The organism is Pseudoalteromonas sp. H105 (assembly GCF_001469215.1).
Taxonomy (GTDB): domain Bacteria; phylum Pseudomonadota; class Gammaproteobacteria; order Enterobacterales; family Alteromonadaceae; genus Pseudoalteromonas.
The window spans coordinates 1-57,671 of the sequence record NZ_LOFH01000007.1 but is presented as its reverse complement, the minus strand read 5'-3'; the positions used below and the strand labels follow the sequence as shown (position 1 = coordinate 57,671).

Below are 57,671 nucleotides of genomic sequence, written 5' to 3'. Positions count from 1 at the left end.
AACACTTATTATCAAAGTCATAACGCACCATTACGGTTTTACCTACCGCACAACATTTCCCTTGTTGGTATGCCTCTTGGCGAATAACAAAAGAGCTTGAGCCAATATGTTCAATTGTAGATTTAACTTCAACTTCGTGACCATAAAAAAGCTCCCCCACAAAGCTCACTTCGACTTTAGCGATAATCAACTTCCAGTCATGCGGATTTAAGTCAGGAGTAAAAAACTTGAAAATAGGCGCACGAGCAGCTTCAAACCATACCGGTAGTACGGTATTGTTGATATGTCCTAAGACATCGGTTTCACTAAAACGCGGTGTAATTTTTTCTACAAACATAATAATTCCAATAAAGGCAGCTCATGACGGACTTCATTCGCGTTTACGATAACGCCCTAAGCAATGAATTTTGCGATAACTTTATCACGCTCTTTGAACAAAGCCCGCATCTAAAACAAGGTATGACGTCAGGCGGGGTCGATTTAGCAAAAAAAGACAGCCAAGATTTACACTTATACAATTACCCTGAATATTCAGCGCAACTAAAACACATTCAGCAGACCACCGCAGGCTATGTATTTAAATACCTTGAAGAACATATTTTCATGATGATAGGTGCATTCGGTTTAAAGGTGTATCACCCTAAAACAGGCGTGCCTACCGACTTAACGCAGGCTAACTTTGATGAAGTGGGAAAACCCCAGCTGCCTTTATTAGTGCAACAGATTTTTCGCTTGGGCAATATTCAAGCGCAAAAATACGAGACAAACAAAGGCGGCTACCCTTATTGGCACAGCGAAGTTTACCCGCAAGTCGGCCACAATGAAGCGCTGCATCGTGTGTTACTCTTTATGTTTTACCTGAACGATGTTGAAGAAGGTGGCGAAACTGAATTTTATTACCAACAGCGAAAAATTTCGCCGAAAAAAGGGACAATGGTGATTGCACCGGGCTACTTTACCCATACTCATCGCGGTAATAAACCCGTCTCTAATGATAAGTATATTTTAACCTCTTGGGTGATGTTTAACCGCGCAGAACAAATATACGGACAGCCACAAGCTTAAGTTGCCGGTGCTTAGTTGCAAGGTTTAAGCACCTAAAGTGCTAACCTTGCTTCTTAAACTTTACCCTAAAAGTTCATCAAACAAATCAAACAGCTGATCAAGCTCTTCAATGGTGTTGTAATGCATGCAGCCGATGCGAACTACGCCCCCTTTATCCAACACACCTAACTGCTCACACAAACCCTGAGCGTAGAAGTTACCATCCCACACACAGATATGTTGCTTACCTAAAAACTCAGATACTTGGCGCGGTTCAAGCCCTGCAAAGGTTAAAGCAAAGGTTGGGGTGCGCTCTGATAAACGCTCTAAATCATCAATACCAAATAGCTTGATTTTAGGATAATTGACCAAACGCGTTAGGAAGTGCTCACTTAACGCCATTTCATGCTGTTTAGTTTTAGCAAACGCCACGGTTAGTTTTTCACGGCGTGAATGACTATTATCAAGTTCACTAATGTCAGCAATATAATCAACCGCTGCAATTAAGCCTGCGAGTGCTTCAAAGCTTTGCGTACCAGTTTCCCAACGCCCTGGGATCACATCTTTCGCTGGCTCAACTTTATAAGGTGTAAACCCTTCAAGGTGTTCACGTTTACCATAAACCATCCCTAAGTGCGGACCAAAAAACTTATAAGCAGAACACGCTAAAAAGTCACAATCTAGCGCTTGTACATCCACCAGTTCATGGGGTGCGTAATGCACAGCATCAACATACACCATTGCACCCACTTCATGAGCCATCGCAACAATGCGTTGAATATCGTTAATAGACCCAGTGGTGTTTGATGCATACGTTACTGCAACAAGCTTGGTGTTAGTATTCAGCAAGCTAGCAAAGTGCGCTAAATCTAAACTACAATCCGCTTCATTGATACGTGCAGCATTAACCTTCACGCCTTTATCTTCTGCAGCTTGCTGCCAAGACGATACATTTGAGAAGTGATCAGCATTGGTCACGATGATCTCATCACCCGTTTGCCAGTCACGTGAAATTGCGCGGCTAAAGCTAAATGTTAAGCTGGTCATATTCGCGCCAAAGACAATTTGATCGCGCGATGGGGCATTTAATAAATCAGCTGCAGCTTGGCGCGCATTGGCCATTAGCTCAACCGTTTTCTCACTTGAGAAAAACGCCCCTCCCAAGTTAGAGTTGTAATACCCTAAGTAAGCCGACATTGCACTAAGCACTGATTGCGGCACTTGCGAGCCACCCGGGCCATCTAAAAATATTGGCGACTTACCAGCAACCTGTTGCATTAATGCCGGAAATTGACGACGAAGTTTAGTTAAGTTCATTGTCAATCCTTAAGCTGTTAATACGAAGCAGTCTAGATAACCGTCTTTACTTGCGTCAATTTTATTCATTGGTGTGGCGTTGTGCCATACTTCACGGTCATTAATTAGTGCAAACATGCCGTCTTTAATTTCCATTTTAAAACACGGCTCAGCTTGTTTGTTTTCATAAACCAAAAGCTCACCACCTTCTAAGTTTTCATGTGACACACCACAAATGCAAACGTGATCGAAGCCATCTTGGTGGATACCTTCCGGCGCAGGAGGCGTATCACTCTCGATTGCTAACATTCTAAACTGGTGAATTTCAATATCACGCTCGTCGTCTATCCCGGTAATCGCACGGAACTCATTAACGATACTTTTCATACCGTCTGTTTGTAGCAAACTTGGCTCTAAGTTTTCGTAGGTACGCTCAACATTTCCTTGAAAGGTATTGATTGAATCATCTTGTACAAACGCTTTAGTGGCTTGTAGTTTTAGCTCACCATCTTGTACTTTAATCACTGAATAACGACGTTTACGAAACGCGCCATCGGCATAAGGGTTAGCTGGAAGATTTGCAAATGATGGCTTTACCGCCTCGATATGAGCTTGGTTTACAAAACGAAGTTGTAATAGGTTCTGGTTGTTTAATGCTGTCATAAAATATCACCTAAAAAATAAGAGACTAACTCATAAATAATGAAGGGGATTTTAATGCAATCAGAAAGGAATTTTTGCGTCTTTATTAAGTTAAAGGAGTAACAAAGTCTAAAATTAAGATCTAAAAATGGATTTTAGTGAATTTTTAATTTAAAAATGCATATAGCCGCATAATGCGGCTATATTTATAAGCTTAACTTAGCAGTTATGGCATAACACTACTGAGCTCAACTTTGTTCTGCTCTTGGCAAGCGTTACCCTGTAAATATTTACAAACGGTAATCCGTTCACGGTCGTTATCAACTAATTCAACCAAAGTATCTTGTCCATTTTCAACAAACGACAGCTTACCATCAACTAACATCATTTCTATTGCAGGTTGCTGATCGAATTGAATGGTATGGCCTGCAATATCTTCAGAGCCGTTAGCAAGTACCCAAGTACTTCCATCGGACTTGTAGAGTGTCACCGTCGCGTTTTGTAAATTATACTCTTCAAATTGCTCAACCTTCGTAGAAGGTGAGAAATCATGAACATAAAGATGTGCATTACTTTTCTCTAATGAGTCAGTATCAAAATTATGTTGACTTAGAATTCTCTCTATATAATAACGATTACCATCTGTAGCTATTAATTTATAATCTATCTCATAATAGAGTATGCAATCTGGTTGAGCTGTATCGCATGCTTCTACTCTATTATAGTCGTCATCAAAATATAAAGTACGAACAAAACGATTATTTACAAAGTCCCCAGTAATAGAGCTTTTACTAAACAAGAAAAAAAGTGTCCCATCTTCATAAAGCTGGAAGTCAGCCCAATGGCTATCAATATTATGTCCGTCTCGAAACTCATGTCGGCCAAGGAAGTTACCCGCATTAACAGCCACTTCATTACGGCGAACCATCATAATTGAATCAGTATAGGCGCCGTCTTTATCAGAACCTTTTACCGTAGCCTGATAGCCCACATTAATATCTTTTGTTATATAAAGATTATCAACATTGCCGTCTTGTGTGTTATTCAACACCAAGTTACCCGCTGAAAACTGCCACGTAAATGCCTCTAATTCATCAGTGGCTAAGTTAACGGTTGTACCCGTCATATCACCATTAAAGGTAACATTAAGCGTACTATCATCATATTGAGTTTTAACTGACCAATCACCAATGATGTCAGATTCAGTAATAGTTAAAAAGTCAGCGCTCAAATAAGCATAGACATTCGCGCTTTCTGTTGAACTTCTGACCCAGATATCATCTTCGAAATGCTCGTAAGTCACCGCCATCCATTGCCAGCCTTCGCCCTTTTCCGGCATTCCGACTAGCATAATCTGACTTATTTCGTCACGGTTTTGTGTTTCAACTTGCTGACCATCAACATCTTTAAAACCAACAAACTCCCTAACAATAATTGGATCTATCGGGGCTACCTCAACTCCTTCTGCAGTCTTATACCAGTTAATAGCACTCGCGCCATTGTAGGTAAATTGACCATTCCCATCCTCATTTAGCGTCAAACCATATGCTTGAGCAAAATACAAATCACTGTTATTCAGCATATAGTCATTTGCACTAAGAGACTGTGGTTTAAAGGTTGCGTTGATCTCACAGTCCATGTTGCTGGCAAATGTAATATAGTGATTACCCTCAACATAGCCATCACATCCTTGGATACTGTCTACCTCATACCCTTGCGCTGGGATTATTTCAAAGCCTACACGTTGATAGAAAAACGACATTTGTGATGCGGGTGACATTTCGCCATTGCCGTTTGAGTTAGCAGTAAGGGTAACTTTAGGACGCTTTGGTAAGTAAGTAATTTGTGATGCAGCGTTACACGTGCCGCCGTCTTTATAATGGCAAACAACAATGTTATCAGTATTTGATGAAACAAGTTCGAAATGCCACTTTTCACCATTTCGGTCATAACTTAATACACCGTCATTAAAGGTTGCGCCAGTGTAAGTCTGGCCCTCTAATTCGACAGCGTATGTCATATTACCGTTTTCATCATACTCAGTGTAAATCCTATCGACCTGTCCATCTGCTGAATAAAACTCTGTATAGTTTTCTAATAGCTCTTCGGTAAATGCGTTGTAGGTTAAGTCCTTGCTATATTCATAAACGAGTATTGCGCCGTCTTTAGAGCTAATCTCACCGTTTGGTGAGTAGTAATTGAGAGTTCGATTTATATAAAAAAGGTTATCAACGATACTAATAAACTCATGTACCATTTCACTTTCAAGGTAGCAGCTGTTATCAAAGCCTTCACATGATGTCACAACTTCATTGTTATAAATGAAACGCTTGCGTATTAACTGACCATCCTCTAAGTGACCTTGCCAGTTTGTAATACCTAAGCCAATCATGATAGTGCCATCGCTATGAATATTTAAATCATACGATTGAGTCGTGCCGATAAAACCATGCCAACGACCGACTAAATCTTCATTGGTCGTGGTTACGACTTCTTTTTTAATTAATAATCCTGTTAAGGTATCACTTGGTTCATCAAAGCTTGTATCAAGACCAACTAACTGGTAACCACCGCTTAATGCTTTTGTAAACCAAAGCTCAAGCTGCCCTGTTTCACCGTCTTCATCATAGCTAAGGGTTAAACTATTACTATTTAACTGCCAGCTAAACGTTTCACTGCTGTTACCTTCAACATCGCCTGTACCATCAGCATAGAATTGCAGGGTTTCAGGTAGGTCAGGATCGTCACTAGTATCGTAATCATTCTCATACGCATGAAATGCCCATTCACCTATAAGCTGTTCAGCTGATAATGAAATGGTTTTATTCTTATAAATTAAATTCGTTGTATATGTTTCATTATCTTCAGTCGTTACTGTTGCAATATCTGTCGTTTTATCAATCACCGTTCGCTCTGTTGAGCGTGTAACTTCGATGGTTCTAAATACATCATTTTCAGCCAGTACCGTAAAACTAAACCCAGTTAACACTACAGACTCTGAACTTTCTTCCGTTGAGTTTTGATAAATTGTTACTTGTTTATCAAAAGCCAGTGCATACACACCCGCCGTTTCTGACCAAGTAATAGCGCTACTGGTATTGGAGTTAAACTCACCGCTACCATCAGTCATTAAGCTAAGGTGAAACGCCGTATTTGTATGATAACGAGGTGAATTAATAATATAATTACCCTCGAGTGTACCTGCTGCACCGGTTACTAGGTCATCATCTTCTTTAATTTCTTTTTTTGTTTTTTCGATGATTTCAGGATCTTTTTCATTTACGTCTTCTTCAAATTGCTTCGCAACCTGCTCGTTCGCAACAAGTTCTAGCGTGCTATTAACGCCTTCAGGCAACGAATATTCTGGATTATCGACAACAATTTTGATCAGTGTCGCTAACTGAATTTTCTCATCAGCATCAACATTTAATAGCGCGCTATCAAGCTCGACTTCACTTGCAGGCTCTGTACCGCTACGTGTTAAAAGTGCAAATTCAGCAGTGGTAACATTGGTAATATTTACCCCAAAGTTATCTGTGCTATCGAGTGTTTTATCGTCACCCGCTTGCGCTACTAATTTTTCAACAGAGCTCAACTGCGATACAAACTCGACACCTGGGTTAAGCGTATCCAAGCCTTTTGCTTTGACTCTTACTAACTTTTTAGCTAATGATTCATCAAGCGTTAGCGCGGCAGTATATTGCCCACTTTCATTTGCTTGAACGTTGAATGATTCGCCACCCACCACAATTTCCAGCTCTGCATTGGCAATGGGTTCATCTGTCACGATACCAGTAATCGTAACGTTAGATACTTTACGTTTAATTAGAACTTCTTGTGTTGAGGAAGCGGTTGCTCCATCATCATCTGTCACTGTAACGGTGAAGTTAACCGTTGTATCTTCGGTGATGTCGGGAGAAGTAAAGGTCGCCTCTGCACTGCTAAGGCCACTGCTAGTAAACTCAAAGCTGGCATCGTGGCTCCAGCTGTAAGATGCGATGCTACCATCACTATCAGATGCCGTCGCATTTAACGTTAACGCTTCTTGCTCGAGAGCATCTTCTACAGTAGCTAAGCTAACTGCTGGGCTTTTATTGGTAACCGTCGGTGTCGTTGAAGAACCACCGTCATCCCCACCACCGCCGCCACAGCCAGCTAAAAGTAATGCCCCGGTGAATATACCCACACGAAGCTTTGTATTAAATAAATCCATTTTTATCCCTCATGAATAAAGGGAAGCCGGTAAGTGACTTCCCTTAACTTATAAAAGTCGTCTCTAATAACGACTTTAATTAAAATGTATATTACAAGGCAGCTTTAATTTGCTGTAATTGTTCAGTAAATGAGAGGTGCCTTAAATCCCCCAAACCGACAGCTTCCGTTAGCTCAGCCAACTCATACTCAAACTTAAGTAGCTTGCTTTCAATATCTTTATTATCTAATGCTGTCTTCGTGTTCCCATATTCGCTAAAAAGGCTGTTTATTCGCTTAATCTGATGGGCCACTAAATCCGCTTCAAGCTTAATATTGTCATAATCTCGATAATTACTTAGGGCGTAGTTCTGCCCTTGTACTAACTGTGATTTAACATCGTTATACACAACGGGGAGCACTCTGGGCTTATCTGAATCAGCTAACTGGTAGATTTTGCGAATATGTACTGAAAAATAAAACTGCACAACTGCGTCTTTTTCAAGTGCTGTAAGTTGCTCTAATAGTTGAGGGACGTACTGGGTGACCTGAGCCTCTTTACCTTCAATCAGTAACTCTTTTAATTCCTCATGCCTTTGATCTAATACGGTATAACGTTTTTCAAAGTGAATTTTTGCGTCAAGCTGGGTGAGCACGGCAAACTCATCTCTCACCGGTTTTAATACAGCTGTAATACGTTCTTTTGAAAGGCTAGCCGCAGCCACTAGACTAATGATCTGCTGACATTGCTCCATGACTTCATCCGCAACCGTGTCAGATGAAAATAGCGACGCACTATCAAGCGCACGTTCAGGCGAAAGCCTTAACTCTTCGAAGTCGGCCTCAAGAACGTGCCAGATTTTTTGAGCTTCCTTCACTTTTTCAACATCATACTCTGCGAGCGATTCAGACTTTATAAGGTTATAAGCAGTTAATGCTTCTCCAAACGCTTGCTCAGCTTTTTGATAAGCAGCTTGTTGTTGTTCAGGTGTTGCTTTTTCTCCCGTTAACCCTGCAAGATCTTTTTGAACTGACTCAATCGTTTTGCATCCACTCAAAGTCATTCCCATCAAAATAGATACGAGTAATAGTTTTTTCATTAGTAGCTCCACTGTGCGCCAAGTGTGAATGAAACATTGCTGTATTCAACTTCAGGAACTCTGAGGCGTTGGCCATTTTCTAGATTCTCGGTAACAATATCGCGCGATTTATATTGCGCATCTATGCCTGCAATAATCGCAATGTGGTTCATAACCTGGTAACGCATTCCTACACGCCCTAATACACCCCATCCATTAAAGCTGTCCGTCAAAGTGGTCGTTTCAAATTGAGTGTTCTGAATCTCAGAGTACATAGGGCTGCTTATTTCGCCCTCTAAATACCAGCTGTATTTATTAAAACTGTCTTTTAGCCGACTGTCATAGCGAGCGCCCATCGTAAGTAGAATACCCATTTGGTCTTCAGATACCGATATAACAGGGCGCAACTGAGAAGTATAACCTTGCTGTGAACCTGTTTGCCCGCCTTCCATGCCAGGTAAAGTAAAACGCGCGGGGTTATTTGGATCATCTGAAATAGCAATCAAGGCCTTATCAAATGAATCTGCACCAGGCTGGACAAAAGCAAAGTTTGAACGCGTAAAACTGGAAGTGAAAAACTTAGTGCCCACGGTAAATTGTAAGGCCTGCGAAAAATTATAAGCTCCCTTAAAACCAATTTCATTGGCTTTAAGCTTAAATGCATTTTGCTGGATAGCACCAAACTCCCCCATATACCAGGTTTCAGTGGCTATATCGGTTGAGATTGTGGCTGCACTTTCAACATAAAACCCCCAATCGTCATCAATCCCAGTATAAGAAAGCTGCCTTATTGCTGGGTTGGTAACATCTATCGATTGACTAAGTTGACCAAAGCCCGCAACGTCATTTAAGGTTTCACTGTAGCCTATTGTTTCAAAACCTATGCGAACTTCGCTGAAAGAGGGGTTGGGTGTTGCATAAACTGATGTGCTAAATAGAACAGGTATTAATAGAGGAAACTTCATGAGAGTGCCTTACTCACTGCTATTAAGTCACCTAAGCAGAAGAGAGTAAAACTCACTGTACCGTCCTTGGTAACAATAAATAACAATTGTTAAATATATTGAATGTGTGTAATTTTAGTCCCTTACAAGCATGCGTCAAGCAAAAATGAACACTAACTTAACAAATGAACACAGACTTCAAATCGCTAGTTTATGCTGACACAATTAATTAAACTGCCTTTTTGTAAAAAAGCACGATTATCCTTTTTTGTATAACAGTACAAGTTCAGAAATTTAAGCAGTTTGGTCAAGAACTTAAGGTTATGACAGTGGCCAATTGGTCTAATATTGCAAAGTGCAAAAACGGGGACTATCGGAAACCGGTTTAATGAATACCGTTTAAATTACAAGCATAAAAAAACCCAGCAATCGCTGGGTTTTTCAAAACAGAATTAATTAACGCTTAACTTTTACGCGTTCAATTACTGTTACGTGTGCTTCAACACGACGGTTTTCAGCGTGCGCTGCTGCCGTGTTAGCTTCATTTTTAAGACGCTCTTCACCTAAACCAACAGTAACGATACGTTCTTTTTTGATGCCATCTTGAATTAGACGAGCGGCAACTGAATCAGCACGCTTCTTAGATAACCACTTGTTGTAATCAGCTTTACCTACAGCAGAAGTGTGACCTTCAAGAAGTACTTCAGTGCCTGGGTGCTCATTTAAGAAAGCAACCGCTGCATCGATATCATCTAAGTACTTTTGAGAAACTTTTGACGTGTTGTTAGGGAACGTAATTAGTAAGCTCTTCGTTACTTCACGATCTTCATATAAAGTACAACCCGTGCCATCTACCGCATCAGTCATCGGTGTGTTAGCACACTGATCATCTGCATCAGGGATATTGTCGTTATCGCTATCTGTCGGCGCAACAGCAACTGGAACAACCGCTGCTACTGGCGCAGCTTTTACTGGTGCAGAAGACGAGCTTTGGTTGCCAAACAAGTAGCTTAGACCTAGCTTAGCGCCAACATCAGTGTAACCACGGTCAAGACCTTGGAAAACAGAAGTTTCTGCATTGAATGCAAAATTATCTGTGAAGTAATGTTGGTAACCAGCACCTACATTAGCAAATGTTAGGCTTTCCATTGCATCAACGTTCTTAAGACCGAAGATACCGTAAAAAGGGCCGCCATTGATGTGATAAAGCGCATCAATACCTAAACGATCACCGTCTAGGCTAGTTGCAGTCATTGCTGGGTTTGAACTTGAGATATCAAAATCCATTTCAGCATACTCTAAACGCGCGCTCCAATAATCGCTAAAACGATAACCTAATTCAGCACCCCAACCCGTTGAATCATCAACATTAGTACCTGCACTACCACGTACATTTTCCCAAGAAGCGTCATAATAGTCGCCAAATGCGCCGATAAAGAAACCTTCTTTTTCAGCCGCGAAGCTTGAAGCGCTAGTTGCAGCTAGTGCCAAAGCAATAGTAAGAGATTTTAATTTCATTGTTTCCTTCCCATTTTCACAATTAAAATTGTAGCTAAGTGACCCTAGCCTAATTAAGTATTACCAGAGTACAGAATCGTTTGTTAATCATTACTTAACGAAAACACATTTGTGGTGTTTTTAAAAATAATTTTAGAATAAAAGCGCTAATCATTATAGATCAGATAAAAAACTTTACCTAACCAACGCAATAGCAGCACTTTAAACTGATAATAAACATCTATATTCAATTACCTTTATGTATCGCTGTATGCCTAAGTCTAAGCAATACACTTTTCGAACCTTACTTGCATTATATTGCTTAATTTTGAATCAACAAGTAGTAACCGTGTTTATTTCCAATAAATCTCTATAAATAACAGCTAATAATTGCTTATTAATACATATAGCCCGTAATAATTCATTACTTCAATTTATATTGATGCTACACAAGCATGTTGTTAATCAAATAGGCGCTTATTTCCCATTACGTTCCACAAAATGTGTGGTAACCGCTTTCGTCCAACGGGGGGTGGCTCCATGACTCATTAACACTCTGAGTGTAGGGGTTTTGCAATGCTGTTAAATATTCACTTAGTATCGGGCTTTGATGTGATTCAGCAAAGTCTTTTAGGATTTTTTCTATAATATGGTTGCGCGGGATCAATTTTGGATTCGTTTCACGCATCGTTTCATAACTGCCAGTTGTGGTGCGCTGCAACCATAGCGTCGACCACTGAATTAATGGTGTTGGTATTTCAGCATTTCCTATGAGTGATTCGGTTAACGCATCAAAAGTGTTGGTATAATCAAGCGAGTGTTCCTTCAATAGCGCTAATAATTGTGCAACTAACTCGCTATCTTGTGGTTCATGCCCATCCAACCCTAACTTTTGCGCCCACATAGCTGTAAATGCGTGATTAAACTTTTCCGCAAAACCATTAATTAAAGGGCTGAGTAAAGCAATCGCTTGATCATCATCGTCATTTATCAATGGCATTAAGCTTTCGGCTAATCGGGCACAATTCCAATTAGCGATATTTGGCTGATTGCCAAACCCATAACGCCCTTGGCGGTCGATAGAGCTGAAGACGGTGTCAAAATCAAAATGATTCATCATCGCACACGGACCATAATCAATCGTTTCGCCACTGATTAGCGTGTTATCTGTGTTCATAACACCATGAATAAAGCCCACTCTCATCCAGCTTACTACCAGCTCAATTTGCTTGTCGATCACAGCGGCTAAAAACGCTAAATAGCGCTCAGGCCCAGCGCTTGTTATGGATGGGTAATGACGCGCAATCGCCGCATCTGCTAGCTTTTTTAAACCCGCAACATCACCTTGCGTTGCTAAATATTGAAATGAACCAACACGGATGTGACTCGTCGCGACTCGCGTTACAATAGCGCCCGGTTGCGGCGGCTGTCTGTAAACGGTTTCGCCCGTTGCGACGACCGCTAAACATCGAGTTGTCGGCACACCTAATGCGTGCATTGCCTCACTCATTATGTATTCACGAACAGCAGGGCCGATCGCACAACGACCATCACCACCACGAGAGAACGGCGTCGCACCGGACCCTTTTAATTGAATATCCCAAAGTAGCCCTTGATCATCTGCCACAGCCCCCAAAAAATGTGCTCTACCATCACCTAAGCGCGCAGAAAAGTGACCAAACTGATGACCAGAGTAACCTAATGCGATAGGCTCTACTGCTTCATTAATATGATTACCACTGAGCAAGGTCGCTCGCTCAGTGAGTGGTATATCGATAGATAATTGCTTTGCAACCGCTTCATTGAATAATAGGAGCGAAGGTTGAGTCACTGGACTTGGCCTATCAGCGATGGCAAACGATTCTGCGATATCAGTATAACGCGAGGCTAATTTCATTTAATTTCCTTTCACCTTATTGCGGCTCAGCGGCTTGAATTCCAACACGGTTATCGCCTACGCTATAAGCAACAATTAAACTAAGTTCCTGCAAACTTAAGCCACTTTGACGCTGCAATTCATTAAAAAATGCCTGTGCAGCAACGAGTGATTTTTTAGTTTGTAATCCACCATCAATAATCTTGTGTGCACGCAAATAGCTTTCTACATCTCGGGATAACAGAAATGTATCTTTGCCGAGTGTTCGCAGTGCATAGGGGCCCGTATTACCACCCAATCGCGCCCCCTTCTTTTTCAAGTAAGCCCACAAACCTATTATGTCCTCTGTTGGCCAATTTGCAATAAACGCACTAAAAGTGCCATGTTCAGACGCGACGTCATGAATCATATAGGCATTTTCAGCAATAGTTTGCACTTTTTTAAAGTTACGCACAATACGCTCATCACTGGCTTTTTGCTCCAACATATCTGGCGGCATCATGAGCAATTTTTCAACACTAAAATCCCAAAAAACCTCCCTAAAACCAGGCCATTTATTATTGATCACTGACCAATAAAACCCACTTTGAAACACTTTACGGGTAAATTCCTCAAGCCACGCATCATCAGGTAAGCTTTTTAGCTGAGACGCTGCTAAAGGCGGGTGCAATAGCTGTTGTAGCATAGCCTTACCGCCTTTTCTTTGTGCTGCTCGTTGATATATATCCTGAAACTTTTCCATCGTTTTACTGCCTTTGCTGCTTATGCCTACTAGTGTACGGAAAAATAACCTTATACGTAACACTCTCTGGTAAACGATCGTTTCAGCCTTGACACCTAGACGGCTAAAATGCTTTAATCACCGCCATTACCCCTATTAAAGATGAGAGTTGTACATCTAAACTCTCATTAAGGGCTAGAAGAGGTGCGTTATTCAGGTAACGTATGTGAGGAGCACACACTCCAATGATCATACGTGAGGGGAATTAACGCCGAGAAGTAACTTTTTTTGTGAAGGGTTATTTCGGGCGACTGGGTTGAATCCCAGCGACTGTCACCAATAACAGCTTAGCTGTTGATATGTTTGGTGGAGAGCTTCTGGTCTTAGTATAATAAGGCCTGCGCGGTCTATTATTTAAGCCCATTCGCTCTTCGGATTTTAATGTTCGAATGATGTAAATGCGGCGCATACTAAATCCCTCATTTAACTCATCGAACACCTATTAAGTTCGTTGCAGATGAAAAACAACTTTAATTTAAATGATTTTCCATTATGGACAGCACTTGTAACGCCTTTTACTGAATCGGGAAAAGTAGATTACGCCGTGCTTGAGCAGTTAGTTGCACAACAACAAGCAGCTAATAATGGCATTTTACTTCTTGGCAGTACCGGTGAAGGCCTCGCGCTGAGTCTAAAAGAGCAGCAGTCTATCGTTGAACATGTATGTCAACTAGCACCAACAGTCCCACTCATGGTCGCAGTGGGAGGAATGAACCTCACACAACAAATTGCATGGGTAGAATATTGCAATCAGTTGCCTATTCACAGCTTTTTGCTTGGCTCTCCACTTTATGCAAAACCTGGTGTGGTCGGACAAACACATTGGTTTGAGAGCTTACTCAACGCCAGCTTTCATCCATGTATGCTTTATAACGTACCTGGTCGTAGTGCTGTAGATATTCCACCTGCTGTTATTGAAAATCTAAGTGAACACCCAAATTTATGGGCACTGAAAGAAGCCAGTGGCGATATAGCTAAATTTGAAGGGTTTCGAAAAGCCGCACCAGAGCTTGCTATCTACAGTGGTGATGATGCACTTATGCCCTATTTTGCACAAGCAGGGGCAACAGGCCTCGTTTCTGTTGCAGCCAATGCATGGCCAGAACAAACACATGAGTTTGTGAAACGCAGTTTAAGTGGTCAACATCCCAATTTATTTACTGACTGGTCGCAAGCAATCCACAGCTTGTTTTCAGTTGCAAACCCTATCCCCGTCAAAGTTTTAATGCATTTACAAGGCCGACTTAGCAGCCCGTATTTGCGTCCTCCGTTAACTCACCTTGAGTTAACACAAACAGATTGCATTACCAATGCAAATAACACCATTTTATCTTGGCATTAAATACAGGTTTTTATAATGAGCTGGTTAGAACTATTGAATAATTTAGAATCGGGCGCTGTTCGCGCAGCAACACAAGACGAAAGTGGCCAATGGCACGCTAATGTCGAAGTAAAACAAGGTATTTTAGAGGCGTTTAAAAACGGCACCAATACTGAATTTCCAGGCGGATTTGTAGACAAGCACAACTTAGCACCGCAAGGTTTTGCAGCTGAGGCAGGTGTGCGTATGGTACCCGGTGGAACCAGTGTACGCCGCGGCGCACATGTCGCAAAGGGCACAATTATTATGCCACCAGCGTATGTAAACATAGGCGCGTTTATTGATGAAGGCACAATGGTTGATAGCCACGCGTTAGTCGGGTCATGTGCGCAAGTTGGTAAAAACGTCCATTTAAGCGCTGCAGTACAACTAGGCGGGGTACTTGAGCCAATAGGCGCAAGCCCTGTTGTCGTCGAAGACGATGCCTTTATTGGCGCAGGTTGTGTGATTGTTGAAGGTGTTGTGGTTAAAAAAGGCGCGGTACTCGCACCTGGCGTACGTTTATCAGCCACAATCTCTGTTTATGATTGTGTTAATGAACGTCAACTTGAAAAAGGTGAAGCAATTCCTGAGTACGCGATTGTTATTCCTGGCTCTCGTCCTGCCTCAAATGATTGGGCACGTGAGCAAGGTTTAAGTATGTCATGTGCCTTAATTGTGAAATACCGTGACGAACAAAGTGATGCGTCATTATTGCTAGAAGAGGTTTTACGTTAATGACCTTTTTGAGCACGCCAGTTAAATCAGCAATCAATAAGTTATCAACACAGCTTGAAACGCCATTTTTTGTATACGACCTTGATGCGCTAAACACACATTTAGCCCGCTTAGTAGCACAAACCGACGTTAAACTGTGGTACGCCGTTAAAGCAAACCCGCTGTCTACAGTCATTCAATGTTTAGATAAAGCAGGCTTTAATTTTGATGTGGCAAGCAAAGGCGAACTTGAGCAAGTACTTGCTCAAGGAATTAACAGTGAGCGCGTGCTCAATACGGGGCCGGCTAAAAGCCCCGCACAAATTAAGCACTTTATTGAGCGCGGAGTACGCACGTTTGTCGCCGAAAGCCTCAATCAAGTTCGCTGGCTTAACGAGCAAGCAGTGGATCAACAATGCCAATTACAAGTTTTGCTGCGTGTACAATTGCGCTGGCCTGAAGGCGAAAAAAACCCACTTGGCGGGGATAGTTTAACGCCTTTTGGTCTAGGTTGCGATGAGTGGCTCGCACTGAATACTCACCAATACCCCGCACTGAACTTTGATGGGCTACATATTTTCCAATGGGGTAACATGCTCAGCAGCGACAAACTCGCTGAGCTGTGGTCACAAATGATTACACCACTGCAACAACTTGCAAGCAAACTAGGGGTCAACCTCAACGTACTTGATTTAGGTGGCGGTTTAGGGATCCCCTACACACAAAATGACGACACGCTTAGCTGGGATGCATTAATAACAGCACTTGCAAATATAAAACGTCATGCAGGGGTCAATGAGTTATGGATGGAGCTTGGCCGTTATGCTGTAGGTGAATGTGGCCATTATGCTAACCCTGTTGTGGAGCGTAAATTAAATTATGGTCAGCAGCAGGTTATTCTTAGTGGTGGCATAAATCACTTACTGCGTCCTGCGGTCACAAATCAAGACTTTCCAGCACAGTTATTACGTAACTCAACGGCCGAAAACCAAGCGATGAGTTTATATGGCCCATTGTGCACAGCCCTTGATTGCTTGGGTGAACATCAACTCCCTAACGATTTGAATGAGCATGATTGGCTGGTGTTTAGCCAATGCGGCGCATACGGCTTCACCGAGAGCATGCCCTACTTTTTATGTCACGAACTTGCAGCCGAGTACGTTATACACAATGGCGAACTTAACTGTGTTCGCCAAGCAGCAGATGCCAGCGACTATTTAAGGTAAATGAGATGAGTATTACACCCCCTATCAGTCAAGAAAACATTGTTGTTGGCGAAGTGGCAAACGGCTTACCATTGACCATTCCTGTGTATCGCTTGAAAGGTGATGGTACGGGGCCCAGTGTCTATGTGCAGGCAAACATGCATGGTGCAGAAGTGCAAGGGAATGCGGTTATTTACCAATTACTTGAACAGTTAAAACACCTTGAGCTCAAAGGTGATATCACCTTAGTCCCTTACGCTAACCCTATTGGCTGCAATCAAAAATCGGGAGAGTTCACATTAGGTCGTTTTGATCCAATCACGGGCACAAACTGGAATCGCATGTACCACTGCAATAGCCAGCTTGCATCACAATTTGCCGAGCAATACCGTGATGCCGATGAGCGAGTACTAAAAAACGCGTTCAAAGCAGCACTTATAGAAGAAGTCGAACAACAACTAGCTGGGCCGGATTACCGCTTAACAACCGGTAAACGTATTGCCCTTAATTTACAAAAATTGGCACACCAAGCTGATATTGTACTCGACCTACATACAGGCCCTATCTCGAGCCAACATTTATATTGTCCTGATTATGCGGTAAACAGTGCCAGTTACTTTAATATCCCCCATGTGCTACTCATCCCAAATGAATTTGATGGTGCGATGGACGAAGCCAGCTTTTGCCCATGGTGGCAATTAACAGATGCATTGGCTCAGCAAGGCCGTGAATTTGCTGTGCAAGTTGAAGCGTTTACCGTCGAGCTAGGCAGCCAAGAAAAAATAGACTTAAAGGCTGCACTAGATGACGCCACAAGTATTTTAAGTTACTTAAACCACAAACACGTTTTTATTGATGCGCCCTATCAACCAAAACAGATGACGCGTTTCGGCTGTAAGTTAGATGACTACTTAGCTTACTACTCACCTATGGGTGGTATGGTTGAATACATTGCGCCACTGGGTGGGCATATCCGAGCAGGCGAGCCTATTGCTAACATACTTCGAATGGAACGTTACTTAAACGAGCAGCCCCTGCAAACACTGACCCTAGAGTGCGACGCAATCGCAATTTTGCACTTTGCATCAGCAAGCGTTAATCAAGGTACTGAACTGTATAAGTTCTTTACCAACGTATTTAAGCTTTAAATATTGTTAAAGCTTACATCTTCTCATTGCGTGAGAGCAAAATACGCTATTAAAGGTGTTTTGTGTTGAAAAAGCGGCTTATGCCGCTTTTTTTTCATGCTCATTTACCACAATACTTAATTAAAAGAAGCAATTGATAGTTAATTAAGTGCAAATTCCCCTTTGCTAAGCCATAAAGCAGGGTATACTTTTTCATATATACATTTCTCAAGGGAATAAAAATGGCTTGGCGTTTTGGGATTATATTATTCACCACACTGCTTTCAACAAGTGTCTTATCTCAACAAAGTGAAGGGCAACGTGCTAACGAACAAGATAGCGACATTGAATTAGTAAAGCAATGCATCTTAAATGAAGCCATCGCAGGTGATGGAAATCAAACCCTCGAACAGCTTCGTAAAAAATGCTCAGCACTGGATGAAAGCAAACAAATAACGGCGCTTGATAAACGTAAAGCTCGCGAACAAGTCGGTCAAAAAAATCGGAATGTGATCACCCCACACAAACGCAATTATATTTTGCCTTTGTCGTACGTATCAAATCCAAATACACGCCCCTTTGGCCGACTCAACGAGTTGACTGATGAACCCGATGGCGAACAACTCGATAACCTAGAAGTTAAATATCAACTTTCAATTAAAGTGCCCATCTATAATGACTTTGCAGACGACGATCAAGCGGTGTTTTTTGGGTTTACTTTGCAATCATTTTGGCAGTTTTATAATAACGACATCTCATCCCCCTTTCGCGAAACAAACTACGAGCCTGAAGTTTTCTGGATTAATTACCTCGACCCCGAAAACGTGCTTTGGGGTGATGAAATGGCTGTAGCAGTCGGTATGGTTCACCAATCTAATGGTCGAAGTCAGCCACACTCTCGATCATGGAACCGCATTTATGCCAACTTTATTTGGGAAAATAATGGTTTCGTTTTCAGTTTCAAACCCTGGTACCGCCTCCCAGAAGACAAAAAAGAAGATTCAACGGAAGCAAAAGGAGATGATAACCCAGATATATATAAATACATGGGATACTTTGAGTTAGCCGGTGCTTATCGCTATGAAGATCATGAATTTAGTTTCATGACCCGTAATAACTTGAATTCAGATAATCGAGGAGCCATTCAGCTCGATTGGTCATTCCCACTGTGGGGCCGACTACGCGGCTACGCCCAGTATTTTAACGGTTATGGTGAAAGTTTAATCGATTATAATGCGGATATTGAGCGTATCGGTGTGGGTATTTTATTAACCGATTTACTCTAAATTTTCCCTTAACGTAAAAAGCCAAGCAATGCTTGGCTTTTTAGAGCTAACAGAGTAATTTGCCATTATCGTTTAACAACAAACTCCCCCTCAAATTCAGCCACTAAGACTTCCCCATCATAAATTGCCACAGGGACTCGGTAACTTGCTTTTCCTTCGGTTTCAAGATCCGCTAATTTACCTTTGCAGCCACTGAGTTCAACACTACCACGCGGGTCATTATTCAATGGTTTTAAGTATTTAATCGATGCATCCGCCAGTACAATATTGCCTTCAAGTCCAGCCTCTTTAAGTGCTAAATATGTTGCTCCCCACCCTGTTAAAGTCGCTAAGCTATAAATAGAACCCGCGAACATCGTATTGTGTAAATTTAAGTTCGCATTTAAATCTGCGCGGGTGGTAAATTGCCAGTCAGTATAACTTTCTACCTTAATACCCATCGCATCACTAATTGGAATGGATTCGCGCCATGTATTTTGCAAAACTTGCGTCCAATCAGGGTGACGAAACCAGCCTGGCTCTGAAGGCTTTTGCTTCACCATTTTAAAATGTTGAACCTCATCATAAGCCAGATGCGCTTTTTCTTTTAACTCATAGCCATGGCGTTGATAAAACTCTAAAGCACGTTCACGTGCAAATAACACTAATTCGTCAGCATCTTGTGTCCATGCTATTTTCTCAAGTTCATGAAGCAGCCGGCTACCAATGTGCTGATTTCGGTTGCCTTCAGCAACGGCCATATAGCGTACTTGTGCTTGTTGCTGATTATTAAAATGCAAACGGGCAACACCGAGCACTTCACCCACTTTGTTTTTAATAAATCGATGCTCTGCATCTTGTTCCAAGTCATCTTGTTCAGAGCCTCGAGGCTGCTGCCAAGGTGCGCGCAATACCTGCCAGCGTAATTGATAATAAGCCTGCCAATCTTCACTGCTTTGTGGCGTAGTTACTTGAAACATATATTCTCCTGTTGTTCTAATGCCACATTTAAAATACCTAACGTTGTTAGATAAAGTAATACAGCGTTTTTTATTGCGACCTACCATACGCTATCTTTGAAAAACTTGGAATACGACTTTGGTGAGCCACTATTTTAACTGTAAAACTTGCTTAACAGGTTGGCGCTTTATGTTGACTCGTCTAAGCTACGTGTATGGAAAATTTAATTGTAAGTTCTGGTATTGTAAAGCATTGCTTTATTGAAGATTGCCATCGCATAGGACAACTAATCTATTGGCATAAACATGGTGCTGATTGCATTCAAGTTCGTCAGCACAAACAATATCGCTGGTTGCTTATTAACGACATATTACAGTCCGTTGTTGAGAAAAGTCATCCAAGCCATCTGCTGTTCCCGCATTTACACTATTTATCGCAATTGTGGCAGCCTTTAAAGCCACCTAGAACAGTACTTGAACTTGGGCTAGGCGCTGGCGCGATTCGTAATTACATCCAATATACTTACCCTGATAGCCAACTCATATCCGTTGAAAAGAACCCGAATATTATTCACTGTTATAAACGATTATTTGCCGGGGCTCATGCGAATAATTTACAGTGTTGTGACGCTCAAACGGTACTTGAACAAGACAACAAATATGATTGGATTATTCTTGATTTATTTAGTCAGCTAGATGCACCTGTCTTTTTATATAAACACCTGTTTTATGAAAAAATACGTGATGCATTGAATACTGATGGGTATTTGTTTATTAATTTTTTGTCTGCTCATCAATCGCAACTCAAGCAACTAGAGCACCTTTTAATCACCACATTTGGCAAGCGTCCAAACATTGAAAAAATACCTAACTACACAAACCATATCGTGATGATAAATCGATAATAGAATCACACGGTCAGGTTAAACGTAACTGGGCCATCGTTACACAAGCTCACTTGCATATCTGCAGCAAACTCACCCGTTGCCACCTTGATACCTTGAGATTGCGCCTGACTGACAAAGTATTCATACAACGCCCGTGCGTGTTCAGGTGCTGCCGCAGATGAAAAACTAGGCCGCATGCCTTTTTTAGTATCCGCCGCTAAGGTGAACTGAGATACGACCATTAATTCACCTTGAATATCAAGTAAACTTAGGTTCATTTTATCGTTTTCATCTGTAAAAATACGGTAATTACTCACCTTATGTAAAAGCTTATCTGCAGTTAATTTATCATCTAGTTTTTCAACCCCTAATAGCAATAATATTCCTTGCTGAATTTGCCCAATAACATGGTTATCGACTTGTACATTTGCGTGTTTTACTCGCTGAATTAATCCTTGCATTGATTCCTCGACAATTTGATAGACATGAGGTCGGCAGCACGCCGCACAGCAGCCAAATATACATGATTATCAACACCGTGCCCAACTTCATCTAACACAAGTAACTGTGCATTAAGCTGCGTTGTAAGTTGCTGCACGGCACTAAAACGACAAACCAAATCATGTCGTCCATGAATGAACCACATTGGGAGGCCTTGCAAATACAGACTGTTTTTCGCAATATACCCTTCCTCGATAAAGCACTGTGAACTGAAATAATGCACCATTAAACGCGCCATTGTGAGTCTTTGCTGTGGGCAGTTCAACGCCCATTGAGATGACTGCCTTCCTTGTGATAAAACCGCTTCCCATTGGCACCATTGCTTTGCATAATGAATGGCACTAATTTGGTCATCGCTATGTAAGTGCTGCGCGTATAGCGCCAAAATGCGCTTCACGTCGGGTTGGTTTTGTGAAAATGCTTGGTAAAGCTCAGGGTAAAATTGCGCCCCTGCGCCTTTGGGGCCATAGAGCCACGCTAAATCAGCATGTGTGGCTAAAAATGTACCGCGTAATATGAGGCCTGCAACGTGATTACGATATTTAATGGCATACAGCAAACACAGTGTTGCCCCCCATGATGCCCCGCAAAGTGATAGCTTCTCAATACCCAATGATTGTCGAAGGTAATTAAGATCTTCGATGAGGTTATCAGTAGTGTTATCAATTACTTGATGAGGGGTAGACAGGCCGCAACCACGCTGACTGTATAAAATAATACGATAGCGGTTGGGATCAAAAAAACGGCAATTATCAGGATGCAAACCAAGTCCAGGGCCGCCATGACAAATAACCAGCGCAAAGCCCTTTGGGTTACCATATTCTTGAACGTGAAGTTGGTGGCCCTCCCCCACACTAAGGTGAAAGTCATTGTACGGGGTAATGCTCGGGTATAACTGCATAACGCTGACTCCTAGCAGCGGCGCAATGAGTTATGTGAGTGATGAGTCAGCTTCAAATTTGACTTCAGATACCTCTTCAGCATCTTTTGGGCTAATACACACAGTAAACTCCGCACCGAGTAATACAACAACCCAAGACAAATAGACCCACACAAATAAAATAGGAATTGTTGCTACTGCGCCATAAATCACTTCATAAGATGGAAAGTGACTAATGTATAATGCGAAGCCTTTCTTAGTCAGCTCAAATAACAATGCGGCAAACAATGCACCGGGAACAGCGGCTCTAAACGATACTCGGGTATTCGGTACTAAAGTATAGAGCATAATAAAGCCTGCCATCGAAATTAAATAAGGTAACAGCTTAATTAAAAAACCACTAAACCCAGGAATTCCTTGATCAGCAAACGATACCAAAGAGACGATATACGATGTAACACCAATACTCGCGCCTAATAATAGAGGTCCTAAACTCAAAACCATCCAGTACACTGCAAACGATATCATCATTGGACGCTTGGTTTTAATACGCCAAATTCTATTAAGTGTTGCATCCACATTTCGAATAAGTAACAACGCAACGCCAGCTAAAAAGCCAATACCCACGGCGGTCATTTGGTTAGCATTACCTGCAAACGACGTTATGTGCTCTTTGATGACATCTGATGATGTTGGAACAAAATTAGTAAATAAAAAATTTTCTATGGCAATGCGCGTATCCTCAAAACCTGGGAAAGCCGAGAATATCGCCACGCCTACAGCAATTAAGGGGACTAAAGAAAGTAATGTCACATAGGCTAGATAGCCCGCATTAACCGTGATTTGATCATCAATACAACGATTAAAATATTGCATCCACCAACCTGGTTGCTGGCGAAAAAATGCGCCTGCTTGATGCCAATAATGTGCTACCCTGTCATTCATAAGTTAACTTTTTGCAAAATAGTTTTGATTATCATAGCAATCCACCACATAATTTAAAACTAAACAGGAATTTAAAGGGATCTCAATGAAAAAACGTTCAATATTCAGCGCACCCTTACTTGCGTTAACTATGGTGTTGTCTGGTTGTCAGTCTGCCTATTACTCGGCAATGGAATCTGTTGGTGTTCACAAACGTGACATTTTGGTTGACCGTGTAGAGGAAACCAAAGACTCTCAGGAAGAGTCGCAAGAAGAGTTCCAATCGGCTTTAGACCGTTTAACCACCCTAATTAATTTTGATGGCGGCGACTTAAAAGAAGCCTACGATCAACTTAACAGTGATTACGAATCGAGCCTTACAGCGGCAAGCGATGTGACTAATAACATCAACAAAGTCGAAGACGTTGCGGATGCATTATTCGATGAATGGGCAGGTGAATTAGAGCAGTACTCTAACGCTTCGCTAAAACGCCAAAGCAGTAAACAGTTAAATTCAACCAAGCGTGATTTTGAAAAATTATTACGCTCAATGCGCAATGCTGAAAGCAAAATGGAACCTGTATTATCATCATTAAGAGATAATGTTTTGTACTTAAAACATAACCTAAATGCACAAGCTGTCACGGCAATTCAAGGCGAATTTACTAGCCTTAAACGCGATATCAAAGTGTTAATGGATGATATGAACAAATCGATTGCTGATTCAAATAAGTTCATTGCACAAATGGGTAAAGCGAGTTAATCCCAAGTAAATTAATCCATAAAAAAACCTGCAACCTTGCAGGTTTTTTTTATTGTTATTTTTTGTTACCTTTTTATTATTTTTTCGCCCGTCATTCTTGTTACACTTTTATAAAATCAAACTAAAAAACGTCTAATTATGAAATTAAGCCCGTTGAGTTTAGTCTTTATATCAGGTCTGTTAACTGCGTGCGGCAGTACAAATAACATTGAGCGAATAGCCGGAGCAGATACCATAACCCCTTTGCATAAAGAGGGCCAACGCGAAGGTCGTTACCACAACCTTTACCCCGGTAAGAAGACATACCCAAACAATTGTGAAAGTGAATGCTATCCAAGCGATCCCCACTTACAATGCAAAGAAGAAAATGAACACTGTTTATACATTGGCGAACAAACCATTCCTACACTCAACACTGGTTTCACCGTTCGCTGGCTCGGCCATGCCGGATTTATGATTAATACACCTAACGGCCAACACGTCATAATTGACCCAGTAAAAGAACAGTTCGACTCACCTGTTGATTTAGCCTTTAGACTGGTCTCTGGTTTTTATCGTCAACCCGGTGACTGGCTAACAAAGAGTGAACTTGAAAACTTAGATGCAGTAATCTATTCACACCTGCACTATGATCATTTTAATAAAGCCGATATCGAAGAAATCGGCAATAAGCCGCGCTATTTAACTCCTCTGGGGATGGGTGATAACTTCCCAGATGGCGGTTTTAATATCAGTGAGATGGCTTGGTTTGCAAAAACGAACATTGATGATCTCACGATTCACTCACTCCCCGCCCATCATTTTAGCAGTCGCGTTTTAGTCCCCTTTATTTATGAAGATAATGATAAAGATCTTTGGAATGGCTGGTTACTCGAGCAAAACGGAAAAACACTCTTTTTTGCAGGTGATACCGGCTACTCAAAACACTTTAGCGACATTCAACAGCGATATGATGATATTGATGTTTGTTTAATTCCCATCGCTTCGTATTACCATGAAGAAAATGGTAACTGGTACCGTTATGTTCACACCACCCCAGAAGACGCTCTCACAGCCGCACAAGACCTAAACTGTAAAGTGATGATACCTTGGGGATACGGCAACGCAAGCTGGAAAATGGGCGATCACACTAGTCATTCAGCACTATTACGCTTATTACATATGTACGATGAAATGGACTCACAGACACCGCTTTATATTCTCAATGAAGGGGAAAGTGTTGCTTTATAAAGCAACACTTGAATTTAGTATCAATATTCTTGCGCTTGGGCACTGCACTCATCGTCGCCAAGAGAGCGATTGATTGGGCCCAATAACATATAAAACAATCCATTGATCACGTTCATTTCTTGACTTGTGTTTGAGTTATCAAGCGAAAGGTTTTGCTCTTGTCGCTGTTGACTTTGCGTACTGCCAACAACAAAATCACAGCTTGAACTCATTACTTGCGACGAAGTACAACCAGATAAAAAAACGGCCATAGCTAAGGACAATACTTTAGCCACCATAACTCCTTTGGTATGTATTAATTTAAGCAATGATATTACTTTACCTGTTTTTTAAACTAAAAAGTGTAAAAATCTGTCTTCACCATTTGTATATTTCTGCGTATATTATTTAGCACCTATCCCCCTTACTTGTTGTTTTCAAATACTGTTTCAGACACTATTAGTAAAAATGATTATGTGAGAATGACATGAAAGCATCAGCACTGATTTCGAGCCTTTTACTAAGTAATGCAGCTTTCGCTATTGATGTAGCACACACATCTACACCTATTATTATTGATGGAATCTCTGAAAGCGCATGGGATCAAGCAACATGGCAACCTATGCCTTACCTTATGGATGGCACATTACCTAATTCAACTAAAGACTTTAAAGGCCGCTATAAATTACTGTGGGATGAAAACACCCTGTATTTACAAGCCGACATTGTTGATGATGTACTGATTGATACACACCCAAATCCTACCGATAAGTATTGGGACGATGATGCGTTAGAAGTGTTTATAGATAGTGATGCCTCTGGGGGAAACCATCAATTTAATCATACTGCATTTGCCTATCATATTGGCCTTGATAACCAAGCTGCTGATTACGGGCCTGATAAAAAACCCCATTTGTATAATGAACACTTAGTCAGCCGCTGGCAACGCAACAAAAGCGCCCCCTACAACATCACTTGGGAAGTCGCAATTACACTCTACCCGAATGATTACCAAGAAGGCGCGCAAAACATACCGCTTAAGTTAACACCAAAGCACGTTATCGGCTTCATGCTCGCCTACTGCGATAACGACGGCAGTGACATTCGCGAACACTTTATGGGCTCACACGAAATACAGCCTGTTAATGGCAGCCTTAATCTAGGCTATATCGATGCAAACGTGTTTGGCAAAATCACGTTACTGCCGAAAAAGTGATGTAATACCAATTAGCTTAATTAAGGGGTTTATTGTGAGACAAGAAAACCTTGTCAATAACAAAGCAAAAAGTTCGTCATTTAGTTGTTCTAAATAAGAAGTTTTTAACGCCATTAGCGTCAGGTTCAATACCTAAAAATGATTTAGTATTATTGCGGATTGGTATAAGTTACCCATGTAGATTGGGGTGAGCACAGCGAAACCCAACGAAAAACACCGTACCAACAAATGCATATCGACTCTCAGCTTTCCAATTACGCCTCTGGCTAGGTATTCTGCGAGAACAAAAATTCCTTAAGAATTATTCACAAAGAGGTCTAGAGGCGCTGCGCTTTAGAGAAAAAAGTCAAGCAACCACTCTATACTAAACCGCTAGCTGACAATTTCGGCTCTTTTTTACCTACAAAAAAGCCGCTGTATTTTGCAATACAGCGGCTTTTAAAATCACATTATTTAAATAAGGTGATTATGCCTTAGGAGCACGACCCGCACGCTTACGCTCATTTTCAGTTAAATGACGTTTACGAATACGAATGTTCTCAGGTGTAACTTCTACTAGCTCATCATCAGCAATAAACTCAAGCGCTTGCTCAAGTGAATAGTTAAGTGCTGGTGTCAATGTTTGTGCTTCATCTGTACCAGATGCACGAACGTTAGTAAGTTGCTTACCTTTAAGCGCGTTAACTGTCAGGTCGTTATCACGGCTATGAATACCGATAACCATACCTTCATAAACTTCAACACCGTGACCGATGAATAAACGGCCGCGTTCTTGTAAGTTAAATAATGCGTTAGTCAGTGCTTTACCTGTTGCGTTAGCAATCATTACGCCGTTCTTACGAACACCTAGCTCGCCACCTTTGTGCGGACCGTAGTGATCAAACGTATGGTAAAGTAAGCCAGAACCAGACGTTAGCGTCATGAACTCAGTTTGGAAACCGATTAAGCCACGGCTTGGGATCATAAAGTCCATACGCATACGACCTTTACCATCTGGTGCCATGTCAGTAAGTTCACCCTTACGAAGACCAATTTGCTCCATGATAGAACCTTGGTGCTCTTCTTCACAGTCAATAGTTAGTGTTTCATACGGTTCTTCTAACACACCATCAACAGTACGTAAGATTACTTCTGGACGAGAAACAGCTAGCTCGTAACCTTCACGACGCATGTTCTCGATTAAGATACCAAGGTGTAATTCACCACGACCCGATACGCGGAAGCTATCTGGGTTATCTGTATCAGCAACACGAAGTGCTACGTTATGTACTAATTCTTTGTCTAAACGCTCACGAATATTACGTGATGTAACAAACTTACCTTCTTTACCACAGAAAGGAGAGTTGTTTACAGAGAACGTCATTGTTACTGTTGGCTCATCAACACTTAGTGGTGGTAATGCTTCAACGTTGTTAGGACAACAAAGCGTATCTGAAATCTTAAGCTCGCCTAAACCTGTTACAGTAACGATGTTACCAGCATAAGCTTTATCAGTGTCGATACGCTCAAGGCCTAAGTAGCTTTGTACTGAACCAATTTTACCGTTACGAGTCGTGCCGTCAGCGCTGATAACCGTAACTTGTTGGTTAGGCGCAACAGAACCGCGTTTAATACGGCCAATACCAATTACACCTTTGTACGAGTTGTAATCAAGCTGAGAGATTTGCATTTGGAAGTCACCTTCAGGATCTGCATCCGGCGGTGATACTTCGTCAACGATCATCTTGAACATAGGTTCCATGTTATCTGATGGCTCGTCTAAATCTAATGTTGCCCAGCCATTGATAGCTGATGCGTAGATTACTTTAAAGTCTAACTGTTCGTCAGTTGCACCAAGGTTATCGAATAAATCAAAGATTTGATCCATAACCCAATCAGGGCGTGCACCTGGCTTATCAATTTTATTGATAACGACGATTGGCTTTAAGCCTTGCGCGAATGCCTTTTGCGTTACGAAACGCGTTTGTGGCATTGGACCTTCTTGAGCATCAACAAGTAATAATACTGAGTCAGCCATCGAAAGTACGCGTTCAACTTCACCACCGAAATCGGCGTGTCCCGGGGTATCTACGATATTGATGTGGTAATCATTCCAAGAGATAGCTGTGTTTTTAGCTAAAATGGTAATACCACGTTCTTTCTCAATGTCGTTTGAGTCCATCACGCGCTCTTCGTTACCGCCGCGTGTTTCTAATGTACCTGATTGCTCAAGTAGTTTGTCAACCAGAGTTGTTTTACCGTGGTCAACGTGCGCGATAATCGCTATATTTCTTAACTGTTCGATGCTCATATATTTACTCAGAGAAATTAATTCTCATTGATCCTGCAAGATCTACGCACTCATCTGCATTTTCACCAGATGTCCCAGCATAGGATTTAAAAGGGCGCATATTATCCCTCATTAATGGCATGGATGAAAGTTTATCCAATATAAATTTGAAAACTTTCTCAATACTTTCACTAAGTATCTGTTTTATATATGACAAATATATGAATTAAATTTCAGTTATTTTCCCCAATAAACCATTTTAACTATTTTTAGGAACTTTTTGGCAGTCTTTGCCATTTAGGTTATGCTAATTTCGAAGTGATTAAATTGTCAGCAAACAGACATCAGGAGCATCGCACCAATAAGTTGCAACAACGCACCAAGTTAGTGCGTTTACTTGTTTCTATTTAGGCCTTTAATATTTTTTCACATTATAAACAATTGGTTATAATATTGGCACAGAATCAGCTTGTTAAATGCAAAAGCAGTTATGCAGCAATAATAAAACCCAACAGTTGGAGGACACATGTCACAATCGGTTTTAGATTTTATTAAAGAAAATGACGTTAAGTTCATTGATTTACGCTTTACTGATACAAAAGGTAAAGAGCAACATGTTTCTATTCCTCATCACCAAGTTGATGAAGACTTTTTTGAAGACGGTAAAATGTTCGACGGTTCTTCAATCGCAGGTTGGAAAGGCATCAACGAATCAGACATGGTATTAATGCCAGTTGCTGAATCAGCTAAACTTGACCCTTTCACAGAAGAAGCAACTCTTATCGTACGTTGTGACGTTGTAGAACCTTCAACACTGCAAGGTTATGAGCGCGACCCGCGTTCTGTTGCAAAACGCGCAGAAGAATACATGAAATCGACAGGTATCGCAGACACTGTATTATTCGGCCCAGAACCAGAATTCTTCCTCTTTGACGACGTTAAATATAAAACTGACATGTCAGGCTCAATGTATAAAATTGATGCTGAAGAAGCGGCATGGAACTCTGATAAAGATTACGAAGGCGGTAACTCAGGCCATCGTCCAGGTGTTAAAGGCGGTTATTTCCCTTGTTCACCAGTTGATTCTTCACAAGATTGGCGTTCAGCGACGTGTTTAGTGCTTGAAGAGTTAGGTCAAGTTGTTGAAGCGCATCACCATGAAGTAGCGACAGCAGGTCAAAACGAAATTGCGACTCGCTTTAATACCATGGTATTAAAAGCAGATGAAATCCAAGAAATGAAATATGTTATCCATAACATGGCTCACTTATATGGAAAAACAGCGACATTCATGCCTAAGCCTATCGTTGGCGACAACGGCTCTGGTATGCATTGTCACCAATCTTTAGCCAAAGACGGTGTTAACCTATTCGCTGGCGACAAGTACGGCGGTCTTTCTGAAGACGCACTTTACTACATTGGTGGTATCATTAAGCATGCTAAAGCAATCAACGCGTTCGCAAATGCATCTACTAACTCGTACAAACGTTTAGTACCCGGCTTTGAAGCACCAGTAATGCTTGCGTATTCAGCACGTAACCGTTCTGCTTCAATCCGTATTCCTGTAGTACCATCTGAGAAAGGTCGTCGTATTGAAGTACGCTTCCCAGATCCAACTGCTAACCCTTACCTTGCATTTGCTTCAATGCTTATGGCTGGCCTTGACGGTATCAAAAACAAGATCCACCCTGGCGATGCAATGGATAAAGATCTATACGACTTACCAGCAGAAGAAGCCGCTGAAATTCCACAAGTTGCCTCTTCACTAGATGAAGCGCTTGAAGCGTTGAGCGCAGACCGTGAGTTCTTAACACAAGGTGGCGTATTCACCGATGACTTAATCGATGCGTATATCAAGCTTAAAGGTCAGGAAGTTGAAAAACTTAACATGACAACTCACCCAGTTGAGTTTGAAATGTACTACAGTGTTTAATTCACTGTAGATAAAATTGTCTCATTTCAGACAATTCTAATGTGTGTTCTCAAGGCCCGCTCGTCGGGCTTTTTTTATGGCGAAAAGTATTTTTTTCCACTAAAGTTTATGTAGTTTTTTAAATGCAGGGCTATAAGGTGAAAGTTACAATTTTTGGTTTGCTGATAATCACTTTGTTCAGTCTTTATAATCATGCTGGCGAAAAAAAGATTTATTCATGGAAAGATAAAAATGGCGTACTTGTTTTTTCAGATACCCCCAAACCTGGGGCGATAGAAGTTAAACTAACGAGCCAAGTGTTATCTATGCCCACCACAGATACCCGCATTTTAAATGAAACCAAACCAACCACAATAAAGCCTTTTAAGATAGAAATAGCGTCGCCGGAAAATGAGCAGACCGTCCGAGAAAACAGCGGTTCAGTATATGTAAATACCCGCGTACTCCCTCGTTTTGAAAGTGACTTCAAAGTCCAATTATTCGTTGATGGCATCGCCCATGCCAAGCCAAGTGAAACTAATACATTTGCGCTTCGTAATGTTGACCGGGGTGAGCACTCTTTACAAGTTAAGTTATTTGACCCAAAAGGTAAGCTCATCGCAGTAAGCCCTATAAGTATATTTTTTATGCATAGGCAGTCAGCATTATAATTTGTAAAACAATCATTTATGTTACGCCTATGGATAAATAAACTATGCTAAGCTGCGACAATCATCAGCGCACTAAAATGGTGCAAAATGCCCGATAATAAAAAATTTAATCCTGAGTTACTTGCCAGTATCTGGAAAAACCTAACCACAGCGGTGATTTTAGTAGACAAAGATTTTACCCTTGTTTATGTCAACGACAGCGCTAGTGAATTGCTAGGGCTAGGCCCAAAACGTATTCTCAACCAACCTTTCGATAGTTTATTTAACTACCACTCTGTTGACCTAAAACGGATTGCTCACTACTCACTGATTGATGGCGTGGATTGCCACCAGCATAGAGCTGACGTGGTTTTTGTGGATTCTCGCCATGCAAAGTTAGCCATCAGTGCACGACGTGTAAAACTTGATGATGCGTTTTATATTTTATTTGAGTGTCGCCAAACAGACGATGAAATTCGTCATGACCAAGCTTCAAATCAGATGCACCAATATCAAGCTGCCCGAAATCTAATACGGGGTCTTGCCCATGAAATAAAAAATCCTTTGGGTGGAATACGCGGAGCGGCGCAATTATTGCAGTATGAGGTTGATCAGCAAGAGCGGGATCAATGTGCTGAGCTTATTATTGAACAAGCCGATCGCTTGCGTGAGTTAGTTGATAAATTGTTAGGACCGAACCAGTTACTAAAAAAGACGTACGGTAACATTCACCAAACATTAGAATCAGTTGTGAAACTGAGCATGCTTGATAGCAATAACAACATTAGCTTAGAAAAAGATTACGACCCAAGTATTCCTGATGTGTATATCGATCAAGGAAAAATTCAACAGGTTGTATTAAATATTGTTCGTAATGCTCAGCAGGCACTTGTTGATGGCGGTGTGATTAAGCTAAAAACACGCATTAACCATCAACAGCGCAGACCCGGTAAAGCACCTAAGAAGGCATTGCTGATCCAAATATCAGACAACGGACCAGGCATCGATAATGAAATAAAGGAGACTTTATTTTACCCCATGATCACCAATAAAGAAGGGGGATCTGGGTTAGGGCTTTCAATCGCGCAAACGTTAATCGATCAACACAACGGTTATATAGAATGTGATAGCTGGCCTGGTCATACAGAATTTAATATATATCTGCCTTTTGTGGATTAATCGGTTTGGAGTTGCCATGAAAACAGTTTGGCTTGTTGATGATGATGCATCTATTCGTTTCGTATTAGAAAAAGCACTGTCTCGCGCAGGATTTAATACAGAAAGCTTTGCCAATGCACAAGATGTATTAACGGCACTAAAATTCAGTCAGCCCACAGCCCTCGTGTCAGATGTTCGCATGCCAGGCATGGATGGCATGGCGCTACTGGAATTAATTGCAGAACAAAACCCAGGGCTACCAGTGATCATTATGACCGCCCACTCGGACTTAGACTCAGCAGTCAATGCATTCCAAAAAGGTGCGTTTGAATACCTTGCAAAACCATTTGATTTAAATGAAGCGGTTGCTTTAGTTGAAAGTGCCTGTCGCGCTAACTCTGCGAAAAAAACAAAGCGTAAAGCTGCGCCCCCCAAAAGTGCGCACATTATTGGCGAAGCCCCTGCCATGCAGGAAGTATTTCGCGCAATTGGAAAGCTGTCTGCATCCAGTATGAGTGTACTGATCAATGGCGAATCTGGCACAGGTAAAGAGCTTGTTGCAAGTGCATTGCATAATCACAGCCCACGTAAAGAAAACCAATTTATCGCTTTAAACATGGCAGCAATCCCAAAAGAGTTAGTTGAATCTGAGCTTTTTGGTCACGAGAAAGGCGCATTTACTGGCGCAGATACTGTACGCAAAGGTCGTTTTGAGCAAGCTAACGGCGGCACACTATTTCTAGATGAGATTGGTGACATGCCCCTTGATGTGCAAACACGCTTACTGCGTGTGCTTGCTGATGGCGAATTTTATCGCGTGGGTGGACACCAAAGTATTAAAGTCGATGTGCGTATCATTGCTGCAACGCACCAAAACCTCGAAGACCTTGTTAAACAAGGTAAGTTTAGAGATGACTTATTTCACAGGTTAAACGTGGTGAGGTTACGCTTACCTGCATTACGTGAACGTACTGAAGATATTGAGCGATTGGCACAACACTTCTTACATAAAAGTGCAAAAGACTTACAAGTAGAAAGTAAAGTGTTAAGTGCTAAAGCCACAGATCACCTTCGTTTATTTGGTTGGCCTGGTAACGTAAGGCAGCTTGAGAATACTTGTCGTTGGTTAACCGTTATGGCACCTGGTGAGTTGATAAGTGAACAAGATTTACCCCCTGAAATACTCGAGGCTGACGTGTCTCAACAAGAAGGCGACTGGCTTGATTCATTTCAGCAATGGCTCAATCAAGAGTTAAAGCAAGGGAAAGAAAATATCTGGCCTAATATTCAGGCACAGTTAGAAACGCGTCTAATAAAAACAGCACTGGCAAATTGCGCAGGCCACAAGCAAGAGGCTGCCGTTAAAATTGGTTGGGGACGCAATACATTGACCCGTAAACTAAAAGAGCGCAATATCAACTAATGTTTATTGGTGTTGGCGATCTATTATTATGAAGTTAATCGAGCACATTCCGTTGATAAAACAAATGGAAATTATCAACAGGCTGAGCTTTTTTAGGGAGTTTACGTTAGATGAACGCCAGATATTGCTGGAATCATTTAGTCACCTCTACTTAGTTCAACACAACCGTTTTGTGTTTAAACAATACGATAATGATAAACAGCTTTATATTGTGCTCAGTGGTGCCATTGTTGTATTTAGGCACAGCCACTTACTCGATTTGGGTACAATAGAGCCCGGAGAGTTCATCGGTGAAGGCGCATTTATTAATAATCGGGAGCGAAGCACTAGCGCACGTGCCACCTGCGATACCATTGTCCTTGCAATCACACCGCAAGCGCTAACGCGGCTGCCTAATGTCATTCGCGAAAAAATTAAAGACCGTATTATCGAAGGAATGAGTGAGCGTATTGCAAAGCTGAGTGAGCACATTGAAAACCACGGTTAGCCCTACATTAATCCATATAAACCACTTGTAATGAACAATCGAGCCAGCTGGGCTTATTAACATGAGCCGTTATAGTATATGTGTCTGATGGCTTAGCACCAAAAGGTGTATTAACCAATGGCTGAGTGTGGTTGTATGTTTGCGAATAATTACGGTAGTAAATAACTAAGTAACCATATAAATATTCCCATTTCAACGTCACTTTTACGCCGCTGGGTAATGTGAACTCAGCATGTTGATCAGTAAAGGTCACCGCTAAATCATTAAACTCATCCTGCTCGCACTGACTGGTGCGCACACGTTTTGGCATCGAAAATACGTTATCCTGCTCAACACTTTTTAAATAAAAACCGATATTACCATCGCCATAAAAGTGATTTGCACGCGTTGTATAACTGACTTCTGGTTGGTATCCCAGCTCCTGCATAATAACCGCTAATTGTTGCGTCTGCGCGCGGAGAATTTTATCATCTGATAACAACAGTGTCGCTGCGCCAAACTCTCTTGGCACCTCAAGATCGACATATTCATACGCTAATGATTGTGCTTTTAGCGCCGCATCAAGCTGTTCTCGCTGTTCATCCTGAAGGTTTTCACTAAAAATATAAACCGTGGGTTGTTGGCATGCTGCCAAAAAGACAAGAAAGATGAATGTTAAAAGTCCATTTTTCATAATTACCTCCAATTGATTACAGGTGTAGTCTATTGAAGGCAGTCATTAAAAGCAACTTAATTGATTTGGCTGTTTAACCACGCATCAACACTTTGGCGGGTATACAACACATCCTTGAACAAACGATGGCGTTCAAACTTAAGTAAACGCTCTTTATTATTATCACCACTGACGAGCTGACTATGATTATCATTAAACTTCGAAATCACTGAAAACCCTTGTTCAATATTCGGTGAGCGTTGTTTAACGGTTTTTGTAAGGTGAGTTCTGACATCATCGACTGTTAACATATCGGAGTTATGCAACCCCATTAACTCTTTTCGCATTGCTAATCTTACGCCCATTTTTTACTCCATATTCAATGCAAGTATACTTACATTGTTATTACGCTACCTAGCGCTATAAATTTTTGAAACATATTGGCAAATTGAGAGCTGCAGCTTAACGCTAGAATGCTGCAGTTTTTTTAAATACGAGGGAAATACTGGAAAAGTTTTAAAATTAATAAAGGGCTTTCCTATCCGCAATTCAAGCGATGGTGCAAAACTCTCCCTAAGCCTTTATAATAAGGCCTACGCCCTACCTTATTGAGACTTAACATGAATCATGAATACATTGAAATAGAATTGGAAGAAGAGCCAATTGAGCTATGCAAACTACTAAAAGTGCTTGATTTAGTCGAAGGTGGTGGTCAAGCAAAAAACTTAATTACGGAAGGTTATGTGGGTGTTAACCATGAGATTTGCACCATCAAACGGAAAAAATTATACAGTGGTGATGTGCTCGAGTTTGATGGTGAATGGTTTCAATTAACCTTGAGTGAAGATGCGACGCCAGCGCAAAGATCGGCTGAAAGCTCACAGCCTGAGCCATCAAAAACACCTGAGCCAGCAACAGCAACACCAGCTAAAAGTAAACGTAAGCGCACTAAAAAGCCAAAGGTAGATGAAAAAACAGGTCGTCGCCCTATTTCATTTGGATAAATTAAATAGCACTTGTTAATCAAACAATGACCGTCTTTAATTACTCCTTTATTAATAACAATTAAAAAAGGACATTATGACAACTCACATATTTCCAGCATGGCTTAAAAACATTGCATGGGCAGCATTTGTTTGGAACTTACTCGGGGTTATTGCGTTTATTATGCAGATGCTTATGACCCCTGATATGATCAGTAAACTCCCTGCAGAACAACAAGCAGCTTATTCAAACACCCCGCTTTGGTTCATCTTCGCGTTTGCTATTGCAGTGTTTGGTGGCACGCTAGGCAGTTTATTGCTTGTATTTAAAAAAGCGTTAGCACGTAGTGTATTTGCACTCTCTACCGCCGCGATTTTTGTACAGCAATTTTATAACTTTATTATTATCAATAGTATTGAACTGCTCGGCGCGAGTGCTGTATTTATGCCACTACTCGTAATTATTATCGCTCTTTTATTATTAGTTATTAGCCACAAAGCGATAAAAAAAGGCTGGCTGAAATAATACTAAGAAGGCGTTTGCCTTCTTATGCCTCCAGCTCCTCGAAAACTAAAAAATCACCATCACACTGACTACATGCAATGTCTAAAAATGCAACAATGATATTGGTATACACTTTGCTATTTACTGGCTAGTAAAAGGTTAAGTTTTACGGTTTATACCAATTCGCTTAATTAAGTGATCTATTTTGAGGATTGGAATTAAGGGTATTCATATTTATTCATTACAAGCTCTTGTTAACAAAGCCAAACGACTCCCATTTTTGCTCAAAGTTTTACCTGACGCTTGTTACATACTAAAGGTGGCCTCAATTTAAAAGGAGTGCACGTTGCTTAACTAAACTAAGTGACTTTGTCATAACCGACCATATATCGCCAGCAGGTGTAATTAAAGCCAGTGCTCCAGAAGATGAATTGGCGAGCATTTAACTGTAGCCTCAAAGTTGTTTATTTGATTCAGAACACGTTGAACTGAGTATTTTTGGCTACACTTAAAGTATTAGTAATCCAAACAGTGTACTGATGTCTCCTCAAATCATCATCAAGATGCTTAGATTAAGCATAATATTAGGGCTAAGTCTTATTGTACAGGGTCACTATCTTTTGGTTTCAGACTATTTTGATGCTATTAATAGTGTTAACAAAATTATTATTAGTGCATCGTGTATTGCGTTCGGTGTTTTATTTTCATTGCCAACGAAAATTTGTTTAACATTGATACTTATGAATTTAGAAGCCAATCAAGAAAAATCAACAAAAGCGAATACCAATGAGAATAACAAATAAGTCAGTGTCAGGTAGGCTCATGCTAACGAGTATTTTACTCTGTGCTTTGTGTGCAATTGCGCATGCAAAACCTGCATTAACAATCGCTTCAGGTAATTTTGCTCCCTATTTCAAGGAAGAGAATGTTGATGGAAAGGGTTATTTCGATTTAGTACTGTTAAAAGTTCTTCAACAAGAAGGGTATAGCGATATCAGGCTCGTTTCATTAAATAATGATGCTATAAAACGCTACTTCATAAATGATGTTGCTGATATTGCAATTAATTACACTGCACTCCCCCCAGCTAACAGTTTCCCCTCAATCTACAGAGTGAAATTTTTAAATAGAATTATCATGCATAAGAATCAATGGTCAGGGGGTATCAAAAAATTAACTGACCTAAACGGCCTTACCCTTGCTAGTTTTACGGGGGCATCAAATCTATTTGGTGATGAATATAAGGCATACACTCAATCAAGCACAATTACATACTTTGAGACTGCGAACCAGCAAGCACTCAATAAACTACTTCATAAAAAGAAAATCGATGTGAGAATTGGTGATTATTTAATGTTTTATAGGCACACCGCTCACCTATCGGGCTTAGATCCCAATGACTACGTGTCACTTAATTTATTAGATTATCAGGGATCATTTATCGTCTTTAATAACAAGAAAATCAGAGATCAATTTGATCATGCCCTGACCAAACTCATCCAATCTGGTGAAATAAAAACGATCACACAAAATTGGCTCGAATTTTATAATTTACCCACAATTGTTGACCACTCTTTTTTTTCTGCCACTGCTGATCGTTAGTAAAGTATGAGTTCAATAATCGACTGCGTTAACTTAGACCATTAAACCCGAGCCTTTACTTACTGTGCCTTTTGAAGCTGTTCATTTCGCTCTGCTAGCTTTTCTTTAACCTGCTCCGCTTCATCAAACAACTTTTTAATAACAACAGGATTATACGCATTCGCTGGATTTTGTGTAACAACAAGCTCTCCAGATTTGGCACTGCCTTTCAAAATCGAAGTGTCTTCGGCTTCAACCACGGTAATATCATTTGGATCTAAGATCACCTTTTCACTATAACCATGGGGATTAGGTTGATCTGAATAATGCCATTGACCATGCTGATCTTGCCATTTGTAAATGACGGTGGATGATGACAAATCGCCTTTAACCTTATTCACCATATTACTGTGTGCACTTGTTACCAGCTTTACGGCTTCATCCAATGTGTTATTTGAAAGAGCGACCGCTTGCGTTTTCAAATTTGTAGAAGTTTGTGAAATTTGATCTGCGCTGAGCCAAGATTTTCCATCTGGACGCTTTAGATAAAATAAGGTGGTGATACTAATCAGTAATAGCATGATTAATATATAGGCAAAATACTTCATTTTCATTCCTTGAAGAGTATATTTAAAAATAATTAAGCTTATTGATAGCTGTTTACTATTCTAGCAAGCTCCACACTAGCTTTCAGCTTTTTTAAAAATATTGACTACGTTAACGCGCGCTTCCCCTGACAATAAATAAAATTACCACTGAAAATCGTGACACAGTTTCATTTAATACTCCTCTACAGGTACTGTTCGAGAACTAAATAAGCGCGTACGCCTTATTTACTATACTTCAGCCATAAACGAAAAAACGCAGCTGAGCTGCGTTTTAAGAATATTCAGATAGAAATTTAGGATTAAATCCCATCACCATCAATATGCAGACCGCATTCGCGGTTTAAGCCAAAGAAGCGCGTTTCTTCTTCTGTCATACCCGGCTCTAATTTACGTGTAGTATGCACATCACCCATCGACACATACCCTTGCTCCCAAAGCGGGTGGTAAGGTAGGTCATGCTTGGTTAGATACTGATACACATCGCGGTTTGACCATTCAATAATCGGGTAAACTTTAACTGTGCCACGGCTAATTTCAACAATTTGCTTATCAGCACGAGTTGACGCTTGGTCACGGCGCAGGCCACTAAACCAAGTACCAGCCTCAATGTCTTTTAACGCACGAGTCATCGGCTCTACTTTATTAAGCTGGTTGTACTGCTTAATACCCGCTTCACCTTGCTCCCACAACTTACCAAACTTAGCTTCTTGCCATGCTGGGCTTAGAGCCGACTTATACACCTTTAAATTAAGTGCTAAGCGCGCCGTCATTTGCTCAATAAACTGATACGTTTCAGGGAATAAGTAACCTGTATCCGTTAATACCACAGGGATGTCTGGGCGTTGTGTTGTCACTAAGTGCAACATCACAGCCGCTTGAATACCAAAGCTCGATGATAAAAACTGCGTCTCAGGTAAGTTTTCAAGCGCCCAAGCAACACGTTGTTCAGCGTTTAAATCTTTAAGTAAACCATTGGCATCTGCTAACAGCGCTGCTTGGCTTTCTTTATCTAGCTGTAATATGTTTTTAAATTCACTCATAGTAAATTCCAAACCTCAGCAAGCGTTACCGCTTGCTTTAAAATTAAGCGTGAAAATCAGTCACTGACACTTTAACTTCAGCAACAATGCCTTTACGAATAACAAAATCACCAAAGCATTCGCCGTCGTTACGTTCACTCGCCCATTGACCTATTAGCTTGTCAAAGGCATCTAAGTAAACGTCTTCACCGACATTTTCTAAATACAATTTAGGAATACGTGTGCCTTCAAGGTTACCCCCTAAGTACACGTTATATTTACCTGGTCCTTTACCCACTAAACCGGCTTCTGCCAACATCGCGCGACCACAACCATTTGGACAACCCACAACACGCATAATAATACTGTCATCAGGGATACCATGCTTAGCTAGCAATGCCTCAGTCTTTTCAACTAAGCTTGGTAAGTAACGCTCAGCCTCAGCCATTGCAAGTGGGCAAGTGGGTAATGCCACACAGGCCATCGAGTTTTTACGCTGCTCAGTGTCTTTGTCGTCAATCAAACCGTGGTTACGGGCGATTTCTTCAATCACTGCTTTTTGATCCGCTGGCACACCGGCAATGATCAAGTTTTGGTTCGCTGTCATGCGCATATCACCTTGGTGAACTTCGGCAATTTTACGACAACCTGTTTTAAGTGGTTTATCTGGGTAATCTAAAATACGGCCACTTTGAATAAATAGCGTTAAGTGATGTTTGCCATCAATGCCTTCAACCCAACCAATACGGTCGCCACGGTGAGTGAACTCAAATGGGCGGCTAGGTGCAAATTTAACACCTGAACGCGCTTCAACTTCAGCCTTAAATACATCAGACCCTACACGGTCTAGTGTGTATTTAGTTTTTGCATTTTTACGGTTCGAACGATTACCCCAATCACGCTGAACAGATACCACATGTTCAGCAATTTTTAACGTGTCTTCCAGAGTAATAAAACCAAAGTCGTCTGCTTTACGAGGGTATGTGGCAGTATCGCCGTGCGTCATTGCAAGACCACCGCCAACGAGTACGTTAAACCCAACTAGTTTTCCAGCTTCTGCAATGGCGACAAAGTTTAGGTCGTTTGCATGTACGTCCACTTCATTATTAGGTGGGATCGTCACGGTTGTCTTAAACTTACGTGGTAAGTAATTAGACCCTAAAATTGGCTCTTCCGTGGTTTCTGCTTTTTCGCCATTTAGCCAAATTTCTGCATACGCTTTAGTTTTTGGTAACAAATGTTCTGAAATTTTTGCAGCCCACTCGTATGCTTCTTGATGAAGTTCAGACTCAACAGGGTTAGTAGTACACAGTACGTTTCGGTTCACATCACCAGCAGTGGCAATAGAGTCGATACCCACGCTGTTAAGCATTTGGTGCATGCCTTTAATGTTTGGCTTTAACACACCATGAAACTGAAACGTTTGACGCGTTGTTAAACGAATGCTGCCATAGCTGGTTTTCTCATCAGCGAATTTATCAATCGCTAACCATTGCTCTGGTTTGATAATACCGCCAGGCATACGTGCACGAAGCATTACGTTGTGCAATGGCTCAAGCTTTTGCTTTGCACGCTCACCACGAATATCGCGGTCATCTTGTTGATACATACCGTGGAAACGAATTAGCTGAAAGTTATCTGCGGTAAATCCACCCGTGATCTCGTCTTTTAAATCTTGTTCTATGGTGCCACGTAAAAAGTTACTTTCTCTTTTCAAACGCTCGTTATCAGAAAGCTTTACGTTTTTATCTTGTTCGCTCATTTTAAATCCTAAATTTGTTACAGTGACGGCTGTTAGCGTTGCTTTTATAAGTAAGCTATGTGTACTTAGTACACGTCTTTCTGATAGCGATTTGCGCTACGTAAATCTTTTAAATACTGCTCAGCGTCTTCATCGTTTTTGCCGCTGTTCTCTTTGATGATATCAATCAAGGCTTGATGAACGTCTTTCGCCATGCGATTTGCATCACCACAAATATAAAAATGCGCGCCGGCTTCTAGCCATTCATATACGTCTTTACTATTTTGACGTAGCTTGTCTTGTACATAGACTTTATCAGCTTGATCACGGCTAAATGCCACATCAACTTTGTTCAATAGGCCTGATTTTAAATAACCTTGAATCTCTACTTGATACAAAAAGTCTTGCGTAAAGTGAGGGTTACCAAAGAACAACCAGTTTTTACCTTCAGCTTCACGCGCATCACGTTCTTGCAAGAACGCACGGAATGGCGCGATACCCGTACCAGGACCCACCATGATCACCGGCGTGTCATCATTACTTGGTAAACGGAAGTTATCGTTATGCTCACTAAATACTTTTACTTTGCAGCCTTCTTCGGCACGGCGTGCTAAATAACCCGAACAGCCACCTAAGTGTTCACTGCCAAAAGCATCAAATTCAACGAGCCCAACGGTTAGGTGAACTTCATCCTCAACTTCAGCTTGGCTTGAAGCAATTGAATATAAACGTGCTTGCAACTTACGTAGGCAATCAACGAGGGTTTGTGCTTCGATTTTTGCTGGATTTTGGCGGATCACATCAAATATTTGACGAGGTTCAATGTATTCACGCATTGCCGCTTTATCTTCCACCAGCTTTAATAGCTCAGGTGTGCCCGTCGCAACGGCGTACTTTTCAACAAAGCCTGGGTATGATTGTGTTAGTTCTAATTTTTCAATTAACGCGTCACGTATCGTTAACTCTTCATCTGCGATTTTAACTTTGCTGGCAGCATCAATTTGCGTCTGTTCAAGTACTTCGTCAACCAAGGCTTCATCATTTAAGAAGTACACACCCAGTGAGTCACCCGGTGTATAAGTAATGTCCGAGCCTTCTAAAGAAATCTCGACATGGCGAACATCTTTAGTTGAGTCACGGCCAGTAATCTTTTGTACAGTACTTAGCTCTGCTGCAAAAGGGTTTTGCTTAGTGTATTGGCTTGCAGCGGCTGTGGGTGCGCCAAATGGCATAGAAACAACTTGGCCGCCTGCATCTTGCTGTGCTTTTAAATCAGGTTCAAAGGCATCTAATGCGCCGGTTATCCAAGTCGCTGCTTCATCATCGTAATCAACATCTAAATCAGCGCGCTGATAAATAGTCTCTGCGCCAAGCTTAGTTAAACGCTCTTCAAAATCTTTAGCTGTCTGGCAGAAAAACTCATAGCTTGAGTCACCTAAGCCAATTACCGCGATTTTAACGCCATCGAGTTTAGGCGCTTTCTTAGTGGTTAAAAATTCGTGTAGTGTTTCTGCATCTTCTGGCGGCTCACCTTCACCATAAGTAGATACAACAACAGTTAGAAATTTTTCTTTTTTCAACGCCGTTGGTTTGTAATCGGCCATGCTTACTAATTTAACAGCTAAACCGCGTGATTCTGCTTGCTCTTTAAGCTTAGTTGCTACACCTTTGGAGTTACCGGTTTGCGAACCATATAAAATAGTTAATGCCGCTGCCTCACCTGCGCTCGGTGCTGCGCCCACAACACCACCAAGGGCTGCAGTATTTGCATTCGCAGCAAGGTAACCACTCACCCAAGCTTGCTGAATTGGATTAAGCTCAGCCACTAAACCTTGTAGCTTTTGTACTTGCTCTTGCGATAGCGGGCTTGCCGCTGCATTGAGTTGACCTAACAACATGAATTCGTCCCCGTAACCCTAAAAGTTAACTACAAAATGACTACTCAATATAAGTGAATCACTTTGCCTAAAATTTGTTTCAACTTTAAAGCGTTAATGCTCGCTCCAAAGATTTCTCTGAGCGTGAAGAATAACGGGGTATTGGCGAATAAAAAAAGAATAGAATCTGCTTTGTTATTCCATTTAGTTATGGAATTAGATTATTTCCTTCAAAAACAGATTAAAAGAGAAAGGTATGTAAACTCACAAAGCCACTTAAAGGTTAATGCATTAAAACAATGCTCAATAAAGTCAGTACGCACAGCCTCTTAATCTTAACTTAAGTACGTCATCACATACGAATTAGAGCAATTAATTGAGCAGTACAGAGGATAAGATTATAAGTAACCCAATCAATGCATTTACTCAACTTACAAATAAAAAAACGCTTTAGACGTGTCTGTTTAATATTGTTATTTAAGTGGCTGCGGAAGCCTGAATTTATAAAGAGTGAGCGCCTCACGCAGTGACGACGATCTCCGGGTTAAGTGATAAGTCTTTACTTGATCTGTAAGATTTGATCAAATCGGGCAGTGTCATTTGCGGACATTTAAATATAAAGTGGCAAAAGGCAAGACGCGACCCCATTTCCTTTATGTTCTACTTAGAAGTAACCTTAACACTTCCAATGTACCACTTCTCATTTCTTTTGTTCATTGTGAAGGTGTGAGCGCGATAAAACAGGCTATCATCCAAAAAACCACTTTGCTCTACCTCCACTTCAGCCACTTCAAAGCGTTCAGCTTCGGAAAACATTGAAATCTCAGTATCCACGTTATCTACATAGTCCGAGGTGAGATTGCTTTCATTAAACTGAATAAAGTGGATTGCAACGTTAATGGGGTGCTTACGATCCACACTCAGCTTACCGTTAAACCTGTTGATTTCATCACTCGAAATTAACTCAGTAGATTTGTTTCCAGTTAGTAGAAAATAACCCACAACAGAAGAGCCAGCAAAGCCAATCAGAGCAAATAGGACAACTACGATTCTAATAGATAATTTGATGGAGATATCCTCACAACGATTGAAACATAACAATTTAATAGTGCGCTCATCGCGCATATTTCTGCCGACTTAACGCTCACTTATCTACTTTTAACAAATTACCTAAGGCATTACTATCACTAAGTTTTCTAAATTTTTTAGTTAGAGTTAATAGAACCAATATGCGCGCGTCGCTCATTATTCGTAGCCAGTAAGCACATACCCTAAACCACTTTAAAGTGTAGTTCTTAGGTGTGAATGACTATATCTCGCTCAAAGCGGCCTACCAGGTGTGAGCGACAGCAGGTTAAGAGTACCCAAATCTTTGCTCGCACTAAATTTCAGGCATAAAAAAACACGCATTAGGCGTGTCTGTTTAATATTCTACATTGTAATTTCAGTGGTTCCGGGAGCCAGAATTTATGAAGAGCGAACCGACGAGCTATTTACTTCACTGAATTTCAGATATAAAAACACCCATATAGAGAGTTGATTCATTCTTACATTTTATTTTAGGCATAAAAAAACACGCATTAGGCGTGTCTGTTTAATATTCTACATTGTAATTTCAGTGGTTGCGGGAGCCGGATTTGAACCGACGACCTTCGGGTTATGAGCCCGACGAGCTACCAGGCTGCTCCATCCCGCGCCTGAAATTGCAGATTTATTTATAGTTGCTATACATGACAACTTGGCTTTCAATTCTGTCAAGAATTAGTTGCGGGAGCTGTGAAAGGTGAAGAGTGAACCGACGACCTTTATAAACTACCAACAGTAACCTAGATTCTCTTAGAAAATTGGTTGCGGGAGCCGGATTTGAACCGACGACCTTCGGGTTATGAGCCCGACGAGCTACCAGGCTGCTCCATCCCGCGCCTGTATATTTTAAGTCTATCTACTACTTAATTTAATCTCTTAAGTTAGAGTTTAACAGTAACCAAATCCATATAGAAAATTGGTTGCGGGAGCCGGATTTGAACCGACGACCTTCGGGTTATGAGCCCGACGAGCTACCAGGCTGCTCCATCCCGCGCCTGTAATTTCTTTTCAACAGTTTCGTGTTATTTGCGAGCCTGTTTCGAAGAGAGCGCTATAATATAGTAATAGAATTATAATGCAAGAGTTAAACCACATAAAGCTGTTCAACCGAACAAAAAGCAAACAAAGCGCTACTTAAAGCGCTCTTTGGTGCGGACTTATCATTTTTTGAAACTCCCAATCAGGGTGCCCCATTACGATGAAGTCAGGGTTTTCAGTACTCTCTCGCTGGTTATACGTCAGTGGATTAAATTCAGCATCAGTGATACATCCCCCCGCCTCTTCAACAATGACTTGTGAAGCACCGGTGTCCCATTCCCCTGTAGGACCAATACGTAAAAAGCAATCGGCTTTCCCTTCGGCAACAATACACGCCTTTAGCGAGCATGAGCCCACTGCAACTGTTGTAAATTGGGTATTTAAATACTGACTTACAGCTTCTATTTTTTGACGACGACTAACTGCTAACGTTAAGTGTTCAGGTGTGGCGACACTGATTTTTTCATCAATACCATCTGTGCGTTTAAATGCACCGTTTTGGTGACTAGCAAAATAAGTAACTCCTTTTGCTGGCCAGAAAATGACACCTAATACAGGTCGATTATTTTCGATCAGCGCAATGTTTACGGCAAAATCACCACTTTCAAGAATAAACTCGCCAGTACCATCCATTGGGTCAAGCAACCAATAACGCTGCCAATCTTGTCTATCTATAAGAGGCGGGATAGGTGTTTCCTCTGACATAATTGGAATGTCAGGGGCAAGCGCCTTTAACCCTGCAACCAAAACATCATTGGCGGCTAAGTCAGCTTTTGTGACGGGTGTGTGATCTGACTTTTCCTGCTGACCAATATCACCTTTCTTATAAATTGCCATAATCGCTGCCCCCGCACTTTGTGCAAGCTCAATACATGGCTCTAGTAATCTATTCATTCGCCGCCCTCCGAATCAATGCGCTTCATTAATAATAGCAAAGCTGCAACACTTCGTGCTTCTGTAAAGTCATCTTGTTGTAATAATGACTGCCACTGCGTTAATGGCCACTTAACCACAACCAAGGGTTCTGGTTCATCTCCTTCAAGCGCTTGCGGGTAAAGCCCCTCTGCAAACAGAATATGCATGGTGGCATTAAAGTAACTTGGCGCCATAGTGACTTTTTTTAGTAGTTCGAGTTGTTCAGCACCAAAGCCGACTTCTTCTTTTAACTCTCGGTTCGCTGCTTGTTCGGGGGTTTCACCGGGGTCAATTAAGCCTTTGGGAAAACCAAGCTGATAGTCGTTAGTGCCCGCACAATACTCACGCACAAGCAGTAATTCATTGTCAGCTGTTAAGGGTACTATCATCACAGCACCTCGGCCGCCGCCACGAATACGTTCGTATTGACGCTGCTCACTATTTGAAAACTTTAGCTCTAGAGATTCGACCGTAAATAAACGGCTCTTAGCAACCACTTGGTTGCTAAGAATTTGCGGTGGTGTTGGATGCTTTTTCTGTGTCATGGGCATTAATTTGTTATCATGGCTTCTTAACACAATCATAAATCTTTTACAGAGAAATGCCTATGCTAAATTGGTCGAAAATCGATACAGTACTTCTAGATATGGATGGTACTCTACTCGATCTGCATTTTGATAATCACTTTTGGCTTCATGTTATCCCTGAGCAGCACGCGATTATGCAAAACATAAGCTTAACCGATGCTAAAGCTGATATTCACTCACGCTACCAAGCTGTGCATGGTCAAATTCAGTGGTATTGTCTCGACTATTGGGAGCAGCAATTAAACCTGCCAATCATGGAACTTAAACGCCAAACCCAACATTTAATCAAAGTACGCGAAGACGTGCCCGCGTTTTTAACCGCCATGCGCAAAGCAGGTAAAGAGCTTATTTTACTGACCAATGCCCATCCTGAAAGTGTGATGCTTAAGTTTGAGCAAACAGATATTGACAACTTTTTAGACGGTGTAGTTTCTACTCATCAATATGGTGTGAGTAAGGAGAGTCAACATTTATGGCAACAAGTACACGCCGACTTAGGGTTTGATAAACAGCGTACGTTATTTGTCGATGATAGCTTAAGTGTATTAAATGCAGCGAAGGAGTTTGGTATAGGTCATTTATTGGCAGTTGCAAACCCGGATAGTAAGCAACCGCACAATGAAATAGATGACTATTTAAGCATCACCGATTTTAGCAACGTGCACCCTTAGGTTTTAGGGTAGCGCGCCTCAAGGCCTTGATATACAAGTTTTGCAAAACCAGCATGCTCAGTATCAAGGTTTTTAACAACGTCAACTAGATGCTCGTTGTCTTCTTTACCATTCCACACTTTAATATAGCTGCCATCTTTGTAACCGTGGTCTTGGCGAAAGAAGTTAAGTGTGTTCTTACCCACATAACCTCGGTATAAATCGTCAATATTCATGCCGATTTGCACCATACACCCTGCGAAAGCGGCCGCATTAAATGTTTTATCAGCAACGGCTGATGCCGCTAAGATTTCAAGTGTTTGTTTAAAATCATCGGCTGTTTGCGGTGAGCTTAACTCTTCTTCAAGTTGTTTAGCGAGCGCTAAATAACTGGTTTCACCATCAATACGCAGCGATAAACCAAAGTGAAAGATATCCACTAGCTCTAGGATTACCTGCTCGGTATCTGGCGTTTGTTTTTTCCACCATTTCCAGCCGTAATGATCAAGCATTTCTGCGCACTCAACCCAAATTGCTCGGTTCCATTCAAATCCTTGACTAAACCATTGTTCATGAACTTTGGTGTTCATTGCATTTTGCATTTCTAGCATCACAACTAGTTTATTTAAATTGGCAGACATGTCTCTTCCAGTTACTATTTTTAAATTACGCCTAATAATACAGATAAGTCCTCTCTAATGAAATTATTTATCTGGTTGGTCTGTCTTGTCTGGTAACTTAAATTTATTACATCGAGAGCTATATGTTAAAACCTATTTTACTGGCGTGCGCACTACTTTTAAGCGTATCAACACTAGCAGCCACAGCCAGCAATATTGCAAGCAAAGCTGAACAAGTGAGTCCACTCATGCCAGGATTAACAGTCCCTGCTACCACATTAAAAGATAAAGATGGGAATAATGTTGATTTGAGTAAACGCTTTGCAGAAAAAACAACGGTACTTATCGTTTACCGTGGCGGCTGGTGCCCATATTGCTCAAGGCAGTTAGCAAGTATTCAAAAAATAGAACAACAAATTGCTGATTTAGACGCGCAAATTATTGCTATTTCACCTGATAGTCCAGAAAAACTTTCAGAGAGTAAAATTGATTCACCCAATTACCAATTACTATCCGATGATGGCCTTGTTTTAAGCCAGGCACTGGGATTAGCATTTTATCTGGATGACAAAACCGCGACTATTTATCGCAATAAGCTTGGGGTAAATTTTGTCTCGCTTGATGGCAAAGCGAAGGTAGCATTACCAGTGCCCGCAGTATTTGTAATAGATAAGAAAGGGTTAGTAAACTTTCAATACGCTAACCCAAACTATAAAGTACGCTTAACTGAAAATTTACTACTGGCAGCGGTAAAATCAGTCGCTGAGCAGTAATCTCTGCGAATATGATTAATTAGCAGGGAGCCTGTGCCCTGCTTATCTTCCTGAGGTAAATTCTTGCCAAGAATTAATTAAATCAACAAAGTCTTCAAAACCACAGCCGCTACTTAAACCATTTTCTTCAAGCATGAGTGCATCATCTTGATAAGCAATTAAATCTTCCGAATCTTGGTGTAACGCGTGGGCTTCAAAAATGGCTTCATCTTTATTTAAGATTAAATCAATTTCTTGACCTTGCAGCCTTAATGGCTCAAAGCTACTGGCAACTGATGCAATTAAGGCTTGCACCATGGCTATTTTCTCTTTGCCGATCTCTTCATTTAACCAGCGACCAATCACGGCGTGCTCACTGCTAATTTTAATGCGTAAACCACTAATAGGATCACGTATAAATTGATATTCCATAACTTTATTCCAGTACTGCTAATACACAATATTATAACCTAGTCAGTTATGAATAACGAAAGTCAGATACAAAAATAGCGCCATAAAGCGCTATCTTTTACATTTCAGTAAAGCTTTCTACCGGTAGGATCTAAAGCGTGCGGCATCAATGATAGCCCAAATATATACGATAGGTAGAAGTACAAAACCTATTGCAACGTAAATCAATACGCCACTAATGACCCAGGCTAAGAAAAAGAAAATTGCCGCCATAATACGACCTTGCACTAACTGTCCAAGTCCTGGAAAAAATATATTACAAATTGCTGCGATTACATTACCGCCTGAACCTTGCTCTGCCATATTAACCTCAGTTATTAATTTAATTTTCTTATTAGATACTTACACACTTCGTGCCAACTCTTAAATTGATTAATAATCATAAACTTAGATAAAAACCAATAAATGGTAACTTGTCTTAAATCGTGGTTTTTACTAAATATCAGTCAAATTGGCTACGGCAAATATTTCACACAACAATAGCTTAGCTAAAAACACGGTTAAATAGAATAAAGAACATTTGAAAATTAACTGTTTATAAAAACAGTATTTTATTTAGCCTAACAAAAACACCTGTTATACTGCCCGCAATATTGATTGAAAAGGCGTGATGATGGACGTTTCAGAATTACTCGATGGCTTAAATGACAAACAACGGGATGCCGTAGCTGCTCCACTGCAAAATATGCTGGTGCTAGCAGGGGCAGGCTCTGGTAAAACTCGAGTACTGGTTCATCGTATTGCGTGGTTAATGCAAGTAGAGCAAGCGTCGCCCTACAGTATATTCGCGGTAACCTTTACTAACAAAGCAGCAAAAGAAATGCGCTCTCGTGTTGAAGAAACACTCGGCGCACCAGTCGGCGGCATGTGGATTGGTACTTTCCACGGTTTATCGCATCGCATTTTACGCGCTCATCACCGCGAAGCTAATCTACCTGAAGCATTTCAAATTTTGGATTCTGATGACCAACTAAGAATGATCAAACGCTTATTGAAAGCGATGAACATCGATGATAAAAAATGGCCTGCCAAACAATTTGGTTGGTACATTAGCGCTAAAAAAGATGAAGGTCAGCGCCCAAAAGATATTCAAGCTTATGATATCAATGAACAGATGATGCTTAAAGTCTATGCAGCGTATCAAGAGGCCTGTGACCGTGCCGGTTTGGTCGACTTTGCCGAAATATTGCTGCGCAGTTTTGAAGTGCTAAAAAATAATCCAACTTTGTTACGCCATTACCAGCAACGCTTTGCCCATATGTTGGTGGACGAGTTCCAAGATACCAATACCATTCAGTATGCGTGGCTTAAACTACTCGCAGGCGATACTAACAGCATTATGATCGTGGGTGATGATGATCAAAGTATTTATGGCTGGCGTGGTGCCAAAATTGAAAACATCAAACGCTTTTTAACTGATTTTGAAGCAGAGACCATTCGCCTTGAACAAAACTACCGCTCAACAGCCACTATTCTTAAAGCATCCAATGCGCTGATTCAAAATAACTCAGACCGTATGGGCAAAAGCCTGTGGACTGATGGCAATGAAGGTGAGCCAATCTCTATCTATGCCGCGTTCAACGAATTAGACGAAGCACGTTTTGTTAGCAGTAAACTACGTAGCTGGCTCAATGCAGGTAATGCATTGCAAGATGCGGCTATTTTGTATCGTAGTAATGCACAGTCGCGGGTACTTGAAGAAGCCATGCTACAAGAAGGCTTAAAATACCGCATTTACGGTGGCATGCGATTCTTCGAACGACAAGAAATTAAAGATGCACTTGCCTACCTGCGATTAGTTGGTAATCGTCAAGACGATGCCGCTTTTGAACGCGTTATTAATACACCAGCTCGTGGTATTGGCGATAAAACACTTAGTCATATTCGTGATTGTGCACGTGCTGAATCACTGCCGTTATGGTATGCAGCAAAAGCAGTTATCGAGCAACAACATTTATCAGGGCGCGCCGCGAGTGTGGTCAGCAAGTTTGTTGAATTGGTTGAACACATCGAAGAAAAAATCAGTGTTCTGACACTCGAAGAACAAGCAAAATATGCGATTCAAACATCAGGCCTAATGGCCATGTACCAAGCTGAAAAAGGCGAAAAAGGCCGTGCCCGCGTAGAAAACTTAGAAGAACTTATTAGTGCGTGTGGTCAGTACGAATTACCTGAAGACGAAGAATTTAGCTCACCATTGCAGGGCTTTTTAGCCTATACCTCGCTTGAGTCAGGCGATGGCCAAGCAGAAGAGCATGAAGATGCAGTGCAAATGATGACGCTTCACTCAGCAAAAGGTCTAGAGTTCCCGCTGGTATTTATGGTGGGTGTTGAAGAAGGCATGTTTCCATCACAGCAAAGCAACGAAGAATCTGGTCGTTTAGAAGAGGAACGCCGCTTATGTTATGTTGGTATGACGCGGGCGATGGAAAAGCTGTATATTAGTCACGCTGAAAGCCGCCGCTTATATGGGCAAGAAAAATACCACAGTCCATCGCGCTTTATTCGTGAAATGCCCGAAGATTGCATTGAAGAGATCCGCATTAAAACGCAAGTATCTCGCCCACCGGCAGCGGGACGATTCAGCTTTTCAGTCAGCCATGCAGCATTTGAAGATAGCGGGTTTAATTTAGGCCAACGTGTTATCCATGCAAAATTTGGTATAGGCACTGTATTAAATTATGAAGGTGCAGGTGCGCAATCACGCGTTCAAGTGAACTTTGACGATGTAGGCAGTAAATGGCTAGTAACCCAATATGCACGACTTCAAGCAATTTGACACTCAGCTAAACACAATCCTCACACAACTTGCCTATGCAAAGCATAGGCAGTTGCTCGTTATTTCTGGTGAACAGGCATGGTGTTACTTACACGCTCAGCACCTCAATATTAAGTTTAACGATGCACACGTCACCACTTTATCCAAACACTCAGCGCTTTCGCGCTGTCAATGGCCTGATCATACTCACCAAATTTTAGGTCAAGAATTTGATCATGCCATTTATGATGGATTTAGTGGCCTCTTACCCGATAAACTCGCAGCGCTTAGCGGGACAATAAAAGCTGGCGGTATATTGGTATTATTGCTCCCAGAGCTAGCCAACTTAAAGAGCTGGTGCGATCCCGCTTTAATCAATTTTCAATCGTTTGAACAACAACAACCTATTAGTGTATTCAATCAACGCCTAGCTATACTGCTTAATGGAAGTGATATATGTCATTTTAGCCAACAACATAGCTGGCGTGTGCCTCATGCTAACAATCCAACACAAGGCAAGATTGACTTTCAAGAGCAACAATATTGTATTGAACAAATCGTTAAAACGGCACGCGGTCGAGCTAATCGGCCATTACTACTTAGTGCCGATAGGGGGCGCGGAAAATCTTCGGCCCTAGGGTTTGCTGCTGCTCAGTTACCTGATAAAAAAATTATCATCTGCGCCCAGCAATTCTCGGCTTTGCATAGTTGTTTTAAGCACCTTGCACAGCAATCAGGGTTAACCTACAACGGCTCAGAAAAACAGCTGGCTAACCTATCATTTTCAGCTCCTGATCAATTGCTTTTAGAGCGCCCTACATGCGATGTGTTATTTGTAGATGAAGCTGCCGCTATCCCTGTGCCACTATTGAAAAAAATGCTCGAGTACTACCCCCGTATTGTATTTTCCAGTACGGTTGTAGGCTACGAAGGAAACGGCCGCGGCTATACTTTGAAATTTAAGCGCTATTTGCAAACGCATTATAAAAACATGCGAAGTATTGAGCTTAAACAGCCAATTCGGTTTGCTGTTAATGATCCTCTTGAACAACAAGTATGCAGGTTACTTGCACTGGATGCGCACTATGATGAATCCCCTGATAATGATAAGCCCTTTGAGTTTAAAGAAATCACGCCTGAGCAACTCCTAAATGATGACCCCTTACTACTTCAAGTAATCGGTTTATTATCATTGGCGCATTATCAAAATAGCGTGAATGACTTGCGTCACCTCCTCGATGCTGCATCTCAACGTCTTTTTATTTGCTTTGGAAAAAACCATATTCTGGCTGTATGTTTAGTTGCCATTGAAGGTGGGCTGACACCTGAAATATCTCATCAAGTAGCAATCGGGAAACGTCGGCCACAGGGACATTTAATGGCACAAACGTTGGCTCAGCTGACCTTTGACTCAACAATTCTTACAAAGAACATGGCGCGGGTTGTACGTATTGCTGTGGCGCCTGATAAGCATAATCAAGATATTGGTTCGCAATTACTTCAATTTGCACAAGCTCAGTTATCCCCTGAATGTGATTATTTCGGTGCAAGTTTTGGCGCCAATGCTACATTGCTAAAGTTTTGGCACAATAATGACTTCACATTAGTGAAATTAGGCTTTCAAAAAGATAAAGCAACAGCGGAATATTCAGCCTTAGTTGTTAAGCCTATCGATACTGACAACATATTAATTCAAACGCTAGCAACACAGTTTAGCGCCGACATTGCATTCCAATTACTTAATCACTACCAGGCACTGGATTATCAATTAGTCGAAGTTATCGTCAGTGATATGAAAGACGCCCCCTATGCAAAAAAAGAAAATGAACGTCTAAAGGCATGCATGGCCAGTGATTTTCAGATGCATAACATTAAGCCTTTATTATGGCGGACATTTTGGCAATACCCAAGCAGCCTGAAAAACTGTGATGCACATACCAAATACCTTTTAATTAGACTAATATTACAAAACTGGTCGCCTGAAAAGGCCCACCATGCTTTACTCAGTAGCGGGAAAAAATCACTTAGTAAACAATTTAAACAGGCTGTCATTAATTGGTATGAAAATCTCTCACATTCAAATATATTTTAAATTGGCATTGTGGCTATGCTCTTTAGTCAGCTATTTTTCATCAGCCTCTGAACCTGCTCAAATAAAACTAGGAATGTCCACCGCCCTTAGTGGTCCAGCAAAACAAATTGGCGAACAGCTTTCTTTAGGAAGCAAAACCTATTTTAACAAGCTCAATAAACATGGTGGGATTAACGGCGCACTCGTTAATCTGATCGTTGCCGATGATAGCTATGAGCCCAAACAGGCTGTTAATAATACACATAGCTTTATACAAACTGAAAATGTATTAGCGCTGTTTGGAGCAATGGGAACGCCAACAAGTCATGCCGTCTCATCAATATTAGAAAAGCTTCGAACACCTTACCTGATGCCCTTTAGTGGTGCTGAATTTTTGCATACTAATCCAACTATCAATGTATTTAATTTAAGAGCAAGCTATTACGATGAAGCGAAGGTTCAAATAAAGTACTTAATCGAAGAGAAAAAGCACTCTAAAATAGGTTTTTTAATTCAAGCGGATGAGTTTGGCTATGTTGTGGAGACTGGATTACTCAAATCAATGTCAGCGTATAATTTAAAACCGATTAAAGTAGCGCGATACCTTCGTAATACTCATGACATAGGGCGGGCATTAAAAACATTAAAAAAAAGTGGTGTTACAGCCATTTGCTTAGTTGGTACATATAAACCCCTATCGGAGTTTATAAACACAGCTTATGAAGAGGGTTTCAAACCAGACTATACCAGCATTTCATTTGCCTCGAGCCCTGATTTATTCTCCAACTTGAAATACCCTACTGATTTAATGGTCACAGAAGTGGTGCCCAATCCTGCCCAATGTGAAAGCTATTGGTGCAAAGAGTTTTTATCCGATATGAAAGATGCAAATATACATAGGCCGAGCCGCCTTCACTTTGAAGGTTATTTAAATGCGGTTATTTTCAGCCTAGCTGCTAAGAATTGTGAATCACCATTAAAAGCAGAGTGTTTGATGGTACAACTAGATAAAACGTTTAACCAAAACAAAGAAGTACATGAACTGTTCACCTATCTAGAAAATAATAATAAACACAAGGTATATCGTTCATTATTCTCGTTAAAATAACTGCTATTTTTCAATAATGTTCTATCCTTATATAACCCTACTAGGAGGTGATGAGGAAACTATGGATTTAATTAACTTTCGTGTTGGACAAAAAACGATATCGTTAAAAATATTAGATATATTACTAACGGAACGTTTTGAAAATAACCTTACTTCATTACCAAATGAGAATAAGAGTTTTATTGGTGTAAAAGACTATATGGAAACACCAACACCTATTTTTGACTTAGGTATCGTTCTCAATAACCAGTCAACTCATATTACAAACAAACAACTTTCCGATCTTCTTGTGGAGCGTGAAAAAGATCATCTAGAGTGGTTAGATGCGCTCGAAACAAGTCTGACACACAATACCCCTTTTACTAAATCAACCGATCCTGAAAAGTGTGAGTTTGGTAAATGGTATACGAGCTTTCAAACTGATAACGAAGATCTTCAAACCATCCTCGATAAATTTGATGCACCTCATAGAGAACTTCACTCAATGGCAGGTGAACTGCTTGATATGCAGAGACGGTTAGGAAAAGAAAAAGCAATAGCTCATTTCAATACTAAAAAAAGAAGCGTTTTTAATGTACTCGTAAGACTTTTCGAGTCTGCTAGGGAGCAAATTAATCTAGATTACAAGCCAATCATTATCTTCACAACAAAAGATGGGCATACTCCTCATCTTGGTCTACTCGTTGATAAAGTTGAAGATAATATAAATATCAATAAAGAAGATATAAAACCATTAGATAAGCTAACATCAATAGGCTTTGATATTGAACCACAAACTAAAAATATGATGTTAGGGTTAATTAAACTTGAACATAAGCATAGTGTATTAATCGATCCAGGCGCGATCTTTAGACCAGAACACCTTCAAAACCAACACACAGAAGAAACCGAAGCCTATGGAATATTTTAAGTATTATTAGTAGGTTAGAAAACAGGCACTAGCTTCTCCATTTGCTACTAGAAACGTCACAGAGTTTTTAAGGCGGCGCAGTTTACTGATATACACTTTTGTCATTAGATAACGATTAAAATAAACCCACATTTATTATAGGCATATAACCAATAACTTAGCCTAAAAACGTAAAAAAGCCCGAGTCAATGAGTCGGGGCGGCCTTCCGTGCAGCTCGCCTTCACGCTGTGTCGTTTCACTACTGAGTGCAACATGAGGGCGTGGCCTGATGTATTCTCTTTATCCCAGACAACAAAAAACCCGCTACATTGCTGTAACGGGTTTCTCTTATTTGGAGCCATGGTGCGCTACGCATTAGGATGACCGCGTGCCTACAGCAGTAAAGAGTCACATAATAAATGCTACACCAACGTTGGCCTTTACGCCGTTTCACTTCAATAATGAGTACAACATGAGGGCGTGGCCTGATGTATTCTCTTTATCCCAGACAACAAAAAACCCGTCACATCGCTGTAACGGGTTTCTCTTATTTGGAGCCATGGTGCGCTACGCAGTAGGATGACCGCGTGCCTACAGCAGTAAAGAGTCACATAACAGATGCTACACCAACGTTGCCTTTACGCCGTGTCGTTTCACTACTGAGTACAGCAGGAGGGCGTGGCCTGATGTATTTACTTTATCCCAGACAACAAAAAACCCGTCACATCGCTGTAACGGGTTTCTCTTATTTGGAGCCTGGCGATGACCTACTTTCACATAACAAATGCTACACTATCATCGGCGCTGTTTCGTTTCACTACTGAGTTCGGCATGGGGTCAGGTGGGTCCAAAACGCTATTGTCACCAAGCAAATTTGGTGTCAGTCCGTATTGCTACGCACTAACTAAAATTTGGAATATCTGATAATAAAGTTTTCTGTAATCTACTTTAGTCTATTAACTTCTGCGCTTAAACAGTCACATAAAACGCGTTTGGCGTTGTATGGTTAAGCCTCACGGGTAATTAGTACAAGTTAGCTTAACATGTCGCCATGCTTCCACATCTTGCCTATCAACGTTGTAGTCTTCAACGGCCCTTCAGAGACTTTAAAAGTCTAGTGAGAACTCATCTCGAGGCCTGCTTCGCGCTTAGATGCTTTCAGCGCTTATCAGTTCCGAACGTAGCTACCGGGCAATGCCATTGGCATGACAACCCGAACACCAGCGGTTCGTTCACTCCGGTCCTCTCGTACTAGGAGCAACCCCTCTCAATTCTCAAACGCCCACGGCAGATAGGGACCGAACTGTCTCACGACGTTCTAAACCCAGCTCGCGTACCACTTTAAATGGCGAACAGCCATACCCTTGGGACCGACTTCAGCCCCAGGATGTGATGAGCCGACATCGAGGTGCCAAACACCGCCGTCGATATGAACTCTTGGGCGGTATCAGCCTGTTATCCCCGGAGTACCTTTTATCCGTTGAGCGATGGCCCTTC

At 41.2% G+C, this 57,671-nt stretch carries 51 protein-coding genes, 3 tRNA genes, 2 rRNA genes and 1 riboswitch (1 of these 57 running past the window's edge); of the genes, 24 read left to right on the top strand and 32 right to left on the bottom strand.

The annotated features are described in order from the left end of the window. Nucleotides 1-337 carry the 5' portion of an acyl-CoA thioesterase gene (locus tag ATS75_RS12805; RefSeq protein ID WP_058560815.1) on the bottom strand. The gene continues 68 nt to the left of window position 1, outside the view, so only the first 337 of its 405 coding nucleotides appear in the window; its start codon is at nt 335-337; its stop codon lies off the left edge, out of view. A gap of 23 nt (nt 338-360) precedes the next feature. Between ATS75_RS12805 and ATS75_RS12800 the strand changes: the two genes are divergently transcribed. Then, on the top strand, nt 361-1,065 hold the full coding sequence (locus ATS75_RS12800; protein WP_058560814.1) for a 2OG-Fe(II) oxygenase: 705 nt from the start codon (nt 361-363) through the stop codon (nt 1,063-1,065). Between the two features lie 60 nt (nt 1,066-1,125). On the opposite strand, the gene ATS75_RS12795 is transcribed toward ATS75_RS12800, so the two are convergent. The 8 genes from ATS75_RS12795 to ATS75_RS12760 form a co-directional block, all read right to left on the bottom strand. Continuing rightward, nucleotides 1,126-2,361, bottom strand: a complete 1,236-nt coding sequence (locus ATS75_RS12795) for a cysteine desulfurase-like protein (RefSeq protein ID WP_058560813.1) — start codon at nt 2,359-2,361, stop codon at nt 1,126-1,128. 9 nt (nt 2,362-2,370) lie between these two features. Continuing rightward, nucleotides 2,371-3,003 (bottom strand): 2OG-Fe dioxygenase family protein, encoded by a 633-nt coding sequence (locus ATS75_RS12790; protein WP_058560812.1) that lies wholly within the window; start codon nt 3,001-3,003, stop codon nt 2,371-2,373. A 205-nt stretch (nt 3,004-3,208) separates the two neighbouring features. Further along, complete coding sequence (locus tag ATS75_RS12785; RefSeq protein WP_058560811.1) at nt 3,209-7,195, bottom strand: PKD domain-containing protein; 3,987 nt, start codon at nt 7,193-7,195, stop codon at nt 3,209-3,211. Between the two features lie 91 nt (nt 7,196-7,286). Next, nucleotides 7,287-8,273, bottom strand: coding sequence for a hypothetical protein (locus ATS75_RS12780; RefSeq protein WP_058560810.1), 987 nt, complete (start codon nt 8,271-8,273; stop codon nt 7,287-7,289). Next, nucleotides 8,273-9,217, bottom strand: coding sequence for a hypothetical protein (locus ATS75_RS12775; protein WP_058560809.1), 945 nt, complete (start codon nt 9,215-9,217; stop codon nt 8,273-8,275). The genes ATS75_RS12780 and ATS75_RS12775 overlap by 1 nt, the downstream gene beginning before the upstream one ends. Nucleotides 9,218-9,652: 435 nt before the next feature. After that, on the bottom strand, nt 9,653-10,714 hold the full coding sequence (locus ATS75_RS12770; RefSeq protein WP_058560808.1) for an OmpA family protein: 1,062 nt from the start codon (nt 10,712-10,714) through the stop codon (nt 9,653-9,655). 466 nt (nt 10,715-11,180) lie between these two features. Next, a complete protein-coding gene (locus ATS75_RS12765; protein ID WP_058560807.1) occupies nt 11,181-12,590 on the bottom strand; it encodes a protein adenylyltransferase SelO in 1,410 nt (469 codons plus the stop codon). Between the two features lie 16 nt (nt 12,591-12,606). Beyond that, nucleotides 12,607-13,311, bottom strand: coding sequence for a DNA-3-methyladenine glycosylase I (locus ATS75_RS12760; protein ID WP_058560806.1), 705 nt, complete (start codon nt 13,309-13,311; stop codon nt 12,607-12,609). A 170-nt stretch (nt 13,312-13,481) separates the two neighbouring features. Beyond that, nucleotides 13,482-13,675: riboswitch (Lysine riboswitch) on the top strand. A gap of 132 nt (nt 13,676-13,807) precedes the next feature. Between ATS75_RS12760 and dapA the strand changes: the two genes are divergently transcribed. The 5 genes from dapA to ATS75_RS12735 all read left to right on the top strand — a co-directional run bounded on the left by dapA (nt 13,808) and on the right by ATS75_RS12735 (nt 19,045). Continuing rightward, nucleotides 13,808-14,692 carry a 4-hydroxy-tetrahydrodipicolinate synthase gene (dapA, locus tag ATS75_RS12755; RefSeq protein WP_058560805.1) on the top strand — a complete coding sequence of 295 codons (885 nt, stop codon included), beginning with the start codon at nt 13,808-13,810 and terminating at the stop codon, nt 14,690-14,692. 15 nt (nt 14,693-14,707) lie between these two features. Then, complete coding sequence (locus ATS75_RS12750; protein WP_058560804.1) at nt 14,708-15,448, top strand: 2,3,4,5-tetrahydropyridine-2,6-dicarboxylate N-succinyltransferase; 741 nt, start codon at nt 14,708-14,710, stop codon at nt 15,446-15,448. Next, nucleotides 15,448-16,653: a PLP-dependent decarboxylase gene (locus tag ATS75_RS12745; RefSeq protein WP_058560803.1), complete on the top strand. Its 1,206-nt coding sequence runs from the start codon at nt 15,448-15,450 to the stop codon at nt 16,651-16,653. Before ATS75_RS12750 ends, ATS75_RS12745 begins: the two co-directional genes overlap by 1 nt. Before the next feature lie 5 nt (nt 16,654-16,658). After that, a complete protein-coding gene (locus ATS75_RS12740) occupies nt 16,659-17,780 on the top strand; it encodes a succinylglutamate desuccinylase/aspartoacylase family protein (protein ID WP_058560802.1) in 1,122 nt (373 codons plus the stop codon). Nucleotides 17,781-18,001: 221 nt separating this feature from the next. After that, nucleotides 18,002-19,045 carry a phospholipase A gene (locus ATS75_RS12735; RefSeq protein WP_058560801.1) on the top strand — a complete coding sequence of 348 codons (1,044 nt, stop codon included), beginning with the start codon at nt 18,002-18,004 and terminating at the stop codon, nt 19,043-19,045. Nucleotides 19,046-19,110: 65 nt separating this feature from the next. Here ATS75_RS12735 and ATS75_RS12730 read toward each other — a convergent pair whose 3' ends face one another. Beyond that, entirely contained in the window at nt 19,111-20,004 is an 894-nt protein-coding gene (locus ATS75_RS12730) for a bifunctional GNAT family N-acetyltransferase/hotdog fold thioesterase (protein ID WP_058560800.1), read from the bottom strand. Between the two features lie 194 nt (nt 20,005-20,198). On the opposite strand from ATS75_RS12730, the gene ATS75_RS12725 reads away from it, so the two are divergent. Continuing rightward, nucleotides 20,199-20,888: a spermidine synthase gene (locus tag ATS75_RS12725; RefSeq protein WP_058560799.1), complete on the top strand. Its 690-nt coding sequence runs from the start codon at nt 20,199-20,201 to the stop codon at nt 20,886-20,888. Between the two features lie 5 nt (nt 20,889-20,893). Here the strand turns inward: ATS75_RS12725 and dtd are convergent, their stop codons facing one another. Genes dtd through ATS75_RS12710 form a run of 3 tightly spaced genes read right to left on the bottom strand, consistent with a single transcriptional unit; the run spans nt 20,894 to nt 23,196 of the window. Next, nucleotides 20,894-21,331 carry a D-aminoacyl-tRNA deacylase gene (gene dtd, locus ATS75_RS12720; protein ID WP_058560798.1) on the bottom strand — a complete coding sequence of 146 codons (438 nt, stop codon included), beginning with the start codon at nt 21,329-21,331 and terminating at the stop codon, nt 20,894-20,896. Continuing rightward, the gene (locus tag ATS75_RS12715) at nt 21,319-22,272 is read right to left on the bottom strand and encodes an alpha/beta fold hydrolase (protein ID WP_058560797.1); all 954 of its coding nucleotides are present in this window, start codon (nt 22,270-22,272) and stop codon (nt 21,319-21,321) included. Before ATS75_RS12715 ends, dtd begins: the two co-directional genes overlap by 13 nt. Nucleotides 22,273-22,302: 30 nt before the next feature. Continuing rightward, complete coding sequence (locus ATS75_RS12710; protein ID WP_058560796.1) at nt 22,303-23,196, bottom strand: virulence factor BrkB family protein; 894 nt, start codon at nt 23,194-23,196, stop codon at nt 22,303-22,305. An 85-nt stretch (nt 23,197-23,281) separates the two neighbouring features. Between ATS75_RS12710 and ATS75_RS12705 the strand changes: the two genes are divergently transcribed. After that, a complete protein-coding gene (locus ATS75_RS12705) occupies nt 23,282-23,938 on the top strand; it encodes a DUF2959 domain-containing protein (RefSeq protein WP_058560795.1) in 657 nt (218 codons plus the stop codon). 138 nt (nt 23,939-24,076) lie between these two features. Beyond that, nucleotides 24,077-25,168 (top strand): MBL fold metallo-hydrolase, encoded by a 1,092-nt coding sequence (locus ATS75_RS12700; protein ID WP_058560794.1) that lies wholly within the window; start codon nt 24,077-24,079, stop codon nt 25,166-25,168. 20 nt (nt 25,169-25,188) lie between these two features. Here ATS75_RS12700 and ATS75_RS12695 read toward each other — a convergent pair whose 3' ends face one another. Further along, a complete protein-coding gene (locus tag ATS75_RS12695; protein ID WP_058560793.1) occupies nt 25,189-25,446 on the bottom strand; it encodes a hypothetical protein in 258 nt (85 codons plus the stop codon). Between the two features lie 188 nt (nt 25,447-25,634). On the opposite strand from ATS75_RS12695, the gene ATS75_RS12690 reads away from it, so the two are divergent. After that, entirely contained in the window at nt 25,635-26,363 is a 729-nt protein-coding gene (locus ATS75_RS12690; protein ID WP_058560792.1) for a CBM9 family sugar-binding protein, read from the top strand. Between the two features lie 466 nt (nt 26,364-26,829). Here ATS75_RS12690 and typA read toward each other — a convergent pair whose 3' ends face one another. After that, entirely contained in the window at nt 26,830-28,653 is a 1,824-nt protein-coding gene (typA, locus tag ATS75_RS12685) for a translational GTPase TypA (protein WP_058560791.1), read from the bottom strand. Between the two features lie 505 nt (nt 28,654-29,158). On the opposite strand from typA, the gene glnA reads away from it, so the two are divergent. The 5 genes from glnA to ATS75_RS12660 all read left to right on the top strand — a co-directional run bounded on the left by glnA (nt 29,159) and on the right by ATS75_RS12660 (nt 34,262). Next, nucleotides 29,159-30,565: a glutamate--ammonia ligase gene (gene glnA, locus ATS75_RS12680; protein ID WP_058560790.1), complete on the top strand. Its 1,407-nt coding sequence runs from the start codon at nt 29,159-29,161 to the stop codon at nt 30,563-30,565. 122 nt (nt 30,566-30,687) lie between these two features. Then, nucleotides 30,688-31,215: a DUF4124 domain-containing protein gene (locus ATS75_RS12675; RefSeq protein WP_058560789.1), complete on the top strand. Its 528-nt coding sequence runs from the start codon at nt 30,688-30,690 to the stop codon at nt 31,213-31,215. Between the two features lie 87 nt (nt 31,216-31,302). Continuing rightward, nucleotides 31,303-32,373: a nitrogen regulation protein NR(II) gene (gene glnL, locus ATS75_RS12670; RefSeq protein WP_058560788.1), complete on the top strand. Its 1,071-nt coding sequence runs from the start codon at nt 31,303-31,305 to the stop codon at nt 32,371-32,373. Between the two features lie 16 nt (nt 32,374-32,389). Then, nucleotides 32,390-33,775, top strand: a complete 1,386-nt coding sequence (ntrC, locus tag ATS75_RS12665) for a nitrogen regulation protein NR(I) (RefSeq protein WP_058560787.1) — start codon at nt 32,390-32,392, stop codon at nt 33,773-33,775. Between the two features lie 28 nt (nt 33,776-33,803). Then, complete coding sequence (locus ATS75_RS12660; RefSeq protein WP_058560786.1) at nt 33,804-34,262, top strand: Crp/Fnr family transcriptional regulator; 459 nt, start codon at nt 33,804-33,806, stop codon at nt 34,260-34,262. 7 nt (nt 34,263-34,269) lie between these two features. Here ATS75_RS12660 and ATS75_RS12655 read toward each other — a convergent pair whose 3' ends face one another. Together ATS75_RS12655 and ATS75_RS12650 are read right to left on the bottom strand one after the other, a co-directional pair. Then, nucleotides 34,270-34,935: a hypothetical protein gene (locus ATS75_RS12655; RefSeq protein WP_058560785.1), complete on the bottom strand. Its 666-nt coding sequence runs from the start codon at nt 34,933-34,935 to the stop codon at nt 34,270-34,272. Nucleotides 34,936-34,991: 56 nt separating this feature from the next. After that, on the bottom strand, nt 34,992-35,279 hold the full coding sequence (locus ATS75_RS12650) for a hypothetical protein (protein ID WP_058560784.1): 288 nt from the start codon (nt 35,277-35,279) through the stop codon (nt 34,992-34,994). Between the two features lie 255 nt (nt 35,280-35,534). Here ATS75_RS12650 and ATS75_RS12645 point away from each other — a divergent pair, with 255 nt between their 5' ends. The 3 genes from ATS75_RS12645 (at nt 35,535) to ATS75_RS12630 (ending at nt 38,004) form a co-directional block, all read left to right on the top strand. Next, a complete protein-coding gene (locus ATS75_RS12645) occupies nt 35,535-35,918 on the top strand; it encodes an RNA-binding S4 domain-containing protein (RefSeq protein ID WP_058560783.1) in 384 nt (127 codons plus the stop codon). 76 nt (nt 35,919-35,994) lie between these two features. After that, the gene (locus tag ATS75_RS12640; RefSeq protein WP_058560782.1) at nt 35,995-36,423 is read left to right on the top strand and encodes a hypothetical protein; all 429 of its coding nucleotides are present in this window, start codon (nt 35,995-35,997) and stop codon (nt 36,421-36,423) included. A 765-nt stretch (nt 36,424-37,188) separates the two neighbouring features. After that, nucleotides 37,189-38,004 (top strand): substrate-binding periplasmic protein, encoded by an 816-nt coding sequence (locus ATS75_RS12630; RefSeq protein WP_058560780.1) that lies wholly within the window; start codon nt 37,189-37,191, stop codon nt 38,002-38,004. Between the two features lie 59 nt (nt 38,005-38,063). Here ATS75_RS12630 and ATS75_RS12625 read toward each other — a convergent pair whose 3' ends face one another. The 10 genes from ATS75_RS12625 to nudE all read right to left on the bottom strand — a co-directional run bounded on the left by ATS75_RS12625 (nt 38,064) and on the right by nudE (nt 46,812). Beyond that, nucleotides 38,064-38,591, bottom strand: a complete 528-nt coding sequence (locus tag ATS75_RS12625; RefSeq protein WP_058560779.1) for a DUF4124 domain-containing protein — start codon at nt 38,589-38,591, stop codon at nt 38,064-38,066. A 299-nt stretch (nt 38,592-38,890) separates the two neighbouring features. After that, the gene (locus ATS75_RS12620) at nt 38,891-39,631 is read right to left on the bottom strand and encodes a phosphoadenylyl-sulfate reductase (protein WP_058560778.1); all 741 of its coding nucleotides are present in this window, start codon (nt 39,629-39,631) and stop codon (nt 38,891-38,893) included. 43 nt (nt 39,632-39,674) lie between these two features. Further along, complete coding sequence (gene cysI, locus ATS75_RS12615; protein ID WP_058560777.1) at nt 39,675-41,372, bottom strand: assimilatory sulfite reductase (NADPH) hemoprotein subunit; 1,698 nt, start codon at nt 41,370-41,372, stop codon at nt 39,675-39,677. 65 nt (nt 41,373-41,437) lie between these two features. After that, nucleotides 41,438-43,249, bottom strand: a complete 1,812-nt coding sequence (locus tag ATS75_RS12610; protein WP_058560776.1) for an assimilatory sulfite reductase (NADPH) flavoprotein subunit — start codon at nt 43,247-43,249, stop codon at nt 41,438-41,440. Between the two features lie 639 nt (nt 43,250-43,888). Then, entirely contained in the window at nt 43,889-44,353 is a 465-nt protein-coding gene (locus tag ATS75_RS12600; RefSeq protein WP_058560774.1) for a hypothetical protein, read from the bottom strand. 494 nt (nt 44,354-44,847) lie between these two features. After that, a tRNA-Met gene (locus ATS75_RS12595) sits at nt 44,848-44,924 on the bottom strand. A 149-nt stretch (nt 44,925-45,073) separates the two neighbouring features. Further along, nucleotides 45,074-45,150, bottom strand: a tRNA-Met gene (locus tag ATS75_RS12590). An 81-nt stretch (nt 45,151-45,231) separates the two neighbouring features. Beyond that, a tRNA-Met gene (locus ATS75_RS12585) sits at nt 45,232-45,308 on the bottom strand. Nucleotides 45,309-45,448: 140 nt separating this feature from the next. Further along, nucleotides 45,449-46,246: a 3'(2'),5'-bisphosphate nucleotidase CysQ gene (gene cysQ, locus ATS75_RS12580; protein WP_058560773.1), complete on the bottom strand. Its 798-nt coding sequence runs from the start codon at nt 46,244-46,246 to the stop codon at nt 45,449-45,451. Beyond that, nucleotides 46,243-46,812, bottom strand: a complete 570-nt coding sequence (gene nudE, locus ATS75_RS12575; protein ID WP_201020968.1) for an ADP compounds hydrolase NudE — start codon at nt 46,810-46,812, stop codon at nt 46,243-46,245. Before nudE ends, cysQ begins: the two co-directional genes overlap by 4 nt. Before the next feature lie 62 nt (nt 46,813-46,874). On the opposite strand from nudE, the gene yrfG reads away from it, so the two are divergent. Beyond that, nucleotides 46,875-47,525, top strand: a complete 651-nt coding sequence (gene yrfG / locus ATS75_RS12570; RefSeq protein ID WP_058560772.1) for a GMP/IMP nucleotidase — start codon at nt 46,875-46,877, stop codon at nt 47,523-47,525. Here yrfG and ATS75_RS12565 read toward each other — a convergent pair. Then, nucleotides 47,522-48,145, bottom strand: coding sequence for a dUTP diphosphatase (locus ATS75_RS12565; RefSeq protein WP_058560771.1), 624 nt, complete (start codon nt 48,143-48,145; stop codon nt 47,522-47,524). The genes yrfG and ATS75_RS12565 overlap by 4 nt on opposite strands. Before the next feature lie 122 nt (nt 48,146-48,267). Here ATS75_RS12565 and ATS75_RS12560 point away from each other — a divergent pair, with 122 nt between their 5' ends. Then, the gene (locus ATS75_RS12560) at nt 48,268-48,897 is read left to right on the top strand and encodes a peroxiredoxin-like family protein (RefSeq protein WP_058560770.1); all 630 of its coding nucleotides are present in this window, start codon (nt 48,268-48,270) and stop codon (nt 48,895-48,897) included. Nucleotides 48,898-48,939: 42 nt separating this feature from the next. Here the strand turns inward: ATS75_RS12560 and ATS75_RS12555 are convergent, their stop codons facing one another. Both ATS75_RS12555 and ATS75_RS12550 read right to left on the bottom strand, forming a co-directional pair. Further along, the gene (locus tag ATS75_RS12555; protein WP_058560769.1) at nt 48,940-49,308 is read right to left on the bottom strand and encodes a YacL family protein; all 369 of its coding nucleotides are present in this window, start codon (nt 49,306-49,308) and stop codon (nt 48,940-48,942) included. 117 nt (nt 49,309-49,425) lie between these two features. After that, on the bottom strand, nt 49,426-49,650 hold the full coding sequence (locus ATS75_RS12550) for a hypothetical protein (RefSeq protein ID WP_058560768.1): 225 nt from the start codon (nt 49,648-49,650) through the stop codon (nt 49,426-49,428). Between the two features lie 310 nt (nt 49,651-49,960). Between ATS75_RS12550 and uvrD the strand changes: the two genes are divergently transcribed. From uvrD to ATS75_RS12530, 4 genes are all read left to right on the top strand, one after another. Further along, nucleotides 49,961-52,126, top strand: a complete 2,166-nt coding sequence (gene uvrD, locus ATS75_RS12545) for a DNA helicase II (protein ID WP_058560767.1) — start codon at nt 49,961-49,963, stop codon at nt 52,124-52,126. Beyond that, entirely contained in the window at nt 52,104-54,197 is a 2,094-nt protein-coding gene (locus tag ATS75_RS12540) for a GNAT family N-acetyltransferase (protein WP_058560766.1), read from the top strand. The genes uvrD and ATS75_RS12540 overlap by 23 nt, the downstream gene beginning before the upstream one ends. Beyond that, nucleotides 54,166-55,284, top strand: a complete 1,119-nt coding sequence (locus ATS75_RS12535; protein WP_152996223.1) for an ABC transporter substrate-binding protein — start codon at nt 54,166-54,168, stop codon at nt 55,282-55,284. The genes ATS75_RS12540 and ATS75_RS12535 overlap by 32 nt, the downstream gene beginning before the upstream one ends. Before the next feature lie 61 nt (nt 55,285-55,345). Further along, nucleotides 55,346-56,194, top strand: coding sequence for a CZB domain-containing protein (locus ATS75_RS12530; RefSeq protein WP_058560765.1), 849 nt, complete (start codon nt 55,346-55,348; stop codon nt 56,192-56,194). A gap of 734 nt (nt 56,195-56,928) precedes the next feature. On the opposite strand, the gene rrf is transcribed toward ATS75_RS12530, so the two are convergent. Together rrf and ATS75_RS12520 are read right to left on the bottom strand one after the other, a co-directional pair. Continuing rightward, a 5S ribosomal RNA gene (rrf, locus tag ATS75_RS12525) occupies nt 56,929-57,043 on the bottom strand. A 133-nt stretch (nt 57,044-57,176) separates the two neighbouring features. Then, a 23S ribosomal RNA gene (locus tag ATS75_RS12520) occupies nt 57,177-57,671 on the bottom strand; the annotation flags it as partial.

Excerpts from the sequence above, each read along its gene's own strand:
- ATS75_RS12800 (WP_058560814.1), top strand. The coding sequence starts at position 361 with ATGACGGACTTCATTCGCGTTTACGATAACGCCCTAAGCAATGAATTT.
- ATS75_RS12795 (WP_058560813.1), bottom strand. The coding sequence starts at position 2,361 with ATGAACTTAACTAAACTTCGTCGTCAATTTCCGGCATTAATGCAACAG.
- ATS75_RS12790 (WP_058560812.1), bottom strand. The coding sequence starts at position 3,003 with ATGACAGCATTAAACAACCAGAACCTATTACAACTTCGTTTTGTAAAC.
- ATS75_RS12785 (WP_058560811.1), bottom strand. The coding sequence starts at position 7,195 with ATGGATTTATTTAATACAAAGCTTCGTGTGGGTATATTCACCGGGGCA.
- ATS75_RS12780 (WP_058560810.1), bottom strand. The coding sequence starts at position 8,273 with ATGAAAAAACTATTACTCGTATCTATTTTGATGGGAATGACTTTGAGT.
- ATS75_RS12775 (WP_058560809.1), bottom strand. The coding sequence starts at position 9,217 with ATGAAGTTTCCTCTATTAATACCTGTTCTATTTAGCACATCAGTTTAT.
- ATS75_RS12770 (WP_058560808.1), bottom strand. The coding sequence starts at position 10,714 with ATGAAATTAAAATCTCTTACTATTGCTTTGGCACTAGCTGCAACTAGC.
- ATS75_RS12765 (WP_058560807.1), bottom strand. The coding sequence starts at position 12,590 with ATGAAATTAGCCTCGCGTTATACTGATATCGCAGAATCGTTTGCCATC.
- ATS75_RS12760 (WP_058560806.1), bottom strand. The coding sequence starts at position 13,311 with ATGGAAAAGTTTCAGGATATATATCAACGAGCAGCACAAAGAAAAGGC.
- dapA (WP_058560805.1), top strand. The coding sequence starts at position 13,808 with ATGAAAAACAACTTTAATTTAAATGATTTTCCATTATGGACAGCACTT.
- ATS75_RS12750 (WP_058560804.1), top strand. The coding sequence starts at position 14,708 with ATGAGCTGGTTAGAACTATTGAATAATTTAGAATCGGGCGCTGTTCGC.
- ATS75_RS12745 (WP_058560803.1), top strand. The coding sequence starts at position 15,448 with ATGACCTTTTTGAGCACGCCAGTTAAATCAGCAATCAATAAGTTATCA.
- ATS75_RS12740 (WP_058560802.1), top strand. The coding sequence starts at position 16,659 with ATGAGTATTACACCCCCTATCAGTCAAGAAAACATTGTTGTTGGCGAA.
- ATS75_RS12735 (WP_058560801.1), top strand. The coding sequence starts at position 18,002 with ATGGCTTGGCGTTTTGGGATTATATTATTCACCACACTGCTTTCAACA.
- ATS75_RS12730 (WP_058560800.1), bottom strand. The coding sequence starts at position 20,004 with ATGTTTCAAGTAACTACGCCACAAAGCAGTGAAGATTGGCAGGCTTAT.
- ATS75_RS12725 (WP_058560799.1), top strand. The coding sequence starts at position 20,199 with ATGGAAAATTTAATTGTAAGTTCTGGTATTGTAAAGCATTGCTTTATT.
- dtd (WP_058560798.1), bottom strand. The coding sequence starts at position 21,331 with ATGCAAGGATTAATTCAGCGAGTAAAACACGCAAATGTACAAGTCGAT.
- ATS75_RS12715 (WP_058560797.1), bottom strand. The coding sequence starts at position 22,272 with ATGCAGTTATACCCGAGCATTACCCCGTACAATGACTTTCACCTTAGT.
- ATS75_RS12710 (WP_058560796.1), bottom strand. The coding sequence starts at position 23,196 with ATGAATGACAGGGTAGCACATTATTGGCATCAAGCAGGCGCATTTTTT.
- ATS75_RS12705 (WP_058560795.1), top strand. The coding sequence starts at position 23,282 with ATGAAAAAACGTTCAATATTCAGCGCACCCTTACTTGCGTTAACTATG.
- ATS75_RS12700 (WP_058560794.1), top strand. The coding sequence starts at position 24,077 with ATGAAATTAAGCCCGTTGAGTTTAGTCTTTATATCAGGTCTGTTAACT.
- ATS75_RS12695 (WP_058560793.1), bottom strand. The coding sequence starts at position 25,446 with ATGGTGGCTAAAGTATTGTCCTTAGCTATGGCCGTTTTTTTATCTGGT.
- ATS75_RS12690 (WP_058560792.1), top strand. The coding sequence starts at position 25,635 with ATGAAAGCATCAGCACTGATTTCGAGCCTTTTACTAAGTAATGCAGCT.
- typA (WP_058560791.1), bottom strand. The coding sequence starts at position 28,653 with ATGAGCATCGAACAGTTAAGAAATATAGCGATTATCGCGCACGTTGAC.
- glnA (WP_058560790.1), top strand. The coding sequence starts at position 29,159 with ATGTCACAATCGGTTTTAGATTTTATTAAAGAAAATGACGTTAAGTTC.
- ATS75_RS12675 (WP_058560789.1), top strand. The coding sequence starts at position 30,688 with ATGCAGGGCTATAAGGTGAAAGTTACAATTTTTGGTTTGCTGATAATC.
- glnL (WP_058560788.1), top strand. The coding sequence starts at position 31,303 with ATGCCCGATAATAAAAAATTTAATCCTGAGTTACTTGCCAGTATCTGG.
- ntrC (WP_058560787.1), top strand. The coding sequence starts at position 32,390 with ATGAAAACAGTTTGGCTTGTTGATGATGATGCATCTATTCGTTTCGTA.
- ATS75_RS12660 (WP_058560786.1), top strand. The coding sequence starts at position 33,804 with ATGAAGTTAATCGAGCACATTCCGTTGATAAAACAAATGGAAATTATC.
- ATS75_RS12655 (WP_058560785.1), bottom strand. The coding sequence starts at position 34,935 with ATGAAAAATGGACTTTTAACATTCATCTTTCTTGTCTTTTTGGCAGCA.
- ATS75_RS12650 (WP_058560784.1), bottom strand. The coding sequence starts at position 35,279 with ATGGGCGTAAGATTAGCAATGCGAAAAGAGTTAATGGGGTTGCATAAC.
- ATS75_RS12645 (WP_058560783.1), top strand. The coding sequence starts at position 35,535 with ATGAATCATGAATACATTGAAATAGAATTGGAAGAAGAGCCAATTGAG.
- ATS75_RS12640 (WP_058560782.1), top strand. The coding sequence starts at position 35,995 with ATGACAACTCACATATTTCCAGCATGGCTTAAAAACATTGCATGGGCA.
- ATS75_RS12630 (WP_058560780.1), top strand. The coding sequence starts at position 37,189 with ATGAGAATAACAAATAAGTCAGTGTCAGGTAGGCTCATGCTAACGAGT.
- ATS75_RS12625 (WP_058560779.1), bottom strand. The coding sequence starts at position 38,591 with ATGAAGTATTTTGCCTATATATTAATCATGCTATTACTGATTAGTATC.
- ATS75_RS12620 (WP_058560778.1), bottom strand. The coding sequence starts at position 39,631 with ATGAGTGAATTTAAAAACATATTACAGCTAGATAAAGAAAGCCAAGCA.
- cysI (WP_058560777.1), bottom strand. The coding sequence starts at position 41,372 with ATGAGCGAACAAGATAAAAACGTAAAGCTTTCTGATAACGAGCGTTTG.
- ATS75_RS12610 (WP_058560776.1), bottom strand. The coding sequence starts at position 43,249 with ATGTTGTTAGGTCAACTCAATGCAGCGGCAAGCCCGCTATCGCAAGAG.
- ATS75_RS12600 (WP_058560774.1), bottom strand. The coding sequence starts at position 44,353 with ATGCGCGATGAGCGCACTATTAAATTGTTATGTTTCAATCGTTGTGAG.
- cysQ (WP_058560773.1), bottom strand. The coding sequence starts at position 46,246 with ATGAATAGATTACTAGAGCCATGTATTGAGCTTGCACAAAGTGCGGGG.
- nudE (WP_201020968.1), bottom strand. The coding sequence starts at position 46,812 with ATGACACAGAAAAAGCATCCAACACCACCGCAAATTCTTAGCAACCAA.
- yrfG (WP_058560772.1), top strand. The coding sequence starts at position 46,875 with ATGCTAAATTGGTCGAAAATCGATACAGTACTTCTAGATATGGATGGT.
- ATS75_RS12565 (WP_058560771.1), bottom strand. The coding sequence starts at position 48,145 with ATGTCTGCCAATTTAAATAAACTAGTTGTGATGCTAGAAATGCAAAAT.
- ATS75_RS12560 (WP_058560770.1), top strand. The coding sequence starts at position 48,268 with ATGTTAAAACCTATTTTACTGGCGTGCGCACTACTTTTAAGCGTATCA.
- ATS75_RS12555 (WP_058560769.1), bottom strand. The coding sequence starts at position 49,308 with ATGGAATATCAATTTATACGTGATCCTATTAGTGGTTTACGCATTAAA.
- ATS75_RS12550 (WP_058560768.1), bottom strand. The coding sequence starts at position 49,650 with ATGGCAGAGCAAGGTTCAGGCGGTAATGTAATCGCAGCAATTTGTAAT.
- uvrD (WP_058560767.1), top strand. The coding sequence starts at position 49,961 with ATGGACGTTTCAGAATTACTCGATGGCTTAAATGACAAACAACGGGAT.
- ATS75_RS12540 (WP_058560766.1), top strand. The coding sequence starts at position 52,104 with ATGCACGACTTCAAGCAATTTGACACTCAGCTAAACACAATCCTCACA.
- ATS75_RS12535 (WP_152996223.1), top strand. The coding sequence starts at position 54,166 with ATGAAAATCTCTCACATTCAAATATATTTTAAATTGGCATTGTGGCTA.
- ATS75_RS12530 (WP_058560765.1), top strand. The coding sequence starts at position 55,346 with ATGGATTTAATTAACTTTCGTGTTGGACAAAAAACGATATCGTTAAAA.